Source organism: Spirosoma oryzicola, from assembly GCF_021233055.1.
Taxonomy (GTDB): domain Bacteria; phylum Bacteroidota; class Bacteroidia; order Cytophagales; family Spirosomataceae; genus Spirosoma; species Spirosoma oryzicola.
On the sequence record NZ_CP089545.1, the window covers coordinates 57,672 to 115,342 of the forward strand.

A 57,671-nucleotide genomic window follows, 5' to 3' on the forward strand; every position below is an offset into this window, starting at 1 on the left:
TTGGTTTGATGTGTTTGTTCTCGACGCCTACTTGAGAATGGAAGAATACTATCGCTAGGAATCAGACGATCGCCTGTGGATCGGGGGGTTCGCCAGTTGCTGACGTGTAGTAAAAAATACGATCTGATGCTCCACAAATAGCCTCGTCCAATTAGCGTTATATCAAATATGCCATAGGTCAACGTAAAGGCCAACACTGTTATGACCAACGGCATCAATAATGCCAAGTGCCTGATCTATGGTTCATATTGTAGTTTCGGTCTTCATCAGGGTGGCGTTCAGAAGTTTTAGAGGAAAACGAACGCCGTGGTCGGTTACCCAAGCAGATAGTCTTTTCAACTCCTGAATAGTTTGTTTTATCAGGAGGCCAACGCTAACTTCTATTAATCACGAACGGGTGACTCTGGGTAAAGGGAGCTAGTTATCTAATTTTTTTCTGTAAGTGCTTAGCGCGCGTCGATACCTATTGACTCGGGTTGTATCCAACTTGCCCCGAAGGTTCGAACTAGTGGTTGTACCGCACTGATCAGTAACCTTGCGTCGGTCATTGCGTCGTTTGATCAGCGAGCTGGCTCTTGTTAAGCTTCTGTTCGCAGACCTCAATTGTTTCTATACCGAGTTGAGCGTATTGCCTAATGTCTTCCTCAATGGTCCAGGGTTGGATTGTAAATTGGCTTATACCAAACTGAAAAGGGTAAATAGAAGAATGGTTCGGGACCATTTTAAATGTTGCTTACTTGAGAAGAGATAGATAGTTTCCAAAGAATGCTGTCGACACAGTAGCAAGCTGAAGTATATTAGTAAGCTTATACTATAGGATGTAGTCAGAAATAGAACCCGGTGTAGAAGATAAAGATTACTCGCAATTGATTAAATGAGAGGTTGGTTGGCACTCGTCGATTTGACAACTACTGATAAGTAGGTGAGAGATGTTTGTAGGACTTATACTTGAAAAGTTCTTCCAAATTGGTTCTAGAATATATAGTATCAAGACTGCGGAAAACTAGGTTACTTGAGTTGATTCAATGATACTAAGAGTAACGGTACTATACGGTACGATAAACAAGAATAAGAGTTGTATTTGCTAGGAACAATTGACGAGGATTTTGTCGTAGTTCCATAGCTTATTTTGTCTACGAAAATCACTAAAAAAGTTTATTTAAATGAAAATAACGAGGATTTTGTCGTAATAGGGGAGCCTGTAATATGTCCTAATAGATTTTAGATTGTGAAAGTTTTGTTTGCTTAGTCCGAGATGCGCGTATGTGAATACACCACGATTTAATATAAGTTTAGTATAAAGTGTTGTCTAGAATACTAATGAGAATTTATAATACTGATAAATAAGTCTTTACGATCAGTTATATTGCTACATAGCATTTGAAAGGTATATGGATTCGAACTACGACAAAATCCTCGTCAGCCATAATAAATGGTGTGCAGCCCAGTGCTTAATCCACTTGATTATTGAGCTTACAAACAGTATTTCTTTTATCTATCAATGCACTCAAGTGCGTATACAAATCGTAATTATTGATTTGAAAATTTATTAAACGCGAGGTTTTAGCTATAGTACGTTTCGGTAGTTATCCTACCAGAAATTTTCTTTTGTAAACTACATATTCCTAGGAATATATATACAAGTATGCTTGGTTGTCATTATCGTATCTATGATACCTGTGTAATAATCATAAAGGGTACCCGACAGCGAGAGGAACTGTCAAGTTTATATTAATTTCCCTTACTCACAACTAACTAACGAGTGTCTCTGATTTAACATGCAATCATGTAAATGCTACGCGAACTACGACAAAATCCTCGTGAACTACGACAAAATCCTCGTGAAAATCGGCCGCGTCTGCCTTATTTAACCTATTTTCTTTTTTGCTTTTTGCTTTTTTTTTGATTACTCTACATAATCTGTAAACTTTAAGACTATTTTTATCCACATTTTTTTTAAAACTTTCTTTACCCTATCACAAATTTTGAGATTTTTTAGTATATTTAATATTTATGAAAACGCGCAACTAATTGATATTCAATTAGTTGCCTTCTCCAACTACGACAAAATCCTCGTGAACTACGACAAAATCCTCGTGGAACTACGACAAAATCCTCGTGAACTACGACAAAATCCTCGTGGAACTACGACAAAATCCTCGTGAACTACGACAAAGAACTACGACCGTCGCTTTTCATTGTCGCAATTGTTGATAACTTGCGATTCTAATCGATAGAGTAGCAGAAATATGGATCTGGATAACAAACTGATCGTACAGGATAATGCCATTACTAGCGCCCGCTATGAGATGAATGCGCTGGAAAAAAACATTATCTATATGATGATGTCACAGCTCCGCAAGGATGATACGGCTGATACTATCTATTATGTTTCTGTACGGGAGCTTATGGAAAAAACGGCTACTCGAAACTCCTATGAGGATTTTAAACGAGCTACTGAGCAGTTGATCGGTCGAGTCTTACAGATTCACCGGCCTAATGGGAATTTGTTGCAGGTATCGATGATTTCGTCAGCCGAATACATTGCTGGGCAGGGTGTAATTGAAATTGGCCTTGATCCCAAGATTCGCCCTTTCTTCTTCGATCTTAAACAAAACTTTACGGCGTTTCAGCTTCACATGGCTCTTAGCTTGGACAGTAAGTATGCCAAGCGGGTGTATGAGATGTTAGCCCAGTACAAAAATCTGGGCCAGCTAACCATCGAGGTAGTCGAATTGAAACGTCGCCTGTACCTCTACGATGAAAAGACCGGGGTCGAGCAGTACAGGAACTGGGCCGACTTCGAGCGACGTATACTGAGCGTCGCTCAAAAAGAGATCAACGAAAAAACGGACCTGAGAGTAACCTACACCACAGTTAAGCAGGGACGTCGGGTATCAGAGCTTCATTTCGCCATTCAGGCTGGCCCCCAGCAGATCATAATCGATTACAAAGACGAAGATACAACGCTGTTTGGTAGACTGGTCAATGAGTTTCGCTTGCGTAAGGAGCAGGCCCAGGCAATACTGGACAAAATGAGTTCCGCCGAGATCACCAAACGATTGTACGAAATTCAGCTAATGCGTTCTGACAACAAGATTCAGAATATCGGTGGCTATACGGCCAAAGCGTTTGGTGTCTAAGGAGCGGCTGTTAATGGCAATAGCGCAGATTCATCGGCTGGTAAGCCTGATTCAAAACTGACGGTAGTTAATCGAACAGTTCCTTCATTGTTGACCAATAATCCAACGGGTGGTTTACTGATTGTTGGCGGTTGCTTAGAAAAATAAGCATCTACGAGTTGAGCAAAACTGGCGCTATTGGCGGGGTTGTGTTCAGCAAATTGAACGAGTACAAATCGCTGGAGGAGCAGATGGAAAAATACGAGATCAATCCATTTGTCTTGTCCATCACTACTAATAAACTGCCGTTGCGCAACAAAAGCGTAACCTACATAGCGCTCCAGCAAGGTTTTCTTTAAATTCGCTACTTGAGTACGTAGACTCTGGGGTTGTGCACTGGTCAGGCGATGGGATGGATTCGTAGCCGTAACAACCTTTTTGGTGGTAGCCAAAAGTTGATCCTGACCAAGGGCGGCCTGGTAATAATAACGAGACCGAACCAGCTTTTGTAACAACTTGACTGTCCACCGTTCATCGGCAGCTTGTTGCATATAAAAGGCTCGCTCCTGTAAATTCTTAATTTGCATAAGCAGGCGATAATGCGACCAGACCAATTCTGTTCGCAAATGTTGTCGGAGGTCTGGCAATTCTCTCCCTTTGTTGGAGAGAATTGGATAAGCTAAATAGAATTGCTTAAACCGCCACATATTAGGTAGACTGTATCCCTTCCCGAAAGACTCCGTCAATCGTTGAGAAAGTAACTCAATCAAGTGAATTCCATAATCAGCCCGTTCGGTACCCGCTTGCTCGGTCTCTACAATGATGCGGCCTAAATGCCAGTAAGCTTCTACCAGAACGAATTTAGGGTAAGGATCACGGGACTGCTCAGTCGTATCAACAACACTGCGCAAATAGCGAAAGAGTTCAACATGGTTAGTAGGAGGTGCGTTCATGGCATACGGCAACTTATCAATCAAAGTTATTCACAGCGAAGTCCACACCAAAATAGTTAGACGATATATCGAGCCTAGCCAAAAATTCCACTAAAACTGCCTTTTGATTGCTAACGATTAAAATTGCTAAATTACTGACGTACCATTCATTAAGGCATCAGCTAAGAATTTCTATATATTGGCCTATCGGTTGTTATTAAACCTATTAAATTATACGGCATGATACACATTGATCAATCGCTTAAGTTGCCGGAAGATTGCCAAGATATGGCCGATATTAGACAGGCTATTGATACGCTTGATGAGGAAGTAATCCATTTGTGGGCTCGCCGATTCGAGTATGTCAAAGCGGCTGCTAAATTCAAAACCAACGAAACAGCGGTACGGGCGCCTGAACGCTTTGCGGCTATGCTGTCCCAGCGTCGACAATGGGCCAAAGAAAAGGGGTTAAATCCAGATGTAATTGAAGGGCTTTATCGAGACTTAGTCACTCACTTCATCGAAGAAGAAATAAAGCATTGGCAGCAACGCTCAACTTAGATTCTTTAAAAATTTAAAGCAGCAATAAAATTACCTATCTTACGTGTGTAGCTTCATACCATGAAAACACGTCTCTTAACCAAGCAAAGTAGGCTGACAAATTGGCTATTGATCGTAGCCCTGCTGTGCAGTCTTTTGATTTGTTTGGGGAGAGACAGTAGTAACAAGAACTGCCTACCAACAAGCGTTAAGACAGAACTAGCCCTTGCTACTAAGCCCACAGTCAAGCAAGCTAAATTAGTCCAGAAAAGGCAATCTTTGAGTACGTTTTATGCCCCAAGCAGATTCAGGCAATTTGCAGCCATAGTGTTGTATAACGAACGAGTTACTCTTCAATTGAAGATCGTACGCTTGATTAATTCCGCCTTTATGTGTTTTGCGTACTTTGTTCCCGTAAAAACAATTCCTGCCAGTACCGACGAGCCTTTTTCAGACTCACTTAGAGGCTAAGATCTCTTCTCAAAGCCCATCTATGGCTCATTACTTCACTTTTCTTCTCATCACTACTGGCAGGTAGTCTAACTCATTATGGCATGTTGGTAAAACGCATTAAAAAGCTGGTCAGGCTTATTACCTTAGTATGTCTAGTTGTACTCGCTCTATGTGGTATAGGTATAAACGGGGCAGGCCCACTAGCGTCACATAACCGAGAACGCTATATCGACAACGGAATCAAAATTGAGTTCGTCCAAACTAAAGATGAGGAAGGCAATTCGCAGAAAGAAGCCGAAGCCAAATTCTAAATTTAACGAAACTCAGTTAAATGAAACTAGTGCAAGATCGTCTCATTAGTTAAAAAAACCATGGTCTTGCGCTAGTTTCCGATCATGTTGTACAACTGCGCTTACATAAAGAGACTTGGGCCCATATCACGCTTAGATATGGTATACGATATACACTTTTATGTAGTATTCCAGATCATGGAGCGAGAAGATTGACAACAAGCATACTTCAAAGCTTATCGGTCCACTCGTGAATAAAAATAAAAGTTGATACTATTTCTACTAAATTACGGTGTAAGCCTTTTCATAAATACCCCCTAGTTTGAGAGGAGAGCATACCAATGTTTCAATCTAAGCGATGAGTTTTCTGGAGTGGTTTCTCGAACCGGCCAACCCCGGTCCAGTAGGTAATGTAGAAGTCGATTCACCGGAGCCGGACGACCAGGACCCGCCCAAAAAATGGCAGATTTGGCTTGCCGTTCTAGTCGGACTCGTATTGGCTGGGATTGGTATGTGGTGGGCGTTCTACGATCTGTTCCAGGTCGGCATTGGCCGAGCCATACTCAAATTGTGCTGGCTGACTCTTTATGTTTTTGCCAGCCACAAAATTACGGCAAGACCCGACTATTCGAACGTTGGCTGGTTGGGCGGTCTACTAAACAATCCATTTCGTATATCGGATGATTTCAACCGGGGGCTTGTCTACCTGCAAGCTTTCCTGTTCCCTGGCAAGTTGATAGCATACAGCTCAATCGTAGGCTGGATCTTGATGCAACGTCTCTACAAACGACGCAGAAGCTAAACTTGTCAAATAATCAAGAAGCCATAAAACCCAGGGGGTTCGGGGTACAAAGTCGAAGAATAAAAAAGCCGTCTCTCGATTCAGATCGAAGACGGCTCTTTTTATGCGATTATAGCGTATTAGAAAATGCCGATGTAATGGTTTCCGGCTTTATTAACCAACTTAGCACCCTTGGTCACAGCACCGGTTTGGCGGTTGATGATATAAATATTACCGTCTTTACCAACGGGTGTGAATGCGATGTAGACGTCATCTCCGCTTACCAGAATCCCTTGGTATTGACCGAAGTCAAGACCGGCTTCATACGGCAAGTCGACTCGCGTGGCCGTCTTTGCGTTCAGGTCCAGCCGGGCAACAAAACCCTGATCAGAGCCGTCCTGCGAATAAAGCGCGTAAGCAATACCATTACCGGCGTATTTCCAGCTATCGACGTACACATTTTTCGCGCCCAAAGCTGCATCCAGGCTAAACACATACGAATTGTCGTACTCATTGTTCTGGCCGATCTTCAGAATATGCGAACCTTTGGAATCCCGTTGTGTAGCCTGATAGATAGCGCCGTCGTTAGCTAGAAACGAATTATGGCTACGATAGCCGCTGTTATCGCCGAAGCCGACCGTTGAGGTAATCACCTTGGGATTTTCCAGCGAAGGATAATCGACGATGACCGATTTGCTGCCTAGCCGGGTAAAATTGGTTTCTGTCAGACCAGTTGCCGGATTTCTTTTCTGCATCCAGGTACCAATGATGAGCTTGTTTTTCGCCTGATTCAGCACCGGGGCATCCAGCCGGAAAATGGCATGACCCTGCAATTCTTCGGCTGCCGACAGCGGAATTTGGTACTGCTTGTAACCAGCGATCAGCACCTTTTGCAGATCTAGCGCCAATACGGTAGCCGTTCCCCGGTAGTAAGCGAATGGAGACGTTGGTGTTGATCCAGCCGGCGCATTGTTGGCCGCTATGTTGGCCACGTTGACGGCGATTCCCGTTTTATCACCATCGAACAATTTCACCCAGCGGGGCGATGTGCTGGCGTATTGTGAAATATTGACGGTTACGTCTTCCTGCGCGTATGATCCGGCTCCGTTGACTTTGTATCTCGAAAATTCTCCGCCGTTATCACCGGTATAGGCAATGTTAAACAGGGTATGACCATCTTCGGAAGATTGCAGCCGGGCCGTACGGTTCGATTTTACGGCGAAACCGTTGTCGTAAACGCTGATGGATGTATTCGGATTTTTGGCGTCCGCTTTGCTGACCGAGTAAACCATGGTTCCTCCGTTTCCATCGCCCGGAGTAGTCCCCATAACAGCGCCAGCCACCGTAATCCAGCGATCTTCATTGGCTACCGGATCAGGATCGGTACCCGTACCTGAATTTTTGTCTTGACAACCCGTAAGGGAAACGGCTATAAGAAAGCTTCCCAGCAGGGATAGATTCAATATTTGCTTTTTCATGTAAGCGACTGATTATAAATTATTAATTGAGTAATTCAACTTGAGATAAAAGGCTCTCCCCGGCTTCTGAACGGCGAAATTGTCGTAGGCCTGCTGGTCAAATATGTTTTTGATGTCGGCACTGATGATGAACCGCTTGTTTGGCAGTACATAACTGGCTCCCAGATCCTGGATGTACTGACGGGGGGTTCTAAAGTCGTCAATGACCAGCCAGGTGGTGTAAAATCGCTCTACAAAGCGGAACCCGTAATACACATTAAGTCTTGATTGCTGAGCGAGTACGTCTTTAAACGAGTACTGAATTGTGTTATTAATCGTGAAAAAAGGTTCGTTGGGAAGCTGGCGGTTGTAATAATCGTACTCCCGACCGTTGGGGTCGTAGCGCATGTTGAAGACCGAATTGAATTTCGATGCGCTCAGGCCAATGGTAAGGTTGTTTTTGTAGCTGTAATTGGCTTCGGCTTCAAACCCGATGGACTTGGTCTTTCCGAGGTTTTCGAAGGGGTCCGTTTGTACCGCATCGTTCAGTCTGGGATTTACCCGTTGAACGATTTTGTCTCTCGTGTCACGGATGAAGCCAGATAAGGCGAAGGAATATTTATGCTGTCCGGTTGTGTACGATCCCGCTCTAAAACCAACGTTCAGGTTGTTACTAACCTCCGGTCTGATCCCGAAATTTTCGACGATGTTTTCACCGGGACTGCCAAAAACTTCGCCTTCGGAAGGCAAGCGAACGGCTTTTTCTGCGGAGGTGAGAACGTACAAATTGGGCAGGAGCGCGTACGACAAAGCCGCTCCGTAACCAGTCGTTGTTTTGGCGTTGGCTGTTCTGTTCTCCCGCCGACTACTCTGCCCTTCCGTTACGACCAGAACCGGGTCCATTTTGTCAATTTGCTGTTGGTAATACTTTCCAAACACATTGGCTTTCAGCTTAGAATCAAAGGCTTTTAACTCGTAAGCAACAGACGTTATATGTTTCGCCAGGTTCCGGGTTCCGATGAATTCCCGTTCGCTTTCCGAGCGCAGAAAATCCTGCTGATCGCGGTCTATGTTATAGAAGATGTGATTGAGAACCAGTCGGTGATTCTGGTGAAAATCATAATTGATCCCGGCCCGGAACGTAATTACGTGTCGGTTGATATGGTTTATCGTCGGCGCTCCTTGCTGCGCTCCGCCGGGCCGTAAGATCGGGTTACCGTCCAGACCGACACTCCGTTCGCCAAACCAGTTGTAATTCCATTTGACGGTATCCACAACGATCTGGCTGCGGTTGCTCGACATACCGCTCAGAGTAAATTCAAGGCCATCAACCAGCAGATTTTTCTTCCGGTAGTTCAGACTAAGCACGTGTGATTCGGATTCCGTGAACCGGCCCTTGTAAGGGATTGACATATAGGTGCCATGCTGAATCTCCTTATAGTCGCTGGAACCGTTATAGCCTACAAAAAACTGATCCGCCCATTTTACGTCCGTAAACCCAACCTCAACTTGTCCTCCGATTGACTTGTAGGCATCGTTGAAGCGCCGGGCCCGTACGTAGTCATACCGGCCATTGGGTAGAATATTTCTGACAAATTTCCCCCATACTTCGTAATCGTTATCCGAGTGATTGTAGAATCCCGATGCTTTGACGGTAAACCCACTTTTCGCATTCCGATGTGTACCGCTAATGGTAGCCTGAAGCGTATTAAACGAGCCGTACGAAACCGAAGCGGTCAGGTTGTTGCCCATTCCTTTTTTCAGGATCACATTGATCGCTCCTCCCAAGGCATCGTCGGATAGATGGGCAGGAATTACCCCCTTATATACTTCGATGCGCTCGATAAGAGCCGGGGGTATACTATTTAAGCTAAAGGACGCACCGTAGGTAGAAATAGGGATACCGTCTATGAATATACGTACTGACTCGCCCGACATTCCATTCAGGTTATAACTGACCGATGAGCCCAATCCGCCATTCTGCCGAACTCGTACGCCAACGGTTCTGTCCAGCAGTTCGTTGGTTTGAAAATTTCGGTTGGCTACTTCCTTTGTCTCGATGACATTGACCGCGAAACCCTGCGTTTCGATCTCTTTTTTTTCGGTCTTGTGTTTGACCTGCACTTCGGCCAGATCGAAAATTGCCTTGTTGACCAGAACCGGCAGACTATGGACCGGCTTGTGGACGTGTAGTTTTACACTTTTCGGCTGAATCTCGACGGACGTTATTGAGATCTCCTGATGACCATACGGAACGTTTTTAAGTTCGAAATGCCCCCGCTCATCGGACAAAGTGGCTATGCTGGTGTTTTTGATGCGTACCGTAACGTGGGCTACACCGGTGTCACCTTCAACATGAACATTTCCTCTTAATGTAGCAAAACGAACACCGTCCGTTTGCGCAAAGACACAACAACTAATGAGTAGACAGGTCAGTAAGTAGTAGTATTTCATTCGAAGAGAATTGACCCTCTGCCATTAATTTAGACAAAGACTAAATTAGATCTGAGAACGAAGGTATTAAAATGGGATTAAAATAGGCTTTAATACTGTTAAATTTTATAAATTTTGTTTATATAGTTTAATTTAAGTAGACAAACGGAAAGATTGATAGATAATCAGACTCATTTACTTATGGGATATAGCTTTGGAAAGTGACGTATTGACCACTATGTATCGCTTGACGCACATACAATTGACAGAGACAGTTCGAAAGCGTTTACATGCAAGCACACCTTGCGACTGAAACCTCTGACCTCACCAGCCTACAACACCTACCCCCTCAATAGGATATTCTTTTGCTTAACAGTAGCTAGTAGCTTTATCACTAATTTAACAGCCCTAAACCTTGACTAAATCCCGGTAGCGTTGGCCTTAACCGACGAACACGTTTTTGCACGATCCATGAACACCCGCTCCATTCTCGTTGTCTTCACCTTACTGCTGATAACAGTCAGACAACTAATCGCCCAGTCGCCGGGTGATACGCTCATCAATGGCGATTTGCTACCGAACGCTCCTGAACTGGCTGCCCGAGGGAGCTACAAAGTTGGAGTGCGGACGATCAAACTGGTTCACCCAGCCCAGGTTGATGTACTCCACGGAAACGCAGGTAAACATCCACTCTATGACCGCCCGTTGACGGTTGAACTATGGTATCCAGCGCGGGTGCCGGGTGATAAACAGCCGACCGTTACCTACGAGTCCACCCTGGGCCGGTCCAATGATCCGAAACGACCACTTGTTCCGTTCACTTTCCAGGGTCGGGCCGCTCGCGATGCGCAGCCGGACCCCAGCGGGGGCGCTTATCCGCTGGTGATTGTGTCGCACGGCTACCCCGGCTCGCGGTTACTGTTGACTTATCTAACCGAAAATTTGGCTTCCAAAGGCTACGTCGTTGCGGCCATCGATCATACCGAATCAACCTACGGCGATTTGGCGGCCTTTCCCAGCACATTGCTGAACCGTGCTCTCGACGACAAGTTTGTGCTTGACGAGATGGCCCGGCTAGCGGGCAAAACCAGCAAGAGTTTTCTGTCGGGCTTGCTCAACGCCGATAATACAGCGTTGATTGGGTACTCGATGGGTGGATATGGTGTACTAAACGCAGCCGGAGCCGGGTACAGTCCACAGGCATTGAAGCTATTCGGGCAGATGAGCGGAGGCAGTACGGCGCTGGAGGTTCGTACGCAGGCTTCACCCGCTTACAAAGCGTCGCTGGACCCTCGCATCAAGGCTGTCGTTGCGTTTGCCCCCTGGGGTATGGAACGTGGGGTTTGGGATGCCGACGGTCTGGCGGGTTTAAGGCTGCCTACCCTGCTGGTAGCTGGCAGCAAAGATGATGTATCTGGGTACGAAAAAGGCGTCAAAGCGATTTACGATGGTGCTGTCAACGCAGACCGGTACATGCTGACCTACATCAACGCCCGGCATAATGTAGCGCCTAATCCGCCCCCATCAGCCTCGATGCGACCCGGCGTGTCAGCGGATGAATACATGCATTATGCCGAGCCAGCCTGGAACGAGCGTCGGATCAATAACATCAATCAGCATTTCGTAACGGCTTTTCTGGGTATTCACCTCAAGGGTATGGACTATAAGAAGTATTTGGATCTACCAGAAGGCGACACGGCTGAGGGATGGACCGGTTTTAAACCTCGTATGGCCGTAGGGCTAGAAATGCGTCATGCCAAACCGTAGTACTACGTTCGTCTGGGCAGTACGTTATGAACGATTTTTCAATAAGATTTCTGTCATTCCGACGCAGGAGGAATCTTCGGGTAGAGTTTGTTTTATTGAATAATTCAAAGGTTCCTCCTGCGTCGGAATGGCAAAAAGGCACCGATCAATGCTTGATTTTAAAAAGTTTAGACAGCTTCTTAAAACTAGATGCGGGCCGGTCTGGATGACAGGAAATACCCAGCTGATAGCGCATACAGACTAGGCAACTTAGCGAACGTCAAAAGAAAACGGCCGGTAATATCGTTTAAGGGTGTAAAAAGCACCTATCGCGTTCAATCATGGCTAATCAGCCCAACTGGCTTCATAAATTAGGGAATTTACTCGTGCCCCCCAGCCAGAGTCAAACCACCCCTGTTGCTACGGTGACAAACAAGCGAATTCTGGACGAGTTGGTAACGTCGTTTGAGGACTCCATCGGTCGGGAATCGGTTGGGGCCAGTATGCTGTTTAATGCGCACTTTCTCATCATTCTACACCCGGACACTTATGAAGAACGCCAGAATGCGTTTCCGGTTATTGTCGATGAAGCCGTAAAATCATTTAAAGCCAGTATTGAATCGCACAAAGGGCAGTATGAACGGATTGCTCCCGTGGCTTCCAGCTGGTTTTTTAAATTTGGGGGCGGACGGGAGTTTGGCGGAGAAACGGTCTCGCCAACCGATGTTTACGTCGTCGGTGCCCTGACCGGTATTTTGCCCGGCAACGAAGCGCGCCAGTCGCCGGATAAGCTGCACGTAACGCGCCGGGTCAAACAAACCAACCGCTACGAAAAGGTGGATGTAGACCTGAATACATTTCAGCATATCGACTTTCGCGAGCCGGGGGCGTTTGTCGTTAAGTTTAAATTCGATTCGTCGCCCGCCCAACAAGAACGGGCACCGATGCCGGGGTCGGCCACCCGAAACGCAACAGTATTGCCCCGCAGTTTGGCTGCCGGACTAGCCGAGCTTACCTATTACATCGCCGAGTTAAACAAAGAGGATTCGTACCTGATGCGCGACCGGGAGATTGTGGTAGCCCGCAAGGAACCCGAAAACCAACATTTTCCGAATTATCTGTTGCTCGAATCGGCGTACGTATCAAATCCCCACGCTCGCATTCGCTACGACGATGCTACGCAAACCTTTCAGCTCGCGTCCTTCAGCCGGAACGAAACCCGCGTGAACGAACAGCTTATTCCCCGTAGTGAACCGGCTAGTCCACAGTGGTATACGTTACCCGACAAGGCCCAAATTCTGCTCAACAGTATGGTAACGCTACACTTCCAACGGACTCTGTAATCATGATCGACGCGCTACTTGTCTTTGTCTTGCTGCTATTCGTCATATTTCTAGTGCTGAAACATTTTCAGGATTTACCTCGATAGGTTATTGACAGGATTAACAGAGTTATTAGTCATAGTTTGTTTTCTGACAGGATTAACATGATTTACAGGATGCGAACGACAATAATCCTGTGAATCCTGTTAATCCTGTCGAAGAAAACATGACAACAATCCTGTAAATCATGTTAATCCTGTCAAATAATAAGCTTGAATGAAATCATTACTGTTCACCGGTAAGACCGACGTAGGCCAGCGCCGAACCGATAATCAGGACGCTTTTATCTGTTCAACGATCTGGGCGGAAACCAGTGGGTTACTGGGAGTCATCGACGGTGTTGGTGGTTACGCCGGGGGCGACCGGGCAGCGGCTATTGCCAAAGAATCGATTGAGCAATACATGGCAACGCCCAACGGGAACCCGTTGTCGATGCTACGCGAAGCAGTCGTATTCGCCAATAACCAAATCAATACCCAACGTCAGCAGGAGCCTCGACTGGCGCAGATGTGCTGCGTGCTGACCACCGCCGTAGCCGATACCCAATCGGGTAAGCTGTATTACGTACACGTGGGCGATACGCGCCTGTACCGGTACCGGCAGGGCGTTCTCGAAAAGCTAACCTACGATCATTCGCTGGTTGGCGTTCGGGAAGATGCCAACCAGCTCACCGAAGCCGAAGCGATGCAGCACCCACGCCGGAACGAAATATTGCGGGATGTGGGGTCGATGGTGCACCGGGTCGATGACCCTGATTTTCTGGAGTCGGGAGAAACCGATTTTCTGCCGGGCGATTGGCTATTGTTCTGTAGCGACGGCCTGACGGATATGATTACACAGGCGCAAATCAAAGCAGTCCTGGATCAGAAACGTAGCCTTGACGAGCAAACGACCGAGCTGATCCGGCTAGCGAACAAGCAGGGTGGGAATGATAACATTACGGTCGTTCTGGCCAAAAATAACGCATCAGCTACCGAACCTGCGCCAGCATTGACCGAGGCAACAGAGACCCCAGCGTCCAGCGTGCAACCCGTAGCCGTTCCGCTTGTCGAAAAGGCAACACCGGTTGATACGAAGCCAGCCCGAAAGCGCCCGGTCGGGTTATGGGTTCTATTTAGTTTGTTCGCGATCGGACTGATTGCAGCCATCGTGTGGTACCAATTCCAGCCATCCAGCCAATCGGATGCCCGGACAGCTGACAGCCTGACCATTAGTCAACCAGGCTCGACAGTAGGGGCAGTTTCCCGATTTGATTCGTTATTACAGAACGCTTATCGCAGCAAAGACCATCGGCTGCTTTTGCCTGCCGATACGTTTCGGCTGACGAAACCTTTGCTAATAACCGATTCGTTGCTGAGCATTGTGGGTGATAACCGACTAACCGTTCTTATGCCCGCCGATTCTACGCAAGTGCCAGTAGCGTTACGGATTACCCGTTCAGGAGCCGTGCCACTGGAAAATATAACGATCAGTGGATTCAAGACCGGTATTGAGACAATCCGCGACGCGAAGTTGCAACTCTCAAACGTGTACTTTGCTAATGTGGGCTTACCAATTAGTGCCGCTGTTCGACAAGATACCTTCCGCAAAACCGTTGTAATCCTGTCCGTACAAAATGGGCCAGATTCAATTAAAACAAGACGCCAGTAATGTCTACGATTCGATTTGACACACGGTTTCCGGGTTACGAAGTGCTAAGCGAATTAGGACGTAGCAATGCGCGTATCCTGAAAGCCCGTCATGTGGCAACGGGTGATTTGGTCGCGATAAAGCACTTTGCGCTCAACACCGACGCCGAAACCCTCCGCCGGTTTAGCCGGGAGTCAGCGATTATGACCAGCATTGCTCATCCCAACATCGTAAAGGTGCGGGAGGTACAACTGGAAGCGGAATTGCCTTACCTGGTCATGGAACTGATTGAGGGGGGAAGTCTGAACCAGCTCATCGCCAGTCAGGGCGGGCTGGATGTACCAACAGTCAGTCGATTAGGACTGCAAATGGCCAGTGCGTTCAAGGCGATTCATCCGCAGGGTATCGTTCACCGCGATATCAAACCGGAAAATATTCTGTACCGTCCCTTGCCTAGTGGTGAACTCCATTTTCTGTTAACGGATTTTGGCGTCGCCCGCCTGCACGAGCAATCGACTACAATGACGGGGCAGTCACTAATGACCTACGAATACGCATCGCCCGAGCAGTTTAACGACCCAAAAGGCGTTGGCGTCGCAACGGATTATTACTCGTTAGGCGTGGTTCTGTACGAATGTCTGCATGGAAGCGTACCCTTTGCGCTGGATGATCATACGGGTATTGTCACGTTCATGAATAAAGTGCTGACGGAAGCACCGCCCGCCCTGCCCATTTCGTCGAACGATCAGGCCATTAGCCCATTCACGGAAGTATTACGGGGTTTATTGCAGAAGAAAGCCGCCGACCGGCTAAGCGATCCGGATGAATTAACCTGGCTGATCAAGCAGGCTGAACTAGGCTATTTACAGACAAATCGGGCTCCTAAGGTCCCGACCTCCGCTGTAGAGTCCGTAAAGACCACCCAAAGCCGGGAACCTGAAACGAATAAGGCTAACGTGGTAAACGCGGCCTTACCGGATGCAAAACCAACGCCACGATCCGCTTCTCGTCCGCCAAAAAATGACGGGTTAAAATGGACTATCCTGGCTCTGGTTATCTTACTTGGTGTCGTCGGCCTGTACTTCGCCGTCCTCAAACCAAAAGCCAGCCCGTCTACAAAGCTTGCCGATGTCCCAACCGCCACGGGCACCACCGCCGGAGGGACCGATGTGGCCGAAGAAACGGCGCGGCACCAACGGGAAGCCGAGGAAGCCATCCGGCAGGAGCAACTCCGGCAGGAAGCGCTAGCCGCCGTTGACGGACTGGCGGTTAAGGTCAATGATTATCGGGTAGGCTTATTCGGTGGGATCAAAAATGTCCAACTTCAGCTGAGCAATCCAAGCCCGGTTACGTTTTCATCGGTGGTGGTTAAGGTCAACTATTACAAAGACAATGGGGGTCTCTATAAAGCAGAAAAAGTGTATTTCAACAACGTAGGGCCTAATTCGTCGCTGATTGAAACCGCACCGAACAGCGATCGGGGAACCAAACTTACCTACAAAATCATTGGGCATCAGTTTGCTCCTCCGCTGGATTCATTGATGAGTAAGGCTTCGGCAGACTCGTTACACTAATTAATTTATGCCAACAGTAAGTGTCAATACGCATTTTCCGGGTTACGAAATTATTGGCGAACTGGGCCGGTCGAATGCCCGCGTGCTGAAAGCGCGTCATCTGGAAACGGGCGATTTGGTCGCGATCAAACACTTCTCGCTCAATACCGATGCCGACACGCTTCGGCGGTTTAGGCTTGAATCGCAGTTGATGACCGACATCAACCATCCGAACGTCGTGCGGGTGCGGGAAGTGCAGCTGGACATGCCGATGCCGTTTATTGTCATGGAATGGATCGAAGGCGGCAATTTACGCACACTGCTCGGCGAGCAAGGCTACCTGGATGTATCCAATACCATCCGACTGGGGCTGCAAATGGCCGAAGCCTTCAAGGTAATTCATCCACAGGGTATTGTCCACCGGGATATTAAGCCGGAAAACATTCTTTTTCGGCCCTTGCCCAGTGGCGAGATTCATTTTCTGTTGACCGATTTTGGCGTTGCCCGTCTGCACGAACAGTCGCAAACGATGACGGGTCAATCGCTGATGACCTATGAATACGCATCGCCGGAGCAATTTGATAATCCACGGGGCGTCGACAAGGCCACCGATTACTATTCGCTGGGCGTGGTCCTGTACGAATGTCTGTCGGGGAAGGTGCCGTTTTCGATGACGGACAGTGCGGGTATCGCTTCGTTCATGGGGCATGTCCTGCGCACATCGCCACCTGCTTTACAGATACCTTCGCAACAGTATCTTCCCCCCAGTCTGGAAACGATCCTGGAATGGACATTAGCCAAAAATCCAGCCGAGCGGCTTAATGATGTCAATGAGTTGATCTTACTGCTGCGGCAAGCCAATGTCGAACAGCTACAGACTAGTCGTTCGGCGGATCGGCGGGTGCCCGTTTCATCGCGTACGGTGGCAGCCCCAGTACCGACTCCCCGACCGCTGGAAACCGTTGTGCCGGTGCCCGATGAAGAACCGGCCACCGGCACAAACAAGTGGCTTATCGGGTTAAGTGTTGCCATTGTAGCGGTGCTGCTGGTGCTGGCCGTTTTGTACAAAACGCACCACAAGGCGACCAGCACCGGAACCAATGTGGTACCCGATACGACAACTGTGGCGAATGATTCGACGGAGACCGAGACGATGATGGAAGATACGACCGAGTCCTCATCCGATTACCCAGTCGAGGCAACAACCGATTCAACCAAAACAGAAAGTCCTTCGGAAACCGTTGCTGAGCCGCCCGCTGCCGTACCCGATTCATCGCGCACGGTCGTTGATTCAACCAAGTCGTTTTGATTAACCAAAAATCTTCTGCATGAATATACCCTCTGGTCGGCCGTATTTGCTGGGCGCATCAGTTATGCTGCTGCTCCTGTTCGGACGGCTGTTTATGAACCTGTCTCCGGCGCTAAATCAGGCTAAAGAAGCGTTAGCCAGCGGGCAGGCGTTAACCCTCGAATCAGGACTTAAATCTGCGTCTATCCAGCGCCTGCTTAATACGGGCAATTACTACAGTGACCCGAAGGACAGACTCCTGGTTGCCGATTCATTGAGCGCTAAACTTCGTCAACAGGGCTCGCCCGAAAATCTGGGAACGCTTAACAAACGGCTGTTTTTCGTGCAGGCTCCCGTGACGTGGCGTAGTCGAATTGGTGGTGTCGATTTTCAGAGTCGGTTGCGGGTATCCCGTCAGCAAATGGGTTTCGACTCGGTGCTGTACGTTCGCGAACTAACGAATCCGAAACCGTATCCCGCTACCGTTAGCGCTGGTAGCGGAACGGAGTCAATATCGGGTCGGGTTACGCGCGACGAAGAGCCGATGGCGGACGTACTGGTTCAGCTAAAGCGCCATCCCGCCACCGCCCAACCCGATACGCTGCCCGATCGGTTTACCTACGCCCGAACGGATGCCGATGGGACGTTTGCCTTTACGGGCCTGACGGATGGCTCGGGGTATAGCGTGGTTCCGCTCAAGCCCGGTTTTGAGTTCGGCAGCCGACGGGGCACAAGCCATTTGACCCGTGATCAGTCGTACACGTTCACGGGCCGTCAGCATCAACTGCGCCTGATTGGAACAACGGCGTATGGGCAGCTCAAGAACGACCATGCGTTTATGGTCCGTGCGCCCACCGCTTTTACGATGCAGTTCTGGGCTATTGTTGGGCTGTTTATGCTGGCGTTTTGGGCCGTACAGGGCTTTTGGGATATCCGGCGCTTTCAACCCGACCCGTTGCTATTGCCGATCCTGATGCTGCTGACGGGCTTATCGGTCCTAACGCTGTTGGCCATTCAGGACCCATTACAGGACATGCTCTACGCCTGGCAAACGGTACAGGGTGTAGGGGTCGGCCTGGTTGGCCTGACGATTTTATCGCAGCTACCGATCGGGCGCTTTTACGCAGATTGGCGCTACGACTGGCTGTTTACGTTTCGGAACCGTACTTCCGTACAGTTGTCGGGCTGGACGTGGCTCGTGCTAGCACTTGGGCTGGCGACGCTGACGTTGCTTGTTGGCTCGGGGCCGGAGGGAAGTGGTGTACGCGTCAATTTGTCAATCCTGGGGCTGAGCTTTCAACCCAGTGAAATTACCAAATACCTATTACTGATTTTCTTTGCAGGGTTCTTTGCCGCCAATGAGCAACAGATTCGGCAACTACCCGATCTGCGCTGGCGGTTTCAGGTCAGTTTGGGAGCGCTGGCCGGAGCGGGGTTCCTGATGCTGCTCTACCTCCTGCTGGGCGATATGGGTCCGGCGCTGGTCGTTTGTTTTACGTTCCTGCTTTTTTACAGCATCGCCCGGGGAAATCTGCCGCTAACACTGGCAACAGGTTTTGGCTACGGCGTAGCGCTCTGGTTATTGCCCGGCTGGGCCGCTACGTTACTCAGCTTAGTGGTTCTGATCGGGTATATGTACGGGCAGGGCGAGGCCCGTTCGCGGACTTGGTTGGGTTGGGCCGCTTTGTTTACCGAAGCCCCCGTATTGCTGCTTCTGGTGATGGCAATGTTTGCGTTTGGCGATCTGTTGCCGTTCGTTGGAAACCGGCTGGCTGACCGGAAAGCGATGTGGCTTAGTCCCTGGAACAATGACGTGTATGGCGGTGATCATCTGGCGCACGGCTTCTGGGCCTTGTCGACTGGTGGTTGGACGGGGCAAGGACTCGGAAGAGGGTTGGCGGGTACCATGCCAGCTGCCCATACCGATATGATTCTGCCGAGCGTGGGCGAAGAACTGGGCGGGTTTGGTCTCGTAGCCGTTTTCCTGCTGATGGGTGTACTACTGCATCGGATTTTTTTGCACGCCCGGCGAGCGGGTCAGCCCTTTAGCTTCTTTCTGGTAGCGGGTATCGCCATTGCGACCGGTGTTCAGTTTTTGATTATTGCGGGCGGCTCCATCGGGTTGTTACCCCTGACGGGAATCAGCGTGCCGTTCCTGAGTTACGGCAAGATTTCACTGATCATCAACCTGATGGCTATGGGCGTTGTGTTTAGCGTCGCCAATCGGCCGGGGCAGTTGGAACAACGCCAGTACCTGGAGAAGCACTACGACAGGGTCCTGATGGCCGGTATCGCCGGGTTTCTGATCGGAGTGTTGATTCTGATTGGTCGTTTGTTACCAATTGTCGGGTGGCGGGGCAATGAGTATATCGTTCGTCCGGCTCGGGTGGTGACCCGCTACGGCGATCCTGTATACAGCTACAACCCCCGCATCGAGCGGCTAACCCGCGTGCTGGCGGCAGGCACGGTCTACGACCGGAAGGGTCTGGTACTGGCAACCAGTTCACCCGAACGGGTTACGCAGCAGTCGGCACAACTCCGCCAAAGTGGGTTAACATCGGATCAACTTCAGACGCTCACGCACAAGCGATTGCAACGGTATTACCCATTTGGTGAGCATCTGTTTTTCTGGACCGGTGATTTGAATACGCAACTTTTCTGGGGACAAAGCAATGGGTATTACGCCGAAGCTACCCATTTCAGCGAACTGCGCGGCTTCAACAGTCGTCCCCGTAAAACAACGCTTGTGGCCACCGACTACCAGGCCGATCGCTTTAGCCCGCCGGTTCAGCAAACGCGTACGCTATCCGTTTACGACTACAGCGAACTGGCTCCCGCTCTACGGGCTGGAATCGACAGCCGTGAAGTAACCGACCGGAAAGCCCAGAACCGCGATATCAAGCTGAGTCTCGATGCGGAGTTGCAAGTTGCGTTACAGAAAGGGCTGGCTAAATCGGAGTACAACGACAAGCGTCTTTCGGTGGTCGTGCTCAATGCGGGATCGGGCGATGTACTGGCGTCAGCGACTTACCCTTTGCCCAATCTTAAAACGCCCGATGTTATGCTGCTGTCAGACCGGGATCGGCTTGAACTACCGTATCTGGTCACCGAGCGCGATTTGGGCATGACCTATCCAACAGCCCCTGGCTCGACGGCTAAAATTCTGACGGCAATGGCTGCGTTTAATAAAGTAGGTGCCTCGGCATCATCCGTTAGCTACCCAATTTCGTGTCAGGAGATCATCCGACGGGGTGCGCGGGAATCTGAACCCTGCGGAGAAACGGTCGATATGCGTAAGGCCATTGTTCGGTCGAGCAACGTTTATTTTATCCGAATGGCGAACGACAAAGCGCTGGATACTGAACTGGCCGATCTGTATCTAGCTACGGGTATGAACGTCGATCTGATTGGTGGCTATTCTTTTTCGGATACGCATACCGACGCGGAACAGGTTCAGATCCGGCAGCATTGGCGCGATTCGACATTTGCGGTCCGCCGGAAATTGTACCAGAGTACGCAATACCCGAGACGCTACCGGAGTGAATTTTCGGGGCTGGCCTGGGGACAGGGCCAATTGACAGCAACGCCCGTATCGATGGCGCGAATGGCCGGGGCCATTGCAAACCAGGGTATCCTGCAACCGTCGCGTTATGTACTGGATAAAGCGGGTAAACCACAAACGATCAGCACCGGCAAGTCCGTGGCTCGCCGAGCGGATTATGCCGAGCAGCTACAGGAATTTATGATTGAACAGTCGAACCCATCGGAGGGGCGGGCTAAGATCAGCGTCGCGCGGGTGGCTGGTAAAACCGGTACACCCGAACGGATCGTACAGGGTGTAAAGCGGAATGATGGGTGGTACGTATTTTTTGCCCCTACACCCGACGGTCGGTCGCATACAGTGGTTGCGGTACGGATCGAGTTGGGTCAATCCTCCGCAGATGCCGTCAACCTGGCGAACACCGTCGTAGCCCCTATCTTGAAAGAACGTAATTATTTAGGAAGCTTTTAACGATTTTTTTGTCATCCCGACGTAGGAGGGAACTTCGGTAATAATTATAATTCTATTGGCAACCAGAGGTCCATCGTCGGAATGACAAAAAGGCTGATTTCAAGTTTGTTGTGAAATGTTAAGCCTATTTCAACACTCAATGCATAATGAGCCTAATCGATAAGGTTAAAAATTTGTTCGGGTTAGCCTCGACGGACGAGCAGCCTATAGCGTCCACCAGTCGGCCAGGTGAACCGGTTTCCGTTACGCCGACATCCACGACGACCGGGCCTCCGCCAGCCGCTCAGGTACGGGAGCAGGTCATGCGGTTTATCATCGGTAAACTACGGGCTTACCAAAACGAACCGGACACCGCTCCGGCTGGAATTCGACTGTCTGTTTTATGTACTAACCCAGCGGATGAAGAGTTATACCGGGTCGTTCTGTGGACGAATCAGCCAGGAAAATTTGAGGCCGAACTGTCTCGTCAATTGGCTGACAATTACATCACGTTGCCCAAAAACTGGCAGTTTACGTATACCTTTTTCACGGACACATTACCCGACACTACATACCGGGAAGGGAATTTGGGACTGGTTGTCGTTGATCGGTCAAAACCGGATAACGCCCCCCTTCTCGCCAGGGTGACAGCTTTAGTAGGGCAGTTGGAACAGACGGAATACATTCTTGATTCAGCTCAGAAAACGACGTTCTGCATCGGGCGCGGCCGTACCACCCAAACGGCGTCAGGACGCGTTCGAACGAATGATATTGTCGTCCTAAATGAAGAAGACCCCAGTTATGACGCAGCGAAAGGGGCCGGAAATGGAGCTGTTAGTCGGGCGCATGCGACGATTCGCTTCGATCCCGCTCAGAAACGGTACGTACTCCTTGTCGATCCGGGTGGACTGCCTGCCGGGGGCAATAAAACCAAACTCATACACCCGGATGATTCAATAGAGCGGGCCGATATTGCAGGAATGGGCTATCCCCTCCAAAACGGAGATCAGATTGAATTGGGTGGCGAAGTCACGCTCTTTTTTGAATTACTGTAAACGGGTCAGTTTGTGGCATTACCGTCTCTTCGCTTCGCGCCTACAGTCGTGCAATCAGGTTTGAGAACCTGACGGTGGCGGTTTTGAGAAACCGCCACCACACCCATTCTTCACATATCGGCACGATCAAACTAGTACATCAAGGTTGTAATCTTTATTAAAAGCGGCTTGGCTTATACGGGCAGCTTAAGAAAATTTAATAGTATTCTAAGATCCCCCTTAGATCGCTCCCCTAGTTTAGCATTATACAACAAGGCTTGCGGTGATGGTAGCATGCACAATGAGCGCGACGACTCGTTTAGTGATAATACCTACATAGCACTCGGCAAGCTGCGGTCAAAACATATTCTAAGGACAAAAGGTACTCTCATCGAGTGCTGACCAACCACTCCCTGCCTATGAAACAAAGGCTACATACTCTTTTTGTAATTCTTATCCTCTCGACTGACTTGATTCGCGTATTCGCTCATACGCCTACGTCTGTTTCGGGACGAGTACTCGGCTATCTGTCCAATCGGATCGGCGATTACGATGGGTTACGGTTGCAAACGTCGGTGGGGGAGGCTCACCTGTTGTTTCCACCGCATACGGCCTCCCGGATTCTAAAGCTGGCAGCCACAGGACAGCGTATACAAGCCGATGTGGAACCCCAGCCCGGAAGGCCAGAGCTTGCCCAACCCGGATTGGGAGGGCCAGGTGAAACAACGGAGACGGACCGATCAACCATAACAACCTACCGGCTGATTCGATTGCGTAACCAAACACTAGGTACGAGCTTTCAACTTGCCGATTTGCCGCCCCCACCACCCCGGCAGGGACAATTGGTTCAGACAGAGGGTCCACTGATTAGTAAAATACATAGTGGACAGGGGCAACTGACCGCCCTGCTGACCGATAAATACCTGATAGAGTTGAAGCCCCACCAGGTCGAGCAGATCAGCTCCCTGCTGACGGGCGTTCAGCGATTGGGCGTTACGGGATTTGAACGAACCGCAGATGGCTTCGTCAATCGAACCGGCCGCCCTGTACTCCACCCAACAACTTTAACCATACGAGGCCAAACGTTTGCACTCTAATGAAACTATTATTGATCGACGACGAAGAAAAGTTAGTACTACACCTGCAAAAAGGGCTTAGACAGGCTGGGTATTCGGTCGATATTGCCCTGTCGGCGGCCGCTGGTCTCGAACTGGCAGCGGTAGGTGGCTACGAACTGATTCTACTGGATCTGATGCTACCGGGCACAACGGGTTTTGATGTGCTGCGCACCCTGCGGGCGTTTGGCATCGACGCGCCCGTGATGATCCTGAGCGCCCTCAATCAGTCCAAACACGTAGTCGAAGGACTGGATTTAGGTGCTGTCGATTACCTGCGCAAACCCTTCGAGCTAGACGAACTGCTCGCCCGGATTCGTACGGTGCAACGAAGTCAGACGGGAAGTCGATTGGCCGTGTGGCGAGTAGGCGATTTGACTATGGACCTGGCAAGTCGTCAGGTGAGTCGGGGAGGAAAGTCGATTACGCTAACTCCCCGCGAATACCAGTTGTTAGAACAGCTCATGCGCCAGGCCGGGCGGGTTCTTTCCAAAGCGCAGCTAACCGAAAAAGTCTGGGAATCGGATTTCGACCGGGGCAGCAATGTTGTTGAAGTGCATGTCCACCAACTTCGTAAAAAGATTGACCGGGGATTTGCAACACCACTGCTCGAAACGGTGGTGGGCGTCGGATACCGGCTAAAAGGTTCGCTTGACGTAAAGTAATCTGCCTGCCTCAACGCCACACGTATGTCATTTTTGCGTCCCGCCCGCAGCATTCGCCTGAAAATTGGTTTGGTATTTGGCGCTACCTTTTTTTTGGGGTTCGCCGGAGCGGCTATGTATGTTTTTAATCAGGTGCGACAGGTACTGATCCAACAGGATAATCGTACCCTGATCGACCGGGCCAGTCGATTGGCCGAACGCACATCCGTTTATCCCCTGGTTATTCCGTTGCCGGAGCGGGGTGAAGTGTTATCGCTGGACTACACGGCCAACAATGTCAAAAAGAAGCTATATCGGTCGCCTTCCTTTCCGGAATCCGCTTCGGTTTCCGGCAGGGATTCAATCGTTCAACGCGATACGTTCCGGCTGGCGCGGGTGGTCCGCATGGCCGATGATGATTATGGCAACCTATCCGTCGTTGTCGGGCGAAGCAGTAATCCGCTGAATCATCAGCTGGGCCAGATTGGCTGGTTATTAGCTATTACCCTGTTCATGAGCATGAGCTTATCCATACTGGGAGCCTGGTGGCTAAGTGGTTGGCTGCTACGCCCGTTGCGGGCCATCATCGACTCGGCACGATCGGTCAATCAGGCGGAACATGTCACGCCTATTCCGACACCCAACTCAGGAGACGAGTTTCAGGAACTGGCCAATACCATGAACGACATGTTGGCCCGAATCCGTCAGGCGGTCGATACACAACACAACTTCTTTGCGGCTGCTTCGCACGAGCTACGGACACCACTCAGTATTCTGCGCACCGAAATCGAAGTGGCCCAGCGCGAAGCGATCAATGACCGGGAGCGGCATTTTCTATCCAGCCAACTCACCGAGCTACGCCGGTTAAGCCGATTGGTCGATGATTTGCTGGCGATGAGTCAGCTGCGTGCGGGTACGCTGCAACTTCGCCCCGAACGTATTGAGCTGGATGATTTAACCTTGTACCTGACCGAGCGATACCACCACGCAATCAATAAGCGGAACCTGTACCTAGCTATTCAACTGGATGAATCCAGCGCATCACTTACCATTGTGGCCGACCAGGATAAACTGACGAACGTACTGCTGAATTTGCTCGACAACGCGGTTAAATACGCCCGACCCAACACGCAGCTTGACCTGAGTATTGTGGCGCAAAACGATCAAATTGTCTGGTCATTGAGCAACCAGACAAACGTTCCGATTCCCGATCCCGACCGATTGACCCGAGAATTTTATCAGGCGGATGTTCGCCACGACGGCTACGGGCTAGGACTTTGGATCAGTCATCAAATTGTCCGACTCATGGGCAGCTCCCTTACGGTATCCGCAACGAATGAGACATTCCGGGCCGAAGTCCGCTTTAGCGCATAACCGGCAACGTTTGCGCCCCAACAGATTCGTTTTTTGCCAGAAGCGTACTATTGAGACCATTATTCCTCCGAATAACCTGATTTTATGGGTGATATCAGTAAATTTTACAATTTGCGTTCAATTCAACCGATGCCTAATCCAGATTATTAAAAAGCCTATGAAACAACTATTCGCTACAAACCCGGCTAGCATAACGCCTTTAATTGCCCGACTGGCTTTGGGAATCGTCGTATTTCCACACGGAGCTCAAAAGTTGCTAGGCTGGTTTGGCGGTTCCGGATTCGAGGGAACAATGGGTTTTTTGACGGGCTCGGCGGGGCTTCCCTGGATTGTGGGCCTTCTGGTGATTCTAATCGAATTTTTTGGGCCCCTGATGCTTTTTCTCGGAGCGGCCACCCGCGTAGCTGCTCTCGGAATCCTGGGTAACTTCATCGGTATTGTCTTAACTGCTCATTCGTCTACGGGTTTCTTTATGAACTGGGGCGCTGAGGCCAATAAAGAAGAAGGAATCGAATACTTTATTCTGCTGTTTGGCCTGGCCCTGATCGTACTAATAGCCGGAGGAGGTAAGGCGAGTGTAGATGCCGAACTAGCCAAAAACAGATACTAGGAAACTTCTTTTCCTGCGCCTGTATAGCTGTTGGTCAATGACAGCAACTTCAACCGTCTGTGTCTCGCGCCAATGCACGTTGTCTATAAACGGGCTGGGGCCAATCTTACGTAGATTGGCCCCAGTAATTCTATTAGCTCTGTGTAACAGTGTTTACCGTCTTGCTTCGGCCTTCAATAATTCGCCCGACGACGAGAACTTCAGTTTGTACAACTGTTGTCCAACGGCCAGGTCGACTTTGTACTCGCCGGTGGTTCCTGTAGGTGGGGTATGCAAATCGGCCGCCAGGAATGTATAACCACTGAAATTAGCCTGCAAATAGGACGTTATGGCCGACGGTAAGCTGGCCGCATCCAGAATAAGCTGGCGATCAGCGGCTGCCGGTGGTGTCGGAGCACCCGCCGGGCCAGCTGGTTTAGGTCCGGCTACAGCAGTTGTAGACCCAGGACCAGCTACGGCAGTCGTTGAGCCTGGTCCAGTAGGGCCACCCGGTCCCGCCGGAGCAACCTGCGCTCCTGAGGTATCAAAATGCAACACGACGGGTTGGCCATTGTTGAACAGTTTAACGTCATAGGTGGTCGTTCCATCATGCACGTGCTGCTCAGCCCATCCGTACTTATAGTTCGAATAGGTGCTGTTCAACGTCGTCTTGATAGCGTCCGACAGATTGTCCCGCGAGATGTAGGTAACCGAGTGCGCAGTCTCTAAATTGCTTGGGGCTCCATGCGCATCGCGGAAGGTACCTGTACCGTCAAAATGCACATCAATCCGCTGATTGTTTGACAGGATCTGCACCCGGTATTCCTGCGCGGCTCCATTGATTTGCATCGATTCCGCGACGACAAGCTGATAACCGGCATAGGTCTGATTCAGGTAGTTACTAACCGAAGCGGGTAGCTGGGCCGCCGTCAGGCGCGTAATGATTTCTCCCCGTGGACCAGCGGGCCGGGTGGTTAGCGCTCCGTTCGTGTCGAAGAAATAATCGACGGGTACCCCATTTTGCAGCACCGTTACTTTCGTTCCCCAATAGGTTGTTGTGCCGGGCTGTCTCATTTTTTCGACGCGAATCAGCGTGTAGCCCGATACGTTCTGATCGAGATAGCTTTTTACCGCCGTCGGGAGTGTCGAGGCAGGTAGGGCTACTAAACCCGTTGACACACGGGCACCAAAAAGCGTACTGGTTTCTGTCGACTGGGTTAGATCGGGTGCCAATGCCGTTTTACTGCAACTCGCGTTGAGCAGCAGAACCAGCAAGGCAACGGATAAAAGGCTTCGTTTCATTGGTTTTCTTTACGTTGTTTGACCAAAGTTGCCTTAGTCAGATGAAGATTTGCTTAAGATAAAATTAATTCCAGGGCGATACGCGGGTTCAGAGATCGCTTGGCAAACAGCTGTTGCTGACGTACTCGCTTCTCCCGTAAAAGATGCTTAGGGAAAGCCAATTTTGCCCGCGTCAGGCGCGAAGACAGGACGTAAATGAACCTTTCCAGATGCGCCTTAAACCAAAGAGAAAAATGCCATCAGCAGGCTGTGGTGTTAGGTTCTCAGACCTGACACCACAATGAACCCTCATTCCGGTTAGGTAAATCCTCATTTCAGTTATTCCATCCGTTTGCCGGTTGGCAACCTTTGCCAAAACAAAAAACACGGGTATGAATATCGTAATCACGGGGTCGATTGGTACCATCGGTAAACCCTTGACCAAGGAACTGGTCGAGAAAGGCCATTCCGTAACCGTTATCTCTAGCAAAGGCGAGCGAAAACCGGCCATCCAGGCACTAGGCGCAAAAGCAGCCATCGGTTCATTTCAGGACGCTCATTTCCTGACCCAAACCTTCAATGGCGCGGATGTCGTGTATCTCATGGAAGCCTGGGAGGGCGTGGGCAGCATCTTTGACAAGAACGTTGATTTTGTGGCCGCATTCGAACGGATCGGTACCAACTACAAAGAAGCGGTCGAGCAATCGGGTGTCAAACGAGTTGTGCATCTGAGTAGCATAGGTGCCCACACGGGCCAGGGAACAGGCAGTCTTTCTTTGCATAACAAGGTCGAAACCATACTTCGACAACTGCCGGATGATGTGGGTATCAAATTCATGAGACCTGTCGGCTTTTACACCAATCTTTATCGCTACCTCAATTCCATTAAAACGCAGCATACCATTCTTCAAAGCTACGGGGGAGATCAAAAGGAACCCTGGGTTTCACCGCTGGATATTGCTACAACCATTGCCCAAGAGATGGAAAAACCGTTTGTGGGCAGAACTGTGCATTACCTGGCAAGTGATGAAGTTTCGCCCAATGAAATAGCGCAGCTTCTGGGCGAAGCGATTGAGTTGCCGGATCTGACGTGGACCGTTGTTCCGGATGAGCAAATGCTGAATGGGCTATTATCCGCCGGTATGAACCCCTGGATCGCCAATGGCTTTGTCGAAATGCAAGCTGCGCAACGGAGCGGGAGCTTGTACGACGATTTTTACCGACACAAACCCGTTTTGGGCAAAACCAAACTGAGCCAGTTCGCTCAGGAATTTGCCCAGGTTTATCACAATCAACCGAAATAGTCATGAAACAGGTACTCATTACAGGAGCCAACAAAGGAATTGGTTTCGAAACAGCCCGCCAATTGCTGCAAAATGGCTATTACGTGTACATCGGTAGCCGTAGCCTGGAAAATGGTCAGGCCGCTGTCGAGAAGCTGAAGGCGGAGGGATTAACCCAAGTCGAAGCGGTACAACTGGACGTTACCAACTCCGAATCCGTACGGGCCGCCCGCGAGGAAATAGGTCGTAAAACCGATGTGCTGGACGTACTGGTCAACAATGCCGGTATCAACGGAGGTATGCCTCAGTCGTCTCTGGAAGCCAGCGTTGACCAGTTCGAGCGGGTATTCAACACGAATCTGTATGGAGTGGTGCGGGTCACGCAAGCCTTTATCGATTTGCTGAAAAAGTCTGTCCAACCCCGCATTGTCAACGTTTCGTCTAGCGGTAGTTCGCTTACCTTACAAAGTGACCCCACCTGGACCTATTATTCGCACAAAGCCGCGCTTTATCCTTCTTCGAAAGCGGCACTGAACATGTACACAATCGACCTGGCTTATCAGTTGAGAGACACCGCCTTTAAGGTCAATGCGGTATGCCCCGGTTTTGTGGCGACCGACTTTAACAATCACCGGGGTACCGGCACCGTTCAGGAAGGGGGCACTCGCATCGCTAAGTACGCCATGATCGGACAGGACGGACCAACCGGGAAATTCATTGCCGAGGAACACAATCCGCAGACCGGCGAAACTCCCTGGTAGCAAACTGCGTATAGAACCTATAACGTTACCCGATGAAAAAGCCAGAAACCGTGTTGCAGAAGGTTGACTCATTGACCCATTTTCACCGGATGTTTGGGCTTCCAAAACCCAAACATCCGTTAGTCAGCTTTATCGATATTGAACAAATGAACTACGAGCCAGCCGTTTTACCCGGCTCTCTGGTACTGAACTTCTACAAAATCGCTTATAAAGCCACTCTTTGCGGCAAAGCCCGGTACGGACAAAATTACTACGATTTCAGTGAAGGCGGCCTGGTATTCACGGCACCGGGACAGGTATTTGAAAGCCCCAGTGGCGAGCCTACTACGGGCTATATGGTACTGATTCACCCTGATTTTCTTTTGTCGTACGCAGTAGCCAAAAAGATCAAGCAGTACGGTTTCTTTTCTTACTCGGCCAACGAAGCGCTTCATGTATCGGATGAGGAAAAAACAACGATCATGCTGGTTTTCAAGATTATCGATGATGAACTAACTAACCGGATCGATGATTTTAGCCAGGATGTCATTGTCTCGCAACTTGAGCTGCTGCTTACGTATAGCAACCGGTTCTACAAGCGACAATTCCTTACCCGCAAAGCCGTCAACAACGACCTGCTGCAAAAGCTGGACGATCTTTTAGACGATTATTACGCAAACGAAACCTCGTTGAAACAAGGTATTCCTACGGTCCAGTATCTTGCCGACCGGCTGCATCTATCGCCCAGCTACCTAAGCGACATGCTGCGCGTATCAACTGGTCAGAATGCCCAGCATCTCATCCACCACAAACTGGTCGAAAAAGCAAAAGAACTTTTGTCAACGTCGCAGCTGTCGGTTGCCGAGGTCGCTTACCAGTTGGGTTTTGAGCACCCTCAGTCGTTCAGTCGGTTGTTTAAATTGAAGACGGCTCTCTCCCCGGTGGCATTCAAACAGTCGTTCAATTAGGTCTTCGTATTCACCGATTCTCCTGGCCCTTTTCTACATTTTCTGACGCACCGCGCTGGTCATGACCTTTTCGAACAGCAAATTACTTCCCGAAAGTAACCGACTACTTACCCCCGCCTGACCGATACTACCCCACCGCAGGACGCATTAGTTTGCTTAAGTGACGGCAGGCTTACGGTCAATTCTTCTGGCACATCCAACGTTTCAGAACATACCCGCTGGTTTGAGAGCTTTTAAAACAATAAGCCCCCAAACCAGCGGGTTTTATTCATTTCATTTTTCAAACACCCGTTTTTGTCGATTAAACAAGCCTTTTAAGGCTTCTACCATGCATTTTGGCACATCGGTGATGCTTTTTGGCACGCGGGTGGGCCTTTTTTTTTGTCTCTTTAAGTCTCAAAACCTTGTACCCATTGACCGGCAGGCTACCGTACGGTAGCCGTCAATTTTCTACTTGAGCGTTATCGCTATCGCCAAATTATTGTACTCAATTAGTCTAGTTAAACAACCATGAAACTGCATCTACCGTCTGTTGGCCGCCTTATCCTGATCTTATTAACCATAGGCTCGGCAACGATGGCCCAGCAGAGGAAAATTGACAGCCTGAAGACGGTACTCGTTCATAGGCTGCCCGACACGACCCGTGCCAACACCTATTATGATATCGCTAATCTGTTTTATAAGCAGAACCAATCCGACTCAGCGCTCAGCTACCTAAAGCGCATGCAGCCTGTTTGTCTGCGTGCTCATTACTGGATTGGTCTAGGCGATTACAATCGACTTAGCGGGGTCATTCTTGTGCACCAGGGCTTATTCGAAGATGCATTAACATTTTATCAAAAGTCACTAGCGGAATACAGTAAGGTCAATGCGTCAAAAGCTGTTGCAACAGTGTACCACAATATGGGATTGCTTTACAAGATGATCGGGCAAAATCAGGGTGTCCTGGCGTACAGTAGACAGGGGCTTGATTACATGCAGAAGGCCATTGCGCTCAACGAGCGTTTAGGGGCGGTTCAATCGTTGAGAAGTAATTACATCAACATAGGAATCCTCTACGAAGACTTTGGCGATTATAAATTAGCTCGAAACTATTTTTACAAAGCACTGTCTCCCATTGGTCAAACGGAAGTAACGTCGGAAGATGCCCGTATCCTCTACAACAATCTGGGTAAGAACTATACAGTTGAAGGCCAGTACCAGAAGGCCATTACCTATCTTGAAAAAGCATTGGCAATTAACCTGGCCGTCAGGAAAGTTAGCAGTCTCATTCATAACTACCGGAATCTGGCAACGGCTTACAATGGTTTAAAACAACCGGATAAAGCCATTCAGTATACAGAAAACGCGCTAACACTGAGCAAACAGTCAAAGGATGCGTCGCTGGTTAGTACGGTGTACGCCACGGCGGCTACTGTATACGCCGATGCTGGTCAGTACGATAAGGCGTACGCGTCTCTGGTGCGTAACAAGCGTATAGATGACTCCTTAATGACTATTGCCAAAACACGTACGATCAGCCAGTTGGAGGGAAAGTATGCCACACAGCAAGCTCAGGCGCTGGCTACCATTAAAGCCAATCTGGAACTGGCCCGAACGCAGACCATAGCGCGCATGGAGGCTCAGAAGGCAAACCAAATTGCAACCATCCAGTCGGAAGAGAAACGGCGGGTGGCTCAGATCCGAGCGATGGCCGATATTGAAAAAACACGCGCCGTCGCAGAGCTGCAAACGAAGTACGACACCCAGAAAAAAGTCCATCGGATTGCCGAACTTGATCAGTACAATCAACAGCGTACCCGGCAAATCCAGTACATGACCGGTGGGCTGGGAGCGCTACTGCTTCTGTTGAGCGCGCTGGTCGGACAATACACGATTATCCGGCGGACCAATCGACGCTTGTCGATCCAGAACGAAATTATCACCGTTAACAGTCAGCAACTGATGAGTCAGTCCGATCAGCTGCGCACGTTGATGAAGGAATTGCACCACCGCGTCAAGAATAACCTGGCTATCGTTTCGAGCCTGCTTAAACTCCAGTCGAGCCGACTCGACGATGAAAAAGCAATTCAGGCTGTACGGGTTGGGCAGCAGCGGGTTGAAGCGATGTCGTTGATTCACCAGCGGCTGTACCAGACCGATCAGCTCACGGCTGTCAACATGGCCGAGTACCTCACCGATTTGGCGTATAGTCTCATGCGGGCCTACGGCTACCAGCACGACAAGTTTACGCTACAACTCAACGTCGATCTGCCCGAGTTGGATGTTGATGTTGCCATTCCGCTGGGCTTGATCGTGAATGAGCTGGTAACCAATGCTTTCAAATACGCTTATTCAAACAACCCCTGTCCCTTGTTACGCATCAACCTCTACCGAAACAAGAATAACCTCAATGCAAACATGATGCTTGAAGTGCAGGACAACGGGCCGGGTATCGACGTTCGTGAGTGGCAGGGAGCCAACAAATCCAAATCGTTCGGCAAACGCCTGATTATGTCGCTCAGCGAACAGCTGGATGGTCAGGGCGAATGGCTTAAGCAAAATGGTACGCTCTTCCGGCTGTCGTTTCAAAATACAAGGCTGTCTGCGGCATAGCCAACGGGCTCTGACCCTGCATTTCTTGTTGTTTATCAGCTTATTGAGCCACGTAAACGCAGACATTTAATCATACGCTTTACCTCCTTTTAGTTACGTTTATGAATAACTCTGAACGCGTTCAGATCCTCGTAGTAGAAGACGAGCCCATCTTAGCCATGGACCTATCAGATACCCTGGAAGCCGAAGGCTACTGCGTGGTCGGCATTGCCAACAATGGCCCCAAAGCCCTTCAATTGTTTCACAACCAACCTGTTGATCTTGTCCTATGCGATATTATGATCAAAGGCGAATGGGACGGGATTGAAACCATTCGCCAGCTCATGACCAAACGCGCGGTTCCCGTTATTTACCTGACCGCCCTAACGGACCGCGATACGTTGGATCGGGCCAAACAAACGTACCCTGCTGCCTACCTCAACAAGCCCTGGCAACTGTCCAGCCTGCGTACCGCTATTGAACTAGCCATTCACAACGCCACGTTGCGCACTTCGCCAGTTCCCGCCGAACGCGATAACAACGGCCGCGAAGCACTGCTTCAGATTAACAACTACCTGTATATCAGACAAAATTATCAGTTCGTCCGTATCGACCTGAACGAATTGCTTTACCTGGAAGCTGACAATTCGTACACGAAGCTGGTTACGTCCAATCGCAAATACATCCTGCGCTTGACACTTAGTAATATGCTGGAGCGGATCAACCAGCCAGGATTGGTACGTATTCATCGATCGTATGCCATCAATATCAACTACGTTGAATCGTTCAACGATGTAGAGGTTAGCATCGGTCCTCAGCTATTACCGCTTAGCCGGAGTTGTAAAGATGATTTCATGCGCCATTTTTTACAGCGCTAATCTACTTACTCCCTCACAAAACTCTACCATTCACCTACCAAAGGCCGTTATTCACTGCTTTTCTCCGGCACGGTGGTTTGGCACCGGGTACTTTTGGTTCATCAACTGACTGATCCTAACCCAACCTTTCTCTGCTTATTCGCCCAGCCGTTCACCAATTCACGCACCAGACAATTCGACCTTTCTCTTTCAACTAGTGCCTCTCGTATGATCAACTGATTCTGACCTGACCGTACTATGACGGCAAAGGCCGGAACAAACACCAGCAGCCTTCTTCCCGACAGATGGAGCTTTAAACCCAAAAAGATCATGGAAAAACTTGTCATTACCCCGATCCTTCTTCTTTCCATTACTTCGGTCTTTGCCCAGAACAACGTCACCATTACGCAGACGGGCGGGGCCAGTAATTCAGCATCCGTCACCCAATCAGGTGAGGGGAACAGCGTCAGCATCAGCCAGACGGGTGGTGCCGTCGCCGATGGTAGTAAGCCCGGTAATCGGGTGAGCCTACAGGTGCCCCAAGGTACCGAAACGACGATCAGCCAGCGGAATACCGGTCCTAACGTAGTCGAGATTTCGCAGGAAGGTAAGGCGACGGCAACGATTAGCCAGTCGTCCGAAACGGGTGAGAATTTTATCAATTCGCTCCCGGCATCCTCACCCAACCGACCGAAGAACAAGCCTGTCAAACGGCAAAACCGGCGGAAAAACTAACCCTTTACTCATTTCTATTTCTTAAAACTCATGAAAAAAGTATTCCTTACCAGTGCGGCACTGATGGCTTTTGCCGCAGCGAGCTTTGCGCAAACCAACACGGCGACCACCGAACAGAACGGTACCCGCCAAACGGCTAAACAAGTGCAGACCGGTAACTACCTGAAGTCAACGGTTAGCCAGAACCAGACTACGGGAACGAACGTAGGCAACTTTGCGGCCACTCGTCAGGAAAGCACCGGTTCGGCCGGCAACGACGCTGCCGTTCGCCAGGACGTTGGTTCCCGCGGTAACCGGGGCTTCGTAACCCAGGTAGGTGGTACGGGGAACCTAAGTTCCATCACTCAAAGTAATGGTAGTGGTGGTGGATCGCTACAGGTGACCGAAGGAGCTTCGTCTTCCGAAGTACGTGCGGCTGGTGGTAACTGGGGCGGTATTTACCAACAAGGATCGAACAACAAAGATGTATCGATCAACCAGAGCAATAACAGCAGCAAGAACTTTGGCGAAATTACGCAGTATGCCAGCGGTACCCGGCCGACCTCAATCGAGCAGTCAACGGGTTCGGTAAACAACGAGGCTCGTATCAACCAGGGAACAGCTGAGCGAGCAGCAACCAATGTAGCTGCTCGCATTCAGCAGAGTGGTAACAGCCGCGAGAATAAAGGAACAATTACCCAGGCTAACGAAGGAAGCGTCGCTGGCATTTACCAGAACAACACATCGTCGGGCAACGAAGCGACGATTGACCAGATCGACAACGCCCGGTTTGAAACAGCAAACATTTTCCAGAACGACAACGCCAGTAAAAACAAAGCGTCTGTGATCCAGAGCGGATTTGGTGATGTGGCAACTATCTACCAAACTGACAATAGTGTGGGGAACGTAGCTACCATCGAGCAGACCGGTTTTGGCAGTGACCGCGCCCAAATTAATCAGCAGTATAACGCAACGAATAACCAGGCGACAGTTCAGCAGCAGGGATCTTACAACGACGCGCAGATCAATCAGTATAATGTAGCGAATAGCCAAGCCACTATCAAGCAGGATTTGGCTTCAACTGCTGGGTTTGGCAACATAGCCCAGATTAACCAGGGCGAGCAGGGCGGTACCCAATCGAAGAACAATACGGCATCCATTACGCAGAGTTTCAGCGAAAACCAGGCCCGGCTTTTGCAGGTCGGTACCGGTAACATGGCTACGCTTACGCAAACCGGGGACGGTAACCTGATTCAGTCGATAGACGGTAAAGCAGGCAGCTTTGCTACACAGCGGGGTAACGACAACATGCTGACGGTTATGCAAGACTCCGGCAGCTCGGCTCCTTACGTGAAAAACGTGGCCAATGTATCGCAGCTTGGCAACGGAAATACCGCAACGATTATGCAGACGGGTCGTAACTAATAGCCGTCAGGTGTAAACTGTAAACAGGCCGTGGTCGTCAGGCAGTCTGCCGATCACGGCTTATGTATCGGATCATTCCATGCTCTTTCGCGTCCTTTTCCTGTTGTTGATTGGGGTTCCTGGGGTATCTGCCCAAACGAATCCCGTTAGCTCACCGGAGGTATTCTGGCAACTGACTGCCGGTACAGCGCCTGCTGTCACGTCACCTGCCAATGAGGTAATGTTGCAACAGGCGGGTATGGGTAATCAGGCCACGATAGCGATACTCGGGCAGCAGAATCAGGTTAGTCTAACGCAGACGGCCAGTGCGAACGCAGCTACGGTGCAGCTGACAGGACAGGCGAACCAGCTTCAACTGAACCAAGCCGGTGGTGGAAATCGATTTACCCTTGGGCTCGATGGCAGTACTAATCAACTGCGTGTGAGCCAAAGCGGTGGCGACGTAATCAGCTTGTTGGGTTTATCCGGTAGCAATGCCCGAATCGATATGATTCAACGGAACGGCAACAACACAATCATGGCCGACGGCTTAACCATTCCCAATACCTCGACGGGAATGGGCGTCGCTAATCTCAGGATCGAGCAATCAGGTGGCGCAACCGTCCACATCCAGAACGGCCTATCAATCAAACAGTAAAGAAACGATTTATGCGCTGGCTTATCTTCCTGCTTACTAGCGGTTTGCTGCTTAGCTACGGTGGTTACGCACAGGACCCGGATCTGGAAGGACGGCTCGAAGAAGCAGTAATGGACGAAACGGTTGTCGAACAGGAAGGTACGCAGACCCTGATGCTGGATCAGACGCGCAGTAAGATTGGCCGCGATTTTTACGAAGCGTTTTTTCGGCGTTACGCGGAGTTGCCCAAAGTAGTTAGTCAGCCGGTTTCCACCGATACGACTCGTCGAATTAATCCTAACCTCGAACTCGATCTGACGGCCTTCGTGGTCACCATCGATGAGCTACCCGCTTTCGGTGTCGGCACGACGGTCATTGTCGTATCGCTCAACGATCAGGTACTCTGGCAAAACTACGTGCAGGCGCGGGCCGACATTCTCGAAGCCTACGCCTTTGATGCTGCTGAACTGATCAATCAATACGTCATCAATTATCAGGAGGTACAAAATCAGCTCGAAAACGCCGATCAGCGGGGTACGGGCATCTTCTAAGACTGATTGAAGAGTTACCGTTCAGGGATCCAGGCTGACCAATTCGTGTACGTACCGGGGCTTGTCTATCAGTCTGTTAATTTGTTTTCATCGATGAACAAACTACTACTCGTGTTTTTGCTGCTGACCGGAGCTGCTACCACATACGGCCAAAGCTTCGTCTATCACCCCAACAATCCCAACTTTGGCGGGAACACCTTTAACTACGCCTGGATGCTTAGCTCAGCCACGGCGCAGGACCGGACCACCGACCCATCGGCCAAAAAAAACGCGACGACCGGCACCCAGACCAGTACGCTTGACAGTTACGCGCAGAGCCTGCAAAACCAACTACTGAGCCGGATCACCAGTAACCTCATCAGCAAGCAATTTGGCGAATCGACGCTGAAGCCCGGTACCTACACGTTCGGCGATTTTCAGGTTGAAATTTCTAATGGTACCGATGGCGTCGTCGTACGTATCGTTGACGGAAAGGGGGGCGAAACGTCGATTACGGTACCTTACTTCTAAACCAGAGTCCTAAGTTACCCGACCAATACACTACCAATAACGATCACTATTTCCCGAACTTGTTACGCCAATGTCTATTCGCTGTCTGCTCCGCCCGCTGGTGCTGACTACCTTCGTAAGCCTGTTAAGCGGCTGCACGGCTTTTTTTTATCAGCCTACCGGTCCGCGTCGGGCGCGGCTAGGCGAGACAACGCCCACCACGACCACGCTTCGGTCGCTGCCACCGGCGAAGGAAAAAATCGTGGCCGCCGTCTATAAATTCCGTGACCTGACGGGGCAATACAAACAGACCGAAACCGGCACCGGTTTTTCGACGGCTGTCACGCAGGGTACGACCAATATTCTGCTTAAAGCGCTGGAAGAAAGCAACTGGTTTGTACCCATCGAACGGGAGAACGTTAGTAACCTGCTCAATGAACGCAAAATTGTTCGGTCGAGTGTAGCGCAGTTTAAGGACGGTGAAAACCTGCCCCCGCTGCTCTTTGCGGGAATCATCCTGGAAGGGGGCGTGGTGTCCTACGACGCCAACATCATTACCGGGGGTGGTGGGCTGCAATACTTTGCTGCGGGCGGCTCAACACAGTACCGGCAGGACCGCGTAACGGTCTACTTACGGGCTGTAGCGACGAAAACAGGTAAGATTCTTAAAACCATTTACACATCGAAAACCATTCTGTCGCAGACGGTCAACGCCAGTTTATTTCGGTATGTTACGTTTAAACGACTGCTGGAAACTGAAACGGGACTGACCACTACCGAACCGGGGCAGATGGCCGTGACGGAGGCCATCGAAAAAGCCGTCGAGGGCCTAATTATCGAAGGAGTACGCGATGGGCTGTGGGCCGCCGAAGATAAGCAGGCCGGTCCAATGAAGAAAGTGCTCGATGCCTATGACACCGAAAAGACCCGCATGAGCGAGACCGACGTGTACGGCATCCGCCCTGAAATTGACGCGCCGTTGATCACCATCCAACCGTATGCCGGTGTCATGCGCTACTCCGGCGACTATGTCCGGCACACGATGAAGGGGGTGTATGGCGCATCGATGGACGTTTATTTCAGCTCGAAGTTCGGTATACAGGCCAATGCCGCGACCGGAACGCTGGCTAGCGAAGGAGCCTTTTCGTCCCGTATTTCGTCGCTTGAAGGAAACCTGATCTTCCGACCAACACCCTTTCAACACTGGACTTCACTGTTGTTCATCGGTGTGGGTATGGTGTCGCGGGCGGGAACCAGTCCATTCAACTGGCAGGGCAATCGCTATTTACAGGCGCAGGGGGGCGTCGGCATTCAGTATTCATCGAATGGCCTGATCGGCTTCCGGTCAACAATCTTGTACAACCAGCCGTTTACCGACGCACTCGACGGCATCACGGCTGGCACACGCAATGACTACTACCTGCGGGGCACAGCAGGGCTGACGCTGAATATCGGCAGTATCTACCGGCCCAAGCGCACCCCCGTCAACACCCGTAACTAATCCTACCTCATCCGCCAATTGCCGTGATTACCCGTCTTCTTTTCCCCAAATCTGTCTATCTCGTTCTGACGCTCCTGGCTGGCCTTGCCGGACTGGTGGGCTGTAATGAAGATGTCTATGTCGACCCGGTGCAACTGACAACGGTACGTGGTCGGGTGGTATACAGCCTCGATCAGCAGCCGGTGCGCAATGCGACGGTCAAATTAACCCCCGGCAGTCGCGTCGTCTCGACCGATTCGTCAGGTGCGTTCCGCTTCGACAGCGTTGTCGTTGGTAACTACACTATACAGGCGTCGAAAGCGGGCTACGGTACGCAGGTGGCGACAGTAGCCGCGTCGGTGGCGACAACACCGGTTGTAACCATCCAGTTGACGGACGATAAAAGTCAGAACCGACCACCCACCACGCCGGTGCTGGTCGCTCCCGCGTTGAACAGCACGGCTCAGTCGACCACGCTGACGCTGAAATGGACGTCAACCGACCCGAACCGCGACACGCTGATCTACAATGTGCTGCTGTACCGGGCGGGCTCCGCAACGCCAACATCATCCTATACGGGCCTGACTGCCGACTCGGTTATTGTCTCTGGGCTGGATTACAACACAACTTATCTCTGGCAGGTCATTGTCAGTGATAATGTGAATACGACAAACGGTCCCGTCTGGTCATTTAAGACGGGTTCCTACCCAGACTACAGCTACGTATTTGTTCGGCGAATGAACGGCCGCTTCCAGATTTTCGGCGCGACGACCGATGGGACTGCCAGCCAGCTCACGCGGGAGGGCAGTAATTGGCGACCTATCGTCAGTCCGAACCGTCGGCAGATTGCCTTCATATCCAACACCGACACGGAGCTTCAGCTGTACCTGATGAACATGGATGGCAGCAATCGGCAACAGGTAACGTCGGTACCCATTGCCGGGCTAGCATCGGCTGACCTGTCGTTTTGTTGGTCGCCTGACGGTACGCAGCTCCTTTACCCGAGCAACGATCGACTCTACGCGGTCCGTACTGACGGAACCGGGCTTCGGACGGTAGCCCTGGCCAGTAGCGGCCGAATCTGGGCGGGTTGTGACTGGACTCCGCAGGGCAACCGCATTGCGGCCCGAACGACGGGTACGAGCCTGTATGACAACGAGCTGAGCGTGTTTGGAGCCGATGGCAGTTCGGCCCGGACGGTCTACGCCCGACGCGCAGCCCGCGTGGGTAACCCGGTTTTCTCGGTCAACGGCCAACAGATCGTGTTCTCCGCCGATTCAACGGATTTTCAAAATGAGCAGGGTCGACAGCTTGACGCCCGGCTATACCGGCTCAATCTGACAACCGGCGCGGTAGCTGATCTGTCACAGAATCAGGTGAGTACCAGCTCGCAAAACCTGACTGGAAAAACCGCCGGAACGAACGATCTCGAACCGCGCTTTTCACCTACCGGTGCCAGTCTGATCTTCACTAATACCGACAACACCGGCATTGGTCAGCGGAATGTATACACGGCCGACGCTGACGGTAAAAATCGGAAGCTGCTGTTGTCGCAGGCCGAAATGCCTTATTGGCGATGAACGAGCCTACTTAACGAGTGTATGATACAGAACGTGCTTATTTCGCGTGACTCTTTTGCCACTTCTTCTGCTCTCGTTTGCTCATTTCCTGTTGGATAATCGGTTCAGGATGCTCCGCCAGGTAATTCTCTCGGGGCTCCAACCGACCCGCCTTCTGTTGCTCCCCAAGCCAGAATCGAATGGGTACGTAGGCCCAATACTGCTTCTGATCCGTTGGCTTACCATTTTTAATCACCGGCGCTTCGTAGTTATAGTGCACGGTAAACCGAACGTGCGGACCGAAATCGTAATTTTCTCCCCCAACGATACCCAGTGGCGTTCCCGCTTCGACAAACTGACCCGGCTCAACAAAGATGCTTTTTTGCCGCAAGACCGTGTAGGTGGCAAAGCTACAGTCGGCATGATTGATCTCGACCATGTTATCACTGCGGTTAAAACCCAGATGTGTCCCGCTGGGCATGGCATCACTACGCACCGCCGATACGGTTCCCCGGCGAGCCGCAAATACCGTGTCTCCACTATTCATTTTGATAGCCAGCGAATACCAGTCTTTGGGGTCTGCTTCGCCCGCGTAGAGTTTGCCGATGTACGGTGATTCAACCGCACTAACCCGTTTGCCCGGACTGGCAGGGAGCAGATACACCAATGCCGTATCGACCTTGGTTTGTTTACAGCCTTTTACCGAACTGAAGCTGTAGCGAAACGAATTTGATTGATTGGGTTCGGGTTGTAATTTGAAAAGCGACTGCTGTCCCGGCCTGACCTCGGTTCGATAAGGGAATGTTGTCGAGGACCGCAGGCCGTTCAATTCGCTGAACGTAACGGTGATTGAATAAGGACAGAAAGCGGAATTTCGGCAGGAAAAGACGTAGGCCCCCGTGTTGTCTTTTTCGTAAAATACCTCAACGGGAGATTGGGCGTTGGCGTTGGCGAAAAGCAAAAAGGACAAGCCGATGAGCGAGAGCAACCGAATCATAACAAACGGAACTATAAAGTAGTGGTGTAGAAAAGCGGGCGAAAATAAGCATTTTCGGCAATCGTTCGCGGCTGTTTACGATTTGTCGGCAATCGACAAGTAATCACAGAGTGCTTACCCTATATTCTGGCTCATCCTTATATCTTGCCGTTTATCGGTCAAACCTTCAACGCATGTATTCGAATTTAGAGGAATTAAAGGAGTTGTTGCTCGTAACACAGGCCCACCTGCGGGTGCTCGAGCAACTCGAAGCGGAGCGGATCGCTAAAGAGACGGGGCAACCCTTACGACTGATTGAGCAGCGCATTCAAACGCTGGCGGAAGAAATATTGGACATTGTTCGGGAAGAAAATTCGTAGCCTGAAAAAAGCAAGACAGTGCTTAGTACAACTTTCTCCGAGAAGTTGACCAAAACTGTTTTAATCGATTACCAGCCCTAACGCTCATATTCCGTGAAGCTTATAAAAAAAATACAACAGTTACTCCTTGAGCCCCTTCAAGCGCAACTCCAGCAAATACAGGTTCAACTCAGACAAGCTAAGGACGATAACGCGGCCACTAAGCTAGTGATGGGGGCCATGCTGGCTAAATTTGCGGGTCAGGCTTCCTCGATGAAGGATGCCGAATTTAAGCTATTTTCTCAGTTCGGTGATGACGGTATTATTCAATATTTGATTAGCCACGTCAAACCGCGCGTCGATACGTTCGTTGAATTCGGCGTTGAAGATTATGAAGAAGCCAATACACGTTTCTTGATGATGAACAACAATTGGAAGGGCCTGATCATCGATGGTTCGTCACACTTTATTGAGCACATTAAGACCAGTTCGTTTTACTGGCGCTACAGCTTAAAAGCCATTAGCAGCTTTATTACCGCCGAAAATATCAATCAACTATTGGTCAACAATGGCATTGCTGGTCAGATCGGCTTGCTTAGCATCGACATCGACGGTAACGATTATTGGGTGTGGAAAGCCATCACGGAGGTAGAGGCCGACATTGTGGTGATCGAATACAACAGTTTGTTTGGTTCTGATCGATCGATCACTGTTCCGTACAGACCTGATTTTATGCGACAGGAAGCTCATTACTCATATTTGTACTTTGGCGCTTCGCTGCCCGCCTTGTGTGATCTGGCGCTTGAAAAAGGGTACGCGTTTGTAGGCTGTAATCAAGCGGGTAACAATGCTTATTTTGTAAAAAAAGACAAGCTAAATGGCATACCGGCCTTGTCGGTCGAGGAGGGCTATGTGTATTCCCGTTTTCGAGAAAACCGAAACCAGGAAGGCGTTATGACTCACCTGGACGGGGTCGAACGAAGGCCCCTTCTGACAGGGCTTCCAGTTATCAACACAAAAACGAACGCCCAGGAATATTTGTAAAACAGACAAGAAAAACGAACGTAGCTTACCGATTTTCCGGCGCAGCAGATGCATGTTTTTCACCAGCAAGGCAAAGCCGGTTCATTTACTCCGTTTGAGCATCTGTCTGTCCTGAGACGTTCTTAGTAGGTTTTGGGGTTGACGAGCGGGTTATTAGCATAGTTGGGACATCGACAACAAGACCCGGTTCCAGCTGAAAACAGATCAGAAGACGATACCAAACTGAAAGCCAACCGTGAACGAGGTTGCATGATCATTACCAAAGCGAACCGGTAGCGGAACCGCGACAAAATAACTATTCGTGGGACCTTTTCGAACGATTTTGTTTAGTACAGGCGTGAATCCGTAGCGGCCTGAGGTTTCGAATGCCAGGCGAGTAGCAAGTGTAAAGTCTTTGCCCAGGTTCATTAACACGCCCGGATGAAACAGCACGTTGGCAACCCGGCTATTTCCATTTTCCGCGCGAATGAGCGGAACAACTTCGACAGAAAAGCCAAGTTGTTTGGTCTTCCAGAGGTTCAGACCAATAGGAAACCCTACCACGTAATACCGGTCGAAGTTGGTTTCCGTCCCGGTTTCGTTTCGGGTAATGAGCGGATGTAAAACGCCCAAATACCCGACCATGCGCGGGTAAGTTACCGATGGTGCTTGTACAGGGTTTACCGTTGGTTGCGTTTGAGCCAATAGGTTAGGTGACAGCGCCAGCAAGACGACACACGTAAATAGACCAAGGATAGTTTTTGAGATTCTCCGGTTCGGCGCAGGCAGCCAACCAGAAACGACGTAGATCTTGTTCATGGAAGAGGTATACTTTTCGGCAAGAATACGTCTTCGCTCATTGAAGAAATAGAACAGATTTTACCCGTTTGGACCGGCTTTACGTTTGGAGTTATTTTTTCGGTATTGGGACGGATTTTGGCCCATCATTTTTTTAAATATCCGCGTAAAATGACTTTGGTCGGAGAAGCCGGTCAGGTACGCGATCTCCGATAACGAGTGAGAAGTCGTTTCTAATAGCTGAATGGCTTTTTCAATGCGTAGCTTGCGAATATAATCCCCAAAGGTCAGGTTGTCGAAGTACTGGGCAAAAGCACGCGACAGGTACGTTGGATTGACCTGCAAGGACTGGGCAACCGTTGACAGGCTCAGGCTCAGGTTCGTGTCAATGTGGTCTTGAATCAACTCTTTTAGCTCGGCTGCCCAGGGAGGTGGATTTAATTTCCGATCCCTTATTTCATGCAGGTACGTAGTAAAAAAACGAAGAAGCAAATGCTCTTCCGGCTGCTGAGTGTGTTTTTGGTTCTGAAGATGAGTCGCCCAACTGTAGAGCGCATCATAGATAATGATGCCTTGCGTTAATAAGGCGTAATCATCCTGAATGTTGTGGGCCAATCCGGCTGAAATAGCCCACAAACCGGCGGCTTGTTGAGCGAGTTCATGATGATCCGTGTCTGCTCCCCGGACAATAGGAGCCATTGTCTGAAGTGCCGGATCGGTTAGCTCATATTTTTTGAGAATGTAATCGAAGGTGCAATCCTGCCCGTAGTGCGAAAACTCCACATCGGGAACATCGAAAGGGATACCGCCTAAGTTTTTGGCTTTTTCAATGACCTGCTCAGTCGGAACAAATAAGAACTGAGCGTCTTTGTCGACGAACCGCAGAATCAGCCAGGGACAAGCTAGACGGTCAATTTTGGGACGTTGCCGGGTAATCCAGATCATAGTGATCATATTTTAACGGCAAGATTACGCAAAGGCTTCAAACGAACCAGCGTATCTTATCGATTAACTTTTTAGGAGATAAGTACATAAAATACCCAATACATCTCGCTTTCTTGTCCGGAGCGTTTACCAGATGGCGTCTAAATCATACCTTCGGATCAGTCACCGATTCCCGATGCTGTTTGGCATAATCCGACGGCGATACGTTGAACAAGTGTTGAAACGCTTTTCGAAAATACTTCACATCCTCGAAGCCGACCTGACTGGCTACTTCGGAAACCCGCAGGGATGACGTGGCCAGCAACTGAGCCGCGCGTTTCATCCGCACATCGCGGATAAACTCAATGACGGTCTGCCCCGTAATGGCTTTGATATGCCGGTAAAATACGGACTGGCTCATGCCCATTTCTCGCACCAGCATCGGCACCGAAAAATCCGGATCGCTCATGTGCGTTTCGACAAGCTGCATGGCTTTTTCGAGCAACTGCCGTTCTTCGTCGGGGATAGCGATGTCACTGGGTTCGAGCAGGATTTGCCGTTGGTAATAGTCGCGAAGCCGAAACCGGTTTTGTAGCATAACCGACAGCTTGGTAAACAGCACCTGCGGATTGAATGGTTTAGCCATGTATTCGTCAGCGCCCGTCTCAAGCCCTTCCAGCTCGTGCGTAGCCGCCACCCGCGCCGTCAGCAGCACCACCGGAATATGGCTCGTTTTGGGATGCTGCTTGATCGTCCGGCATAGTTCAAGTCCATTGCTACGGGGCATCATCACGTCACTGACAACGATATCGGGTAGCAGCTCAAGCGTTTTTGACCAGCCATCGAGCCCATCAACTGCCGAATACACCTTGAAGGCGGGATCGAGCAGACGAATCAGGTACTGCCGTAGGTCGTCGTTGTCTTCCACGATCAGAACACGGGCCGCTCCGGGGGGTATACTAACCGGGGGGGTATCGTGTAAGGGCAGGTCATCAAGTTGGGGGGTCGGGTCGGGGTCGGGTACTTCGTCGGCTGCGATTGCCGTCCGAATGTCGTCGGGCGGAAGGTGCGCGTGGCCAAACGGTAGCCGAAGCGTAAAGGTCGTGCCAGCCCCCGGCGAACTTCGTACCGCTACGCTACCCTGATGCGCTTCGGTAAACTGCTTCACCAGCGACAAGCCTAGCCCGGTACCCGTTACGCGTAGCGTGTCCGTTTGCGACGCCTGGTAATACGGGTCAAAAATTTTATCGACCTGATCACTCGGCATGCCCACACCCCAGTCGCGCACCGTAATCTGTAGGTAGTTATCCTGCAAGACGGTATTCTGAAAAACCGCCGGTCGGTCGGGCGAGCCGATACGGGCAACGGTAACCTGAATCCTTCCCCCAGCGGGTGTGTATTTAAACGCATTGGAAAGCAGGTTGGTCAGCATAATTTCCAGCTTACTGCGGTCAACATACAGCGCTATGTTTTCAGCGGGAAGTTGCAGCGTATAATCAAGGTCTAATTCTTCAGCCTTTAGTTTAAAGATCAAAAAGATCTCGGATAGAAACGGAATAATGTCCTCGCGGCTGGCTCGCAGGGTAATGTGCCCTGTTTCTGCCTTGCGAAAATCAAGCAGTTGGTTGACCAGTTCGAGCAGTTTACGGGTTTGCTGGTGCATCAGCAGAACTCGCTCCCGGACCTGCGTAACCGTTATGTTCGTTGACGCGGCCAATTCGTCCATCGGTCCCAGAATAAGCGTCAGCGGGGTACGAAGCTCGTGCGACACATTGGTAAAAAACCGGAGTCGGCTATCGGTAACTTCTTTTTCCTGTTCGGCCTTGTACTGTTCCAGTGCCAACTTGTTTTGCAGCGCCTGCTGAGCCAGCTCTGTCCGGCGGTAGAACCAGAGTGCTCCCGTTATAGCGCTGATACCGAGCAGGTACGCCCACCAGGTACGCCACCAGGGCGGCAGAATGGTAATACGCATAACAGCAGGCTGCGCGGACCAGATGCCATCGTCATTGCTGGCGTTGACCCGGAACACGTAGTCACCGGCGGGGAGGTTGGCGAAGGTAGCCATGCGTTGACCCGGCGCGGGCCGTAGCCAGCCGTTCGTGTACCCCTCAAGCTGATAGACGTATTGTTGCTTCTGCGGGTTCGCGTAATTAAGCCCGACAAATTCAACCGAAAAATCGTTTTCCGACGCGTTTAGCTCAATACGAGGCTTTTGTGTCAAAGGTTTTGTCAGCAGCACGCGTCCATTGAGCGTATCGCCAACCGTAACCAACTGGTTCAGCACGTGCAGACCCGTAATCTGGGCAATGGGCCGATACGGATTTTGCTGAATCTGCCGGGGTTGAAAAAACGTGATGCCGTTGGTTCCGCCGAAATACAAGGTGCCGTCGGAGGATTGGAATGCAGCGCCAACTTTGAACGAATTACTTTGCAGCCCGTCGCTGATGTCGAAGTGGAGCAACTGTCTGGTTTGCGGAACAAATTTATACAGTCCGGCTCCCCCGATCCAAATATTTCCCGCGCCATCGGTTAGTAAACTTTCGATGTCAGTTTCAGGGATTTGTTGCTGATACCGGTCAATGCGTTCTCGTCCGTGCGCGTCCGTTGAGAGCCGGTGCAGCCCTCCGCCGATAGTCCCAATCCAGAGATTGCCCCGACCATCGTTGAGCAGGGGCCACGTATAGTTAACAAGCAGGCTGTTCGGATTGCGGGGATCGTGCGTAAACTGCGATACCAGATGCAGTGAATCAGGCTGCGGTCTTAGTTTGAGCAATCCAGCGTCGCGGGTGCTTACCCAAAGGACATTGCGGGTAGAATCGTAAAGTAAGGCTGTCAGTTGGTGCGTGGGCAATATCCCGTTTTTCCCGTCGTAATGCCGGAGGTAGTGACCGTGCCGATTCAACTGGTGCATACCGTTGTTGAAGGAAGCAATCCAGACCGTACCAAAGCGATCGCCGGTGATGCTTTCGGTGCTGATCCCACGCCAGTCGGGGCCGGGTTTTGCGTCCGAAAGGCGCTGGGGGGACGTACCCCGCCTGACATCCATCGTGTACAAACCACCGTAGCGCGTGCCGATCCAGAGCGTATGGTCCGACGCTAAAAACAGCGCCGACACATCAATGCCATTTACCGTGCCCAGCCCCGGTCGGTTCAGGTAGTTTTGGTACGTGCCGGTTGATTGATCGTAACAGGTTAGCCCGTTGCGCGTACCGATCCAGAGCCGGTTGGCTGCTTCGTCTTTACAGATCGCGTTTATGTAATTGGTAGCGGGTGTCGTTGTGCCGGTAATCGCCTGTCGTAACTGGCCGAAGGGCTTGGCCCGCAGCCGGATCTGGTTCAGCCCACCCGCCGATGTAGCAAGCCATAAGTTATGAAACTGATCTTCCCGGATGTCGTGAACCCGTACCGAATTGATGCTGTACGGATCAGCGTCGGAGGGCAGGAACGTGTGCAGCTTTCGTTCATCGACGGGTGGCTGGCTCTGGGCTACAGCACCGCCATCAAGCAGCAACAAGCCGTAGTGTGTACCAACCCATAACCGGTAAAATGAGTCGAGGAACAAACTTTCTACACCGGCAAAGGGGCGGTGTAGGGACTGAAAGGTGGGGCCGACGGCTGAGCGAAGTGCCGACGATGCCGTCCAGTATACGCGATCATCCGTCCCGACCCACAGATCGTTGCGCCGGTCGATGTGCAGCGCCCGAATGTTTGGCCCCTCTACGGTAGGTACCGGAACAGCCTGTAGGGGTGTCTTGTTCTGCGCGTCGTTCCAGCGAAAACGCCAAAGGCCATACCCCAACGTACCGATCCAGAGAGTACCCCGTTCATCGAGCGCAAGCTTACTGATCGTTGGTTCTTTGTTGGGACTCCCCGTTAGCCGGACTGACCGGACTACCTGAAGCGTTCCGTCCCGGTCAAATTGAAACATAAATACCCCGTCACGTTGGGTCGCTACCCACAATCGACCCTGCTTATCCGAGACAACAGCGTGAACATTGGTTTGGCCCAGCTTATCAAGCAACGGCCTAAAGCCACCATTTGTCGATTTAGTTTGAATGCTGGTGAACCGGTCGGTGCGCACATCGTACCAAAACAGTCCCGCCCGCTCGACACCCGCCCAGAGGGTGCCGCGTTGATCGACATGAAGGCTACGGACACGGTTGCTCGACACGCCACGCTGGGTATCGACGGGGAGATTGTAGGTTTTCAGCGAATACCCATCGTAGCGGTTTATCCCCTTGTTTGTGCCAATCCAGACAAATCCTTCCTTGTCCTGTGTCACGCACATGGCATCGCTATGCGACAACCCCCGGTCTATCGTAATGTGTTCAAATCGAAACTGATCGGGGCTTCGTTGTGAAAACCCCGGTATTGTTATTATGAAAAAGGCCAGTAGCCAGCCTATGTATGTACTAAACCGCATACCTGTGAGGGGTCAGCTTCCTCTCTTTTAATAAGCCCGTTTTACCGACCTACACCCGGTAATGGACAACGAACGCTCTGCTAAAGTTACCACTTTTTACAGTGAGAAGACGACCGGTATGCCCGCATCAGGCGATTTGACGGGTGATGAGGTTGTATGAGCAAAGTTGCACTTTCTGAATAAGCAATCTTATGCAGCATGGGGAACACATTATAGCCGCGGATCAAATTACACCCTAATCAAAATGAGGTAAAATGCTTTTCTAGCTGTCTACAATAGTTCAGCGAAAAAACCACCAGACGAATTTACCCCCCTTTTTTGACGAGAAAGACACCCTTCTGTTTTAACAGGCTTCCTTAATTTTGTACTATTCAAACATTTGATTTTCCACAAGGCGCTTCCTGTCAAAATAATCGCCGAATAACGTAAGAACCCAAACCCTGCTTATGAAGCATAAATGGCTACTTTTCTACGGAGCTATACTCGCTGCTCAGGGACTAATGGCCCAATCCGTTAGTCCTGCCAATGCGCCACTGTATGCCTCGGCCTGGACCAGTCATACGGATGGCCATCTGTCCGCCATCGTCACCATTACGGGGACTGTAACGGATGAGAAAGGCGGTGCGCTGCCCGGTGCTACCGTAACGCTTAAAGGCTCGTCCATTGGTACGAATACCGACGGCAATGGCGCGTACACGATTCGCATTCCGGATGGCACCAAAGATCCAGTGCTGGTCTTTTCCTTTATTGGCTATCAATCGTCGGAAGTAGCCATTGGTCGTCAGACCACGGTGAACGTACAGCTACAGGGGGATGCAAAGTCGCTCAACGAAGTCGTGGTCGTTGGGTACGGGACACAAAAGCGTTCCGACATTACGGGGGCGGTGGCGTCGGTACCAAAAGGGCGGCTGTCGCAGTTGCCGGTTACCAACGTGCTGCAATCCATTCAGGGAGCGGTGGCTGGTCTGAACATCTCGCAGTCGTCGTCGGTACCCGGAACGGCCCCATCGGTAACGGTACGGGGACAGAACTCAATCAACGCCAACTCCGGCCCGTTTGTAGTTGTCGACGGTATTCCAATCAGCAAGACAGGCGGTTCGCTGGCGGATATCAACCCCAACGACATCGAGAGTATCGAGATTCTGAAAGATGCATCGGCGGTGGCGATTTACGGAACCAACGGGGCTAATGGGGTTATTCTGGTGACGACCAAACGCGGTACAACCGGCAAACCAACCATCCGATACAGTAACTACGTCGGCGTCGAAAACTTTTCCAACGTACTGACACCCCGTACCGGCCCTGAATACGCGCAGAAATACGCCGACTGGCTGTCGCAGACGAATCAGAAGCAGGTGAACCCGGTGCCAAACTTTGGAGAGTTGCCCAACTACAACGCGGGCATCACGACCGATTGGTTTAAAGAAGCTACGCAAACAGGTGTCTTGCAGGATCACAACCTGAGCATTTCGGGCGGTACCGACAAGGTGCGCTACTTTATTTCGGGTGAATTCCTCGATCAGAAAGGCGTTATCAAAGGCTACCAGTACAAGCGGGCCAGCTTCCGCTCAAACCTGGATGTCAACCTGACGGATTACCTGTCCGTGGGAACGTCCCTGTTCATCGCCAACAATAACCGGGATGGCGGGCGGTCCAACTTTTTGTTTGCCACGGCGATGAGTCCGTACGGTCAGCTTTACAACACCAACGGTACCTACGCGATCTACCCGATGTACCCGGAGTTGCTGTATACCAACCCGATGCTGGGGCTGGTGACCCAACGCGTTGACCGGAACACGAACCTGAACGGAAACGGCTACCTCGAACTAAAGCTGCCGGGCAAACTGACCGGGTTGAAGTACCGGCTTAACATGGGGTACTCTTTTATTCCATCTCGTACGGGGAGCTACGTCGGTCGCGCTGCCAACGACCTGCTGGGTACCGCCAATACGTTTTATTCGGAAACCAACAGCTACACCATCGAAAACATCCTGTCGTACGCGAAAGACTGGGACAAACACCATTTCGATTTTACGGGGCTGTACAGCGCGCAACAACGCCGATACAGTGAATCACGGGCCAATGCCGTTGGCTTCGTCAACGACGAACTGGGCTTCGACAATCTGGGGGCTGGCGCTACGCAGACGAGCGGTTCGTACGCAGATCAGTACCGACTGAATTCGCAGATGGGCCGAATCAACTATAACTACGACAGCCGCTACCTGCTAACGGTGACGGCCCGGCGTGACGGTTCATCTGTCTTCGGAGCCAATACCAGCAAGTTCGGGCTGTTTCCATCGGTCGCGCTGGGATGGAATATCAGCAACGAAGGCTTTATGAAAAACATGCGGGGTATATCAAACCTGAAGCTACGGTTCTCTTACGGGAAGGCAGGCAATGAAGCGATCAGCGTGTATCGGACTATTACGACGAGCAACACGGTTCGGTCACCCTTCAATGGCGTCAGTACCATTGGTGCGGTGGCAGGTAACCTAGGTAACGCTAATCTGCAATGGGAAACCACACTCAGCCGCAACCTGGGAATCGACTTCGGTTTTATCAACAATCGCATCAACGGAAGCATCGACGTTTACCAGAACAACACCGAAGGACTGCTATTGCTACGGAGCCTGCCGATTATCACCGGCTATCAAAATGTATTCGACAACCTGGGCGAAACGTCCAATAAGGGTATCGAGCTAACGCTAAATACGCGTAACCTGGTGAAAGGACCGCTGAAATGGGAAAGTACGGTTGTTTTCTCATCGAACCGCAACCGCATATTAGACCTGTATGGCGACGGAAAAAGCGATCTGGGTAACCGGTGGTTTATTGGTTCGCCAATCGGCGTTGTCTATGATTATCAGATGACGGGCGTGTGGCAGCAGGGCGAAGATGCTTCTTCGCAGGACCCCGGCGCGAAAGCCGGTGACCTGAAATTTGCTGATACCAACGGCGATGGCAAAATTACCGCCGACGACCGGATTATTCTGGGGCAAACGGCTCCTAAATGGCAGGGTGGTCTAACCAATACGTTCCACTTCGGTAATTTCAACCTGAATGTATTTGTCCAGACGGTGCAGGGCATAACCCGTAACAACTCCGACCTAAGCTACGGTGACGAAAGCGGTCGACGCAACACGCCACAGGTTGTTGGGTACTGGACCGCCGAGAACATGAGCCAGACGCGTCCGTCACTGGCGTATAACAACCCACGGGGCTACGGCTACGCATCGAATGCCAGCTTTACCCGCCTTAAGGATGTTACACTCAGCTACGTCTTCGGACAAAAACTGCTCGACCGGCTGGGCCTAGGCAGCGTAACGCTCTACGTCAGTGGTCGGAACCTGTATACGTTCACCAACTGGATTGGCTGGGACCCCGAAGCGGTTCAGCAGCCCCGGGGAACACAGGCTAACAGCAGCGATCCGAACACCAGCTGGACCAACAACTATCCAGTGACGCGCTCGTTCGTGGGAGGCCTTAACATCAGCCTTCGCTAATGAATTCGTACGAGAGGGCTGTTTTACCAGTGGCAATGGCCCTCTCGCTCTATCACCGCACCGGCGATCCGGTCTTTCAACATTTGTTGCGACGCATTTTACCCATGAAAGCATACATCAAACTTGGCGCGCTGGCGTTGCTTGGACTAGCATCGGCCTGTAAAAGCGACTTCCTGGCCGAAAAGCCGTATTCGAGTTACACCCCCGTTACCCTCAACGACTCACTCGGCACCGATGCCTCGTTGGTCGGGCTGTACAACCACGTCAGCACCATTTTTTCCTACGCCGATCAGCAGGGGTGGCCCAGCGTTTGGCAGGTAGGAACCGACGTAGCCAACGCAACGGCCAATCAGCAGGGGATCGAGATCCCGTACTACAATTACGCGCTGTTGACGCCAACCGATGGAGCGGCTTCCTTTACCTGGAATCGTAACTACATCTTGGTTAACCTGACCAACATCATCATCAACAGCATGGATTCTCCCACCATGACCAGTCTAAGCACGGGCGGCAAAGCACGGGCCAGCGCCGAAGCTCGCTTCTTCCGGGCCTACGCTTACAACAACCTGGCGACCTGCTTTGGCGGTGTACCCATTCTGACGCAGGCGTTGACCGGTCCCAAAACGGATTTTGTGCGGGCTACGCTGGACGAGGTAAACAAACTAATCGTTGACGATCTGACGTATGCCGTGGCGAATTTGCCTGATATCGAGAGCGTCCGGGCCAATGCGGGAGGAGCCAAGCTGTATGGTCGAGCCAACAAGTTTATGGCCATGCAATTACTGGGCGAAGCGTATCTACGCATGGGTAAACCTGAACTGGCTGAACCTCAGCTACAGGGTATCATCAGCAGCGGGCGGTTCAGCCTGATCAAACGGCGGTATGGCGTTGGCACCAGCCAGCCCGGCGACTTCTACCACGATATGTTTATCTACGGTAACCAACGCCGGTCGCAGGGTAACACCGAAGCCATCTGGGTACTGGAACAGGAGAATCCCAGCGTCGTAGTAGGAGGGATCACCAACAACCCGCAGCAGCGTCGTGTCTGGGGACCCGCTTATTACAACATTGTTGGTATGTCCTTGTCAGATTCGACGGGCGGGCGCGGTATCGGGCGGTTGCGGCTCAGCAACTGGGTGCTATACGGACTGTACGGATCGGGCGATGTTCGCAATTCGCAGTATAACATCCGTCGTCGGTTTATCTACAACGACCCCAGCAAAACGGCTACGTTTGGTAAAGTGGTGCCGTACACGGGCACGGATACGCTGTTCAGCATTGCCCCGCACACAACCAAGTGGTATCAGTACAACCCCACCGATGCGTTTGGCTTTGCGATGATTAAAGATTTTATGCTGATGCGATTGGGCGAAACCTACCTATTGCTGGCCGAAGCGCAGTTTAAGCAGGGAAAACTAGCCGATGCCGCCAACAGCATCAACGTACTGCGTCAACGGGCCTTTTCCAGTTACCCAGCCACCGGACAGGTATCGTCGTCTGACATTACGATGGACTTTATTCTGGACGAACGCGTCCGTGAACTGATCGGAGAAGAAAACCGGCGGATGACCCTGATGCGGACCAAAACGCTGGTCGATCGGGCAACGCGGCTCAACAGCAACAGTGCCGTCAACCCGATTCGGGGTCTGACGACCACGCACCTGCTAATGCCAATACCGCTAGGCGAGATTCAGCTTAACAAGGACGCCGTGCTGGCGCAAAATCCAGGTTATTAGATACTGACGCGGATAAGCTAACGCACAGAAGCCATACGGATTGATGGCTTTTGCGCGTTGGTCCCGTAGTTAAACCACACAACGACATTTGTTATGTCTGTCCATCCGTTTATCCGCCAAACCCGGTACTGGCTTTTGCTCGGCACCACGCTGCTAGCCTGTAGGGGTAGCGGCCAACCGGCTGCTCCTTCCTCGGATTCGCCTGCGCTGCCGGGGTGGCGTCTGGTCTGGGCAGATGAGTTTACTACCGATGGAGCCCCCGACCCGAAAAACTGGACTTTTGAGCAGGGATTCGTTCGAAACCACGAGCTACAGTGGTATCAGTCCGACAACGCTCGTTGCCAGAACGGTATGCTGGTGATCGAGGCCCGACGCGAACAGCGGCCCAATCCGACTTACAAAGCGGGTAGCAGCGACTGGAAAACAAGCCGCCCCATCATCGAATACACAGCGGCCAGCCTGAACACGCGTGGGCTTCATCAGTGGCAGTATGGCCGGTTCGAAATGCGGGGACGTATCGACACCCGTGCGGGACTATGGCCCGCCTTCTGGACGCTAGGTACAGTGGGCGAGTGGCCCAACAACGGCGAAATCGACATCATGGAGTACTACCGGGGTATGCTGCTGGCGAACGTAGCCTGGGGAACTGACAAGCAGTGGACAGCGAATTGGCGGAGTACGAAAAAGGCCATGTCTAGTTTCAGCGGCCCAAACTGGGCCGATCAGTTCCACGTCTGGCGCATGGATTGGGACAAAACGGCTATCAAACTCTACGTTGACGACCTGTTGCTCAACGAAGTAAACCTAACGGACACCGTTAACAGCGACGGTAAAAATCCGTTTCATCAGCCGCACTACGTGTTGTTGAATCTGGCGTTGGGTGGCGACAACGGCGGAGACCCCGGACCGACGACTTTTCCGGCCCGGTTTGAAGTCGATTACGTACGGATTTATCAAAAATAGCGGAGCAACGGCGACCGTACTTACCTTGTAACCTTCTCATTCTTATGTTTTTACGTTTTTTAACGGTTGTTTCTATGTTTTGCCTGACCGGATCGATGGCAACGCAGGCCCAAAACAAACCGCAGCATCAAACTAAATTTAAGCCCGGTGCCGTCTGGTACGACGACAAAGGCGAGGTCATCAACGCCCACGGTGGAGGACTGCTGTACGACAAAGGCACCTACTACTGGTTTGGCGAAAGACGCGGCAAATCAGCCTCCGAGGGAGTCAATGTGTATTCGTCGAAAGATCTTTATAATTGGAAAATGGAAGGGCTGGCCCTGGCTAAATCCACCGATACGACCAGTGAGATTGCTACCCACGGCCTGATGGAACGCCCCAAGGTGATCTACAACCCCCGCACGAAGCAGTACGTCATGTGGTTTCACCTCGAACTGCCGGGTCAGGGTTACAAGGCCGCTCGCGCCGGGGTCGCCGTCAGTAAAAACGTTACCGGTCCGTACACCTACGTAAAAAGTTTTCGTCCCAATGGCCATATGTCACGCGACATGACCCTGTACGTTGACGACGATGGTTCGGCTTACGAGATTTATGCCGCCCGCGAAAATTACGATTTGCGCATTGTAAAGCTGACCGATGATTACCTGTCTGCCACCACACAAGACACGCTGCTGTTCAGCAATCACCGCGAAGCGCCCGCCGTTTTCAAAAAAGACGGAAAATACTTTTTGATTACCAGCGGATGCACGGGCTGGGCGGCCAACCGGGCTAGTCTGCACATGGCCAACTCGCTGTTTGGGCCGTGGCAACCCGTAGGCGATCCAATGAAAGGACCGATGGCCGATATCACCTTCGATGGTCAGTCAACGTACATTCAGCCGGTGCAAGGCAAGAAAAATGCGTTCATCTTTATTGCCGACCGCTGGAACCCTAAAGACCTCAAAGACAGTCGCTACCTGTGGCTTCCCATATCATTTATTGCTAATCAGCCGGTGGTGCAGTGGACCGACGCCTGGACGCTGGACACCTGGAAAAACTAACCCATGCGTGCCGGAGACTCCTGGTAAAACCATTTGATTGCTGGCGCGTTTAGGAGAAATGCATAGAAAACTACGTTTTCCGAAGGCATTTTTCGTTGGGCTTTGTACGGTTCTGTTGTGCTTGAGTGGCTTTTCTCTCCGGGCTCAACTGCGGCTTGACCTGGAATCGGGGCTGGTCGTAGGAAGCAACTACAACGAGGTCAGGATACCCAATCAGGGTGGTACGCTCGTCAATCTGAATAACAATTTAAGCGCGAAGCCAACAGTTTTTTACCGTGTTCGGCTGGGTTATACAATCGCGAATCGTCACACGGTATCGCTTTTGTACGCTCCGCTGACGGTGCGGTACACCGGCGCATTCGGCCAGAATGTCAACTTCAACAACCAACTTTTCGCGGCCAATCGACCAGCCACCGTTGACTACACATTCAACTCGTATCGGCTGACGTACCGGTATGATTTTGTTGCCAGCAAGCAATGGCAGGTAGGTCTGGGTTTGACCGCCAAAATTCGGGATGCCAACGTCCGGTTTTCTGACGAGTCAGTCAGCACACACTTCGACAATCTGGGGGTTGTACCGCTCACTAATTTCCGCGTTGCTTACAAACCCGGTGACCATTGGGGTGTGCTGCTGGAGGGCGATGCGCTGGGTTCACGTTTTGGTCGTGCCGAAGACATCTTTCTGGGCGGTACGTATTCCCTGAGCCCGGCAATCGGCTTAAAAGCGGGTTACCGGGTCGTAGAAGGGGGCGCAAATGTGGATGAGGTGTACAACTTCACCTGGTTAAATTATGCCTCTGTTGGATTGCTGATTTCTCTTTAGAAAGCTATCCAGAAATTTTCAGCAAGTACAAGAAGCAAGTCATTCAATGCTTAGCGATTCGATGAGTTGTCAAATCGCTAAGCACTGATCTAGAGTGGTTCCTACTCTTTTTTGGAAGCTAACGTATTACCCGCTTGTATGACCGCCTGATTTACCTGACGGATGCGGTCTACCTCCATTTTCTCGACCTCGCGGTCATACGTGAGCAGGCCG

General features: G+C 50.9%; 42 protein-coding genes (1 of these 42 only partly in view). 33 read left to right on the forward strand and 9 right to left on the reverse strand.

The window, feature by feature from the left end; genetic code table 11:
* Positions 1-2,249 precede the first annotated feature (2,249 nt).
* The gene (locus LQ777_RS29470) at positions 2,250-3,143 is read left to right on the forward strand and encodes a replication initiation protein (RefSeq protein ID WP_232564018.1); all 894 of its coding nucleotides are present in this window, start codon (positions 2,250-2,252) and stop codon (positions 3,141-3,143) included.
* Here the strand turns inward: LQ777_RS29470 and LQ777_RS29475 are convergent.
* A complete protein-coding gene (locus tag LQ777_RS29475; RefSeq protein ID WP_232564019.1) occupies positions 3,140-4,075 on the reverse strand; it encodes a PDDEXK nuclease domain-containing protein in 936 nt (311 codons plus the stop codon). The genes LQ777_RS29470 and LQ777_RS29475 overlap by 4 nt on opposite strands.
* Before the next feature lie 219 nt (positions 4,076-4,294).
* Here LQ777_RS29475 and LQ777_RS29480 point away from each other — a divergent pair, with 219 nt between their 5' ends.
* Both LQ777_RS29480 and LQ777_RS29485 read left to right on the forward strand, forming a co-directional pair.
* Complete coding sequence (locus LQ777_RS29480; protein WP_232564020.1) at positions 4,295-4,615, forward strand: isochorismate lyase; 321 nt, start codon at positions 4,295-4,297, stop codon at positions 4,613-4,615.
* Between the two features lie 1,080 nt (positions 4,616-5,695).
* Positions 5,696-6,139 carry a hypothetical protein gene (locus LQ777_RS29485; protein ID WP_232564021.1) on the forward strand — a complete coding sequence of 148 codons (444 nt, stop codon included), beginning with the start codon at positions 5,696-5,698 and terminating at the stop codon, positions 6,137-6,139.
* A gap of 119 nt (positions 6,140-6,258) precedes the next feature.
* Here LQ777_RS29485 and LQ777_RS29490 read toward each other — a convergent pair whose 3' ends face one another.
* Positions 6,259-7,596 (reverse strand): hypothetical protein, encoded by a 1,338-nt coding sequence (locus LQ777_RS29490; RefSeq protein ID WP_232564022.1) that lies wholly within the window; start codon positions 7,594-7,596, stop codon positions 6,259-6,261.
* Between the two features lie 12 nt (positions 7,597-7,608).
* A complete protein-coding gene (locus tag LQ777_RS29495; protein WP_232564023.1) occupies positions 7,609-10,029 on the reverse strand; it encodes a TonB-dependent receptor in 2,421 nt (806 codons plus the stop codon).
* 450 nt (positions 10,030-10,479) lie between these two features.
* Between LQ777_RS29495 and LQ777_RS29500 the strand changes: the two genes are divergently transcribed.
* The 11 genes from LQ777_RS29500 to LQ777_RS29550 all read left to right on the forward strand — a co-directional run bounded on the left by LQ777_RS29500 (position 10,480) and on the right by LQ777_RS29550 (position 26,374).
* Positions 10,480-11,775 (forward strand): alpha/beta hydrolase family protein, encoded by a 1,296-nt coding sequence (locus LQ777_RS29500; protein WP_232564024.1) that lies wholly within the window; start codon positions 10,480-10,482, stop codon positions 11,773-11,775.
* Between the two features lie 320 nt (positions 11,776-12,095).
* Positions 12,096-13,097 (forward strand): FHA domain-containing protein, encoded by a 1,002-nt coding sequence (locus LQ777_RS29505; RefSeq protein WP_232563952.1) that lies wholly within the window; start codon positions 12,096-12,098, stop codon positions 13,095-13,097.
* Positions 13,098-13,352: 255 nt separating this feature from the next.
* Entirely contained in the window at positions 13,353-14,786 is a 1,434-nt protein-coding gene (locus tag LQ777_RS29510; protein WP_232563953.1) for a PP2C family protein-serine/threonine phosphatase, read from the forward strand.
* Positions 14,786-16,339 carry a serine/threonine protein kinase gene (locus LQ777_RS29515; RefSeq protein WP_232563954.1) on the forward strand — a complete coding sequence of 518 codons (1,554 nt, stop codon included), beginning with the start codon at positions 14,786-14,788 and terminating at the stop codon, positions 16,337-16,339. Before LQ777_RS29510 ends, LQ777_RS29515 begins: the two co-directional genes overlap by 1 nt.
* A 7-nt stretch (positions 16,340-16,346) precedes the next feature.
* On the forward strand, positions 16,347-17,627 hold the full coding sequence (locus tag LQ777_RS29520) for a serine/threonine-protein kinase (protein ID WP_232563955.1): 1,281 nt from the start codon (positions 16,347-16,349) through the stop codon (positions 17,625-17,627).
* A gap of 19 nt (positions 17,628-17,646) precedes the next feature.
* Positions 17,647-21,618 carry an FtsW/RodA/SpoVE family cell cycle protein gene (locus tag LQ777_RS29525; protein ID WP_232563956.1) on the forward strand — a complete coding sequence of 1,324 codons (3,972 nt, stop codon included), beginning with the start codon at positions 17,647-17,649 and terminating at the stop codon, positions 21,616-21,618.
* 146 nt (positions 21,619-21,764) lie between these two features.
* Positions 21,765-22,652 carry an FHA domain-containing protein gene (locus LQ777_RS29530; RefSeq protein ID WP_232563957.1) on the forward strand — a complete coding sequence of 296 codons (888 nt, stop codon included), beginning with the start codon at positions 21,765-21,767 and terminating at the stop codon, positions 22,650-22,652.
* A gap of 398 nt (positions 22,653-23,050) precedes the next feature.
* On the forward strand, positions 23,051-23,728 hold the full coding sequence (locus LQ777_RS29535; RefSeq protein WP_232563958.1) for a hypothetical protein: 678 nt from the start codon (positions 23,051-23,053) through the stop codon (positions 23,726-23,728).
* The gene (locus tag LQ777_RS29540) at positions 23,728-24,411 is read left to right on the forward strand and encodes a response regulator transcription factor (protein ID WP_232563959.1); all 684 of its coding nucleotides are present in this window, start codon (positions 23,728-23,730) and stop codon (positions 24,409-24,411) included. Before LQ777_RS29535 ends, LQ777_RS29540 begins: the two co-directional genes overlap by 1 nt.
* A 24-nt stretch (positions 24,412-24,435) precedes the next feature.
* Positions 24,436-25,764 carry a sensor histidine kinase gene (locus LQ777_RS29545; protein ID WP_232563960.1) on the forward strand — a complete coding sequence of 443 codons (1,329 nt, stop codon included), beginning with the start codon at positions 24,436-24,438 and terminating at the stop codon, positions 25,762-25,764.
* Between the two features lie 157 nt (positions 25,765-25,921).
* On the forward strand, positions 25,922-26,374 hold the full coding sequence (locus LQ777_RS29550) for a DoxX family protein (RefSeq protein ID WP_232563961.1): 453 nt from the start codon (positions 25,922-25,924) through the stop codon (positions 26,372-26,374).
* Between the two features lie 153 nt (positions 26,375-26,527).
* Here LQ777_RS29550 and LQ777_RS29555 read toward each other — a convergent pair whose 3' ends face one another.
* Positions 26,528-27,655, reverse strand: coding sequence for a PepSY-like domain-containing protein (locus LQ777_RS29555; RefSeq protein WP_232563962.1), 1,128 nt, complete (start codon positions 27,653-27,655; stop codon positions 26,528-26,530).
* 371 nt (positions 27,656-28,026) lie between these two features.
* On the opposite strand from LQ777_RS29555, the gene LQ777_RS29560 reads away from it, so the two are divergent.
* The 12 genes from LQ777_RS29560 (at position 28,027) to LQ777_RS29615 (ending at position 40,911) form a co-directional block, all read left to right on the forward strand.
* Entirely contained in the window at positions 28,027-28,938 is a 912-nt protein-coding gene (locus LQ777_RS29560) for an NmrA family NAD(P)-binding protein (protein WP_232563963.1), read from the forward strand.
* A gap of 2 nt (positions 28,939-28,940) precedes the next feature.
* Positions 28,941-29,678, forward strand: coding sequence for an SDR family oxidoreductase (locus LQ777_RS29565; RefSeq protein ID WP_232563964.1), 738 nt, complete (start codon positions 28,941-28,943; stop codon positions 29,676-29,678).
* Between the two features lie 32 nt (positions 29,679-29,710).
* Entirely contained in the window at positions 29,711-30,625 is a 915-nt protein-coding gene (locus LQ777_RS29570; RefSeq protein ID WP_232563965.1) for a helix-turn-helix domain-containing protein, read from the forward strand.
* 510 nt (positions 30,626-31,135) lie between these two features.
* Complete coding sequence (locus tag LQ777_RS29575) at positions 31,136-33,220, forward strand: tetratricopeptide repeat-containing sensor histidine kinase (RefSeq protein WP_232563966.1); 2,085 nt, start codon at positions 31,136-31,138, stop codon at positions 33,218-33,220.
* A gap of 101 nt (positions 33,221-33,321) precedes the next feature.
* Positions 33,322-34,077 carry a response regulator gene (locus LQ777_RS29580; RefSeq protein WP_232563967.1) on the forward strand — a complete coding sequence of 252 codons (756 nt, stop codon included), beginning with the start codon at positions 33,322-33,324 and terminating at the stop codon, positions 34,075-34,077.
* Positions 34,078-34,386: 309 nt separating this feature from the next.
* Positions 34,387-34,791 (forward strand): curlin repeat-containing protein, encoded by a 405-nt coding sequence (locus LQ777_RS29585; RefSeq protein WP_232563968.1) that lies wholly within the window; start codon positions 34,387-34,389, stop codon positions 34,789-34,791.
* A 30-nt stretch (positions 34,792-34,821) separates the two neighbouring features.
* Positions 34,822-36,195, forward strand: coding sequence for a curlin repeat-containing protein (locus tag LQ777_RS29590; protein WP_232563969.1), 1,374 nt, complete (start codon positions 34,822-34,824; stop codon positions 36,193-36,195).
* Between the two features lie 79 nt (positions 36,196-36,274).
* Positions 36,275-36,832, forward strand: coding sequence for a hypothetical protein (locus tag LQ777_RS29595; protein ID WP_232563970.1), 558 nt, complete (start codon positions 36,275-36,277; stop codon positions 36,830-36,832).
* 11 nt (positions 36,833-36,843) lie between these two features.
* Positions 36,844-37,362: a curli production assembly/transport protein CsgE gene (locus LQ777_RS29600; RefSeq protein WP_232563971.1), complete on the forward strand. Its 519-nt coding sequence runs from the start codon at positions 36,844-36,846 to the stop codon at positions 37,360-37,362.
* A gap of 93 nt (positions 37,363-37,455) precedes the next feature.
* Positions 37,456-37,872 carry a curli production assembly/transport component CsgF gene (locus LQ777_RS29605; protein WP_232563972.1) on the forward strand — a complete coding sequence of 139 codons (417 nt, stop codon included), beginning with the start codon at positions 37,456-37,458 and terminating at the stop codon, positions 37,870-37,872.
* Positions 37,873-37,942: 70 nt separating this feature from the next.
* On the forward strand, positions 37,943-39,352 hold the full coding sequence (locus LQ777_RS29610; RefSeq protein WP_232563973.1) for a CsgG/HfaB family protein: 1,410 nt from the start codon (positions 37,943-37,945) through the stop codon (positions 39,350-39,352).
* A 23-nt stretch (positions 39,353-39,375) separates the two neighbouring features.
* Complete coding sequence (locus LQ777_RS29615) at positions 39,376-40,911, forward strand: carboxypeptidase regulatory-like domain-containing protein (protein ID WP_232563974.1); 1,536 nt, start codon at positions 39,376-39,378, stop codon at positions 40,909-40,911.
* 37 nt (positions 40,912-40,948) lie between these two features.
* Here the strand turns inward: LQ777_RS29615 and LQ777_RS29620 are convergent, their stop codons facing one another.
* Positions 40,949-41,887, reverse strand: a complete 939-nt coding sequence (locus LQ777_RS29620; RefSeq protein ID WP_232563975.1) for a M23 family metallopeptidase — start codon at positions 41,885-41,887, stop codon at positions 40,949-40,951.
* A 173-nt stretch (positions 41,888-42,060) separates the two neighbouring features.
* On the opposite strand from LQ777_RS29620, the gene LQ777_RS29625 reads away from it, so the two are divergent.
* A complete protein-coding gene (locus LQ777_RS29625) occupies positions 42,061-42,246 on the forward strand; it encodes a hypothetical protein (RefSeq protein ID WP_232563976.1) in 186 nt (61 codons plus the stop codon).
* Between the two features lie 93 nt (positions 42,247-42,339).
* Positions 42,340-43,269 (forward strand): hypothetical protein, encoded by a 930-nt coding sequence (locus tag LQ777_RS29630; protein ID WP_232563977.1) that lies wholly within the window; start codon positions 42,340-42,342, stop codon positions 43,267-43,269.
* Between the two features lie 204 nt (positions 43,270-43,473).
* Here LQ777_RS29630 and LQ777_RS29635 read toward each other — a convergent pair whose 3' ends face one another.
* From LQ777_RS29635 to LQ777_RS29645, 3 genes are all read right to left on the reverse strand, one after another.
* On the reverse strand, positions 43,474-44,067 hold the full coding sequence (locus LQ777_RS29635; protein WP_232563978.1) for a hypothetical protein: 594 nt from the start codon (positions 44,065-44,067) through the stop codon (positions 43,474-43,476).
* Between the two features lie 60 nt (positions 44,068-44,127).
* Complete coding sequence (locus LQ777_RS29640) at positions 44,128-44,991, reverse strand: chromate resistance protein ChrB domain-containing protein (RefSeq protein WP_232563979.1); 864 nt, start codon at positions 44,989-44,991, stop codon at positions 44,128-44,130.
* A gap of 145 nt (positions 44,992-45,136) precedes the next feature.
* Positions 45,137-49,393, reverse strand: coding sequence for a hybrid sensor histidine kinase/response regulator transcription factor (locus LQ777_RS29645; protein ID WP_232563980.1), 4,257 nt, complete (start codon positions 49,391-49,393; stop codon positions 45,137-45,139).
* Between the two features lie 446 nt (positions 49,394-49,839).
* Between LQ777_RS29645 and LQ777_RS29650 the strand changes: the two genes are divergently transcribed.
* From LQ777_RS29650 to LQ777_RS29670, 5 genes are all read left to right on the forward strand, one after another.
* The gene (locus LQ777_RS29650) at positions 49,840-52,896 is read left to right on the forward strand and encodes a SusC/RagA family TonB-linked outer membrane protein (protein WP_232563981.1); all 3,057 of its coding nucleotides are present in this window, start codon (positions 49,840-49,842) and stop codon (positions 52,894-52,896) included.
* A gap of 104 nt (positions 52,897-53,000) precedes the next feature.
* Positions 53,001-54,632 (forward strand): RagB/SusD family nutrient uptake outer membrane protein, encoded by a 1,632-nt coding sequence (locus tag LQ777_RS29655; RefSeq protein ID WP_232564026.1) that lies wholly within the window; start codon positions 53,001-53,003, stop codon positions 54,630-54,632.
* Positions 54,633-54,725: 93 nt separating this feature from the next.
* Complete coding sequence (locus tag LQ777_RS29660) at positions 54,726-55,595, forward strand: glycoside hydrolase family 16 protein (protein WP_232563982.1); 870 nt, start codon at positions 54,726-54,728, stop codon at positions 55,593-55,595.
* 44 nt (positions 55,596-55,639) lie between these two features.
* Entirely contained in the window at positions 55,640-56,635 is a 996-nt protein-coding gene (locus LQ777_RS29665) for a glycoside hydrolase family 43 protein (protein ID WP_232563983.1), read from the forward strand.
* A gap of 58 nt (positions 56,636-56,693) precedes the next feature.
* Positions 56,694-57,458 carry a porin family protein gene (locus tag LQ777_RS29670; protein ID WP_232563984.1) on the forward strand — a complete coding sequence of 255 codons (765 nt, stop codon included), beginning with the start codon at positions 56,694-56,696 and terminating at the stop codon, positions 57,456-57,458.
* 101 nt (positions 57,459-57,559) lie between these two features.
* On the opposite strand, the gene LQ777_RS29675 is transcribed toward LQ777_RS29670, so the two are convergent.
* On the reverse strand, positions 57,560-57,671 hold the 3' end of the coding sequence (locus LQ777_RS29675) for a glycoside hydrolase family 2 protein (protein WP_232563985.1). 1,826 nt of this gene lie beyond the right edge of the window; 112 of the gene's 1,938 nt are visible here — the last part of the coding sequence; the start codon falls outside the window, past its right edge; the stop codon is at positions 57,560-57,562.

Bases quoted from the DNA above. Each gene is read 5' to 3' on its own strand.
- LQ777_RS29470 (WP_232564018.1), top strand. From the start codon at position 2,250: ATGGATCTGGATAACAAACTGATCGTACAGGATAATGCCATTACTAGC.
- LQ777_RS29475 (WP_232564019.1), bottom strand. From the start codon at position 4,075: ATGAACGCACCTCCTACTAACCATGTTGAACTCTTTCGCTATTTGCGC.
- LQ777_RS29480 (WP_232564020.1), top strand. From the start codon at position 4,295: ATGATACACATTGATCAATCGCTTAAGTTGCCGGAAGATTGCCAAGAT.
- LQ777_RS29485 (WP_232564021.1), top strand. From the start codon at position 5,696: ATGAGTTTTCTGGAGTGGTTTCTCGAACCGGCCAACCCCGGTCCAGTA.
- LQ777_RS29490 (WP_232564022.1), bottom strand. From the start codon at position 7,596: ATGAAAAAGCAAATATTGAATCTATCCCTGCTGGGAAGCTTTCTTATA.
- LQ777_RS29495 (WP_232564023.1), bottom strand. From the start codon at position 10,029: ATGAAATACTACTACTTACTGACCTGTCTACTCATTAGTTGTTGTGTC.
- LQ777_RS29500 (WP_232564024.1), top strand. From the start codon at position 10,480: ATGAACACCCGCTCCATTCTCGTTGTCTTCACCTTACTGCTGATAACA.
- LQ777_RS29505 (WP_232563952.1), top strand. From the start codon at position 12,096: ATGGCTAATCAGCCCAACTGGCTTCATAAATTAGGGAATTTACTCGTG.
- LQ777_RS29510 (WP_232563953.1), top strand. From the start codon at position 13,353: ATGAAATCATTACTGTTCACCGGTAAGACCGACGTAGGCCAGCGCCGA.
- LQ777_RS29515 (WP_232563954.1), top strand. From the start codon at position 14,786: ATGTCTACGATTCGATTTGACACACGGTTTCCGGGTTACGAAGTGCTA.
- LQ777_RS29520 (WP_232563955.1), top strand. From the start codon at position 16,347: ATGCCAACAGTAAGTGTCAATACGCATTTTCCGGGTTACGAAATTATT.
- LQ777_RS29525 (WP_232563956.1), top strand. From the start codon at position 17,647: ATGAATATACCCTCTGGTCGGCCGTATTTGCTGGGCGCATCAGTTATG.
- LQ777_RS29530 (WP_232563957.1), top strand. From the start codon at position 21,765: ATGAGCCTAATCGATAAGGTTAAAAATTTGTTCGGGTTAGCCTCGACG.
- LQ777_RS29535 (WP_232563958.1), top strand. From the start codon at position 23,051: ATGAAACAAAGGCTACATACTCTTTTTGTAATTCTTATCCTCTCGACT.
- LQ777_RS29540 (WP_232563959.1), top strand. From the start codon at position 23,728: ATGAAACTATTATTGATCGACGACGAAGAAAAGTTAGTACTACACCTG.
- LQ777_RS29545 (WP_232563960.1), top strand. From the start codon at position 24,436: ATGTCATTTTTGCGTCCCGCCCGCAGCATTCGCCTGAAAATTGGTTTG.
- LQ777_RS29550 (WP_232563961.1), top strand. From the start codon at position 25,922: ATGAAACAACTATTCGCTACAAACCCGGCTAGCATAACGCCTTTAATT.
- LQ777_RS29555 (WP_232563962.1), bottom strand. From the start codon at position 27,655: ATGAAACGAAGCCTTTTATCCGTTGCCTTGCTGGTTCTGCTGCTCAAC.
- LQ777_RS29560 (WP_232563963.1), top strand. From the start codon at position 28,027: ATGAATATCGTAATCACGGGGTCGATTGGTACCATCGGTAAACCCTTG.
- LQ777_RS29565 (WP_232563964.1), top strand. From the start codon at position 28,941: ATGAAACAGGTACTCATTACAGGAGCCAACAAAGGAATTGGTTTCGAA.
- LQ777_RS29570 (WP_232563965.1), top strand. From the start codon at position 29,711: ATGAAAAAGCCAGAAACCGTGTTGCAGAAGGTTGACTCATTGACCCAT.
- LQ777_RS29575 (WP_232563966.1), top strand. From the start codon at position 31,136: ATGAAACTGCATCTACCGTCTGTTGGCCGCCTTATCCTGATCTTATTA.
- LQ777_RS29580 (WP_232563967.1), top strand. From the start codon at position 33,322: ATGAATAACTCTGAACGCGTTCAGATCCTCGTAGTAGAAGACGAGCCC.
- LQ777_RS29585 (WP_232563968.1), top strand. From the start codon at position 34,387: ATGGAAAAACTTGTCATTACCCCGATCCTTCTTCTTTCCATTACTTCG.
- LQ777_RS29590 (WP_232563969.1), top strand. From the start codon at position 34,822: ATGAAAAAAGTATTCCTTACCAGTGCGGCACTGATGGCTTTTGCCGCA.
- LQ777_RS29595 (WP_232563970.1), top strand. From the start codon at position 36,275: ATGCTCTTTCGCGTCCTTTTCCTGTTGTTGATTGGGGTTCCTGGGGTA.
- LQ777_RS29600 (WP_232563971.1), top strand. From the start codon at position 36,844: ATGCGCTGGCTTATCTTCCTGCTTACTAGCGGTTTGCTGCTTAGCTAC.
- LQ777_RS29605 (WP_232563972.1), top strand. From the start codon at position 37,456: ATGAACAAACTACTACTCGTGTTTTTGCTGCTGACCGGAGCTGCTACC.
- LQ777_RS29610 (WP_232563973.1), top strand. From the start codon at position 37,943: ATGTCTATTCGCTGTCTGCTCCGCCCGCTGGTGCTGACTACCTTCGTA.
- LQ777_RS29620 (WP_232563975.1), bottom strand. From the start codon at position 41,887: ATGATTCGGTTGCTCTCGCTCATCGGCTTGTCCTTTTTGCTTTTCGCC.
- LQ777_RS29625 (WP_232563976.1), top strand. From the start codon at position 42,061: ATGTATTCGAATTTAGAGGAATTAAAGGAGTTGTTGCTCGTAACACAG.
- LQ777_RS29635 (WP_232563978.1), bottom strand. From the start codon at position 44,067: ATGAACAAGATCTACGTCGTTTCTGGTTGGCTGCCTGCGCCGAACCGG.
- LQ777_RS29640 (WP_232563979.1), bottom strand. From the start codon at position 44,991: ATGATCTGGATTACCCGGCAACGTCCCAAAATTGACCGTCTAGCTTGT.
- LQ777_RS29645 (WP_232563980.1), bottom strand. From the start codon at position 49,393: ATGCGGTTTAGTACATACATAGGCTGGCTACTGGCCTTTTTCATAATA.
- LQ777_RS29650 (WP_232563981.1), top strand. From the start codon at position 49,840: ATGAAGCATAAATGGCTACTTTTCTACGGAGCTATACTCGCTGCTCAG.
- LQ777_RS29655 (WP_232564026.1), top strand. From the start codon at position 53,001: ATGAAAGCATACATCAAACTTGGCGCGCTGGCGTTGCTTGGACTAGCA.
- LQ777_RS29660 (WP_232563982.1), top strand. From the start codon at position 54,726: ATGTCTGTCCATCCGTTTATCCGCCAAACCCGGTACTGGCTTTTGCTC.
- LQ777_RS29665 (WP_232563983.1), top strand. From the start codon at position 55,640: ATGTTTTTACGTTTTTTAACGGTTGTTTCTATGTTTTGCCTGACCGGA.
- LQ777_RS29670 (WP_232563984.1), top strand. From the start codon at position 56,694: ATGCATAGAAAACTACGTTTTCCGAAGGCATTTTTCGTTGGGCTTTGT.